The following is a 57,671-nucleotide window of genomic DNA, read 5'->3' as shown; positions in this document are numbered from 1 at the left end:
GCCGGCAACATACGTGTACCGAAACCGGCTACAGGGATAACTGCTTTCATTTAATTCTTTTCCGCTCCGATTAAGTGCTTATTCAAGCAACTATTATGGTTTAAATATAAATACGATAACAAAACAAATCTTGCCTCAACTCAGATAGATACAATACCAGACTCCGTTTGGCAGTGTATCTATTGATGATGAAAATTTTTGTTTTACATCAACACATAAACTTAACTTGCCTGCTTATTTGCCAGTCCGGCCAGCACTGCCAATACCTCTGCTACGGCTACCGCTCCCGGATCAGCCACGCCGGCCAGATTCTGTTGATTAACATACGATGAGCGCCCTGCTCCAGCCTTATGCATGGTAGCTGTTTTTTCTGCACCCTCTCTGGCTGCCAACGCCATAGCCTGAATACCCTGTTTCTGCCATGCATGCAATGCTGGCTGCAAAGCATCAATTAAGGTGCGATCTCCCATCTCTGCGCCACCATAATGCTTCATTTGCGCCAGCCCGTTTAACAAAGCTTCCACCAAGGTAGTGCCTGTCTGCAACTTCTGACCTGCTGCGGTAAAGAAAATTGACATCAATACACCGCTTGAACCACCCATCACAGTTGCCAGCCGTTCACCAACACACAGCAGCAACTGCGGTAAATCATTCAATGGTAACAGTCGTTGTGCCAGTTGCTGCGCAACAGCATGTGCACCATGCGCAAAAGTGCTTCCTGTATCACCATCACCGACTTTAGCATCCAGCGCATTCAGACGGCTTTCCAGCCCGATAAGTGTGTCCGTTATTGCAGTAATATAAGCGGCCACTTGAGCGTTTTCAGACGGGGTGTAATCTGGCTCTTTGGATACAGATTTACAGGCAAGTATTTTTAATGGCTTCAATGCTACTGGTTTCTGCCATCCTTGTGTTTCAACCGGAGCATTAAGTGCTTGTTCGAAGTAGTCATTCAGCTTGAGCAAGGACAGTGAAAAACCTTTCATATCCAGCGAGGTAACCAGCGGTGCAGGACCAATCAGCCAGTCAGTCTGCTTACTTATAGCAGAATGTGCCAATTCACGGGTGAGCAAAGCCATTTCCAAAGCTGAAACTCCACCCAGATTATTTATTAAAACGGCAAAACGTCCTGTCCCTGCCGACTGTTGCAATGTATTAACCAGCGTATCAATAAGTATTTTGCTATTTTGCGTATTCACTACAGAGGCTCCGGGTTCACCGTGAATACCCAGCCCCAGCTCTACTTGCCCTTCCTTAATACGTTTTTCTTCCAAATAGTCTGGCAAGTTACAAGTTTGCATGGCTACACCCAAACTCCATAGGTTGTCACATGCCTGCTGTGCCAGATTACGCACCTGAATTAATGATTTACCTTCTTCAGCAGCATAGCCAGCTATTTTGTGCACCAGCACCGTGCCAGCAATACCACGCGGTTGTCTGTTATCAGGCAGCGCAATATCGTCTGCAACAATAATCATTTCTACATTCAGACCATGGCTTTTTGCCTTTTCTGCTGCCAGCCCGAAATTTAGCCGATCTCCAGTATAATTTTTAACAATTAACAAACAGCCTTGCTCACCAGTCACCGCAACAATAGCATTAAATATTGCATCAACGCTGGGAGAAGCAAACAAATCTCCACATACAGCCGCAGTTAACATACCTTTGCCAACAAACCCCACATGTGCAGGCTCATGCCCAGAACCACCACCTGAAATAACGGCTACACGGCTTTTATCCCAGTCATTACGCATAACGATCCGTATTGCCGGATCAGTATCCAGCCTAACAAGATTGCCCTGACACGCAGAAATCACCAAACCCTCAACAGCTTCATTAACCAATTGTTTACGTTCATTAAAAAAGAATCTGGACATAATTTCCCAAAGTTATAATTAATAATTGACGAGCAGAATTAGTACTGAAAATAATGTACGTATTCAATCCGAGTAAATGATCCAATCTTCAGGCTGTCTGAATATCATGACACAGGCAGCCTGCTCTTCAATAGTCAACTCAGAATGCAAACGGCACCACAGATAAAATAAATTGTTCGCCTGCAAACAATATGTTATTTTACTTTCAGCTGTATGTTCACATCCGGCTAGAGTAATTGACTTGTACTAGCAAGAAGCAGCAACGCTATTATAATGTAGACACGAAAGTGGATAAAGTTTGGCCAAAAATTTCACGACAACAGCAGCTGCATCAATATAAAATTCAGATATAATTGAAAACATTTCTTATTTACTGATTAAATGCAACTTGGCAGATTTGTTTGATAAATCAGTTAATGCTCAGATATCAATACTAAAACCAGAGAATAAAGCAGATGAAGATGAAAATTAAAGGATCGGGCTTAGCAGATGGCATTCCAGAAGAAAACAATAGCTGGGAACGCAATATGCTGGAAAAACTATTACTTGAAGTTTACCGTGAACAACGGCGCAATCGAATCTGGCGCTGGTTTTGGCGGTTGTTCTGGCTGTTCATTATTATCATTGTCATTACTTCTTTAGGAAGTGCAAAACCAAGTGGCGCACACACTGCTGTTATAGACTTGGATGGTGTGATTAGCAGCGACAATAATCAGGCAGATTTATTGCGTAAGAGCCTGAAAGAGGCTTATAAAAACAGTGACGTCAAGGGTATTATTATTCGTGCCAACAGCCCTGGGGGATCACCGGTCATCTCCAGTATTGCTTATGAAGAAATCCGTCACCTGAAAGCTGAGCATCCACGCATACCCTTATATGTTGTTACTGAAGATATGTGCGCTTCCGGCTGCTATTACATTGCCAGTGCCGCCGATAAAATTTATGCAGATCCCTCCAGTCTTGTTGGCAGTATCGGGGTTATTGGCAGTAGCTTTGATTTTACCGGTCTGATAGACAAATTGGGCATTAAGCGCCGGGTTAAAATTGCCGGCATCAATAAAGACATGGGTGATCCGTTTGTACCAGAAACACCAGAACAGGCAGCAATCTGGCAACAAATGCTAAGCAGCATTCATCAGCAATTTATTCAGGCTGTACAGCAGGGACGCGGTAACCGTTTAAAAATTGCTGACAACCCGGACATCTTTAGCGGTCGTGCCTATACAGGTGAAGAGGCTAAAGCAGTTGGTTTAATAGATGACTTTGGCAATGTCTATACAGTTGCACGCAATGTCATCAAGGCACCGGAGCTGGTCGATTACACCGCTGAAACCGGCTGGAGTAAACGCTTAGGAAAAAGCATTGGTAGTACATTGCAGCAAAATATTCAGGGTATGACCAACAAACCATGGTAATTTCTGGTAATGACAACTATAACTAATCTACTTTTCTGACTATTAAACCCATTTATGTTTCTACAATTTGTTGGACAACAGAAATGGGTTTATTGTTCTATAGGCTAACATCACTTCTGGCAAAAAATGTAATATGCTTTTCTGTTGTTATTATTATTCAGTTGCACAAATTTATCAGATTCGCTCCACCTTTAACCAAAAGACATATTTCACCAACACATATTGAATTTAATCGTTTTTCTACTCAATTTGATAGCGTTGTTGGTTATAATATTTCCTCCTTTACCCAGCATCAATATCATGTATCCAATTATCAAACCACTGCTATTCCAACTGGATCCAGAAACTACTCATCACCTATCATTAAAATGTTTGCGATTTCTGCATCGCTATCATTGTGGTTTTTTACTTAAAGGCAAACACAATTGTGCCAATAATAACCAATCCGGAAACAATAATCGCTGTACAACGACATTGATGGGTCTAACCTTACCCAACCCAATAGGTTTAGCGGCAGGTCTGGATAAAAACGGTGAATACATTGATGCACTGGCCATGCTTGGCTTTGGTTTTATAGAAGTGGGAACCGTTACCCCACTACCGCAGGCTGGCAACCCCAAACCACGCTTATTCAGATTGCCGGCACAACGGGCAATCATTAATCGCATGGGATTTAACAATTACGGTATCGATACCATGATTAACAATCTCGCAAACAGCCAATATCGCGGGATACTGGGTATTAATATTGGCAAAAATGCAGCCACACCCATGGAAAAAGCAGTCGATGACTATCTGATTTGTCTGGAAAAAGCCTACCCTTATGCCAGCTACATCACGGTCAATATTTCTTCACCCAATACACACAGTTTACGCAGCCTACAAAATGCCAGTGAACTGGACAGACTATTAAATCATTTAAAAAACCGACAAGCACAGTTGGCAACTCAGCATAACCGTTATGTGCCTATTGCTATTAAAATTGCACCTGATCTGAACGAAGAACAGATTGCAGCGATTGCTGACGTTGCCCTGAATACACAGATAGACGGTATTATCGCCACTAATACCACTATTGATAAAACCGTTCTGGGTCAACATAAATTTGCACAGGAAGTCGGGGGATTATCTGGTTCACCAGTACAGATACAAAGTAATCATATACTGCGCCAACTATCCACTCTTTTAGATTCGCAAATTCCTCTTATTGGCGTTGGCGGAATTACCTCCAGTGCTGATGCAGCTGAAAAAATTTGCCTTGGTGCCACCGCAGTTCAGTTGTATTCAGGTCTGATCTTTCGCGGCCCGCAGCTAATTAATGAATGTATCCATGCCTGCAATCAACTAAAGTAATATCTTGTCTAAATAGCCGAAATTATAATAACTTTTTATATCATCATTATATTGACTAATGAGATATTCTCTGGATTCATTGCAAATAAGGATAATCAAATGCAAAAAGAATATCAATCTATCATTTAATAAATAAAGATATAACTTACTCCCATGATATTGGAATAGCATCTAAAAAATATATAATGGTTCTATGATGAAAAAAATTTGTGATCAAGATTGATCAATAAATTTATCAAAAGCGTGAATACCTCAAGACAATAATATCATTGAAACAACATATAATTATATGAATTGATTAATATATTTTAATGGAGATTGATTAAATGAAGAATATCTCAAAGTTCTTCATTATTTAATACTATAAATATTTTTCTTTTCTTGGGATTGAGTGATAATAACAAATATTAAAGAAAAGTCTTATTTTGACATCTCTTTCTTTATAAAGAAATATCCTTAATGGAGTAATAATGATACCTTCGAAGAAGGTAGATTTAAAAATTAAGAATTGGCAGAAGAAAGCCATTCCGCAAAATAGATATTTATTAATTTAAAACTCTTTAAATCAAGATTATACCAATAACAACTTTTTCTGTACCTATTAGTTAATCCTACCGTCTATCTACTTTCCATTTTCTGGCGTATAACTTAACGTGACTGTGTTTGGCAGTAAGCTCACGCCTGCGCTATGATATCAGCTTTCATATAAATATCAGCTCAGATTACTTTGTGCAGTTTTTATCTGTACAGGCAAAAACTGCACAAAGTTATTTGATTAAATTGAAAGCCACATCATGCATAACAGCGACATACCGCTGCCAAAGGATATCCAGCGGCCAGCAGAAACCGTTTTGGTGAATATTACTCCGCAAGAAACCAGAGTAGCTGTTATGGAAGAGAACAGGCTGTGTGAAATTCACATAGAACGTAACAGCGGTTATGGTCTGGTAGGGAATATTTACCTAGGTGTTGTCCGGCGCGTACTGCCCGGCATGCAAAGTGCCTTTATTGACATCGGCCTAGAGCGTGCTGCCTTTCTACACATTGTTGATATTCTGGAACAACGCCAGAAACCAGAACAAACACTGCGTATCGAACACATGTTACATGAGGGACAATCAATTGTTGTACAGGTAATCAAAGACCCGATCAATACCAAGGGAGCGCGCCTATCTACGCAGATATCTCTGGCTGGGCGATTTCTGGTACACCTGCCACAGGATCAGCATATCGGTATTTCACAACGTATTGAAGACGAAAACGAACGTAACTATTTACGTGAGCGGCTGCAAAAGCTGTTACCAGCCGATGCAAATCATGGCTATATTATTCGTACCAGTGCAGAGAATGCTACTGATGCAGAATTACAATCTGATATCAACTATTTAACTAAAAGATGGCAACATATTCAGCAATTATCCAAAATCAGCCCACCGGAAACCTTGCTTTATCAAGATTTACCTTTGAGCCTGCGCGTATTGCGCGACATGTACAGTGACAATATTGATCACATCATTGTAGATTCATCGGCCAATTATGAAAGCATGCGTGAATTTGCTATGAATTATTCTCAGGGCGCGTTAGATAAACTGCAATTATTCCATGATGATCGCCCGCTGTTTGAAGAACACAATATCGAAACCAGAATTAACCAATCGCTACAGCCACGGGTAAATCTTGACTTCGGCGGTTATATCATCATTGAACCTACTGAAGCCATGACCACTATTGATGTCAATACTGGTGGATTCGTCGGTGCTCGCAACTTTGAAGAAACCATCTTTAAAACCAATCTGGATGCATGTCATGTTATTGCACGCGAACTGCGTTTACGCAATCTGGGCGGTATCATTATCATTGATTTTATTGATATGGCCACCACAGAGCACCAAGAAGAAATTCTGACGGAACTGGCGCAGGCACTGGCTTATGATCGTACTCGTGTGACCCTTAACGGTTTCACCAGTCTGGGACTGGTTGAGTTAACACGCAAACGGACGCGCGAAAACCTATCCCAAATTCTGTGCGAATCCTGTCCGACTTGTCAGGGACGGGGACGGCTGAAAACCGCACAAACCGTATGCTATGAAATTCAACGCGAAATCGTGCGTGAAGCACACCAAAAGAATGCGCAAGAATTTCGCATACTCGCTTCACCAAGTGTGATTGATTTATTTCTGGATGAAGAAGCCAACTCGCTACAAATGTTAAGTCAATTTATTGGCAAACCAATTGCTTTGACAGTAGAAGCCACCTACAACCAAGAACAATATGATATTGTTCTTATATAATTTTTTCGGCAATAGAGAAACCGGACATATGAATTTACCTGATGCAGCTCAAGCAGAAAGCCTGTGGCAAACCATTCGCCATGAAACTGAAAATGCAGCACGCAACGAACCTATATTAGCCAGCTTTTTGCATCTGAGCGTTTTACGCCATAAAAGCTTTACCCGCATGCTTGCCTTTCATTTATCTACAAAAATGTCCAGCGCAGTCATGGATGCACGGGCATTATTTGAGATTTATCTGGAAGCATTCCAGCAGGATCCGGCAATTATTCATGCAGCACTGGCCGATATTGTGGCCTACTATGAGCGTGATCCGGCCTGTGATACCTATTCCTTACCATTGCTGTATTACAAAGGTTTTCATGCCATACAAACCCATCGGATTAACCATTGGCTCTGGCAGCAAAATCGCCCTACTCTAGCCTATTTCCTGCAACATCGTGCTTCAGAAGTATTAGGTGTTGATATTCATCCTGCTGCCTCGATGGGGTATGGCATCATGATTGATCATGGTACTGGGGTGGTCATTGGAGAAACAGCAGTACTGGGCAATAATATCTCCCTGCTACACGGGGTTACACTGGGCGGTTCTGGTAAACAAAACGGTGACCGGCATCCGAAAATCAGTGATGGGGTTATGATTGGTGCTAATGCCTCTGTTCTGGGCAATATTAAGGTACACACCTGTGCCAAGGTAGGCGCCGGCAGTGTAGTGGTTAGTGATGTTCCTGAATACTCAACAGTAGTCGGTGTACCTGCACGGGTTATTAGCAAAACAAATAAACATGAAAGTCCGGCACAGGAAATGGATCAGCGTATTTAAAAGTATAGTTTGCTCAGATACATTACAGGAATGTTTAACGCAGCTATGTTTTATCTGTTGCAGTCAAATTGAACAGGATAGTAATAATGACAAACTGAGCAAACAAAAAGAGGATGAGAAAGGGTATTTTAAACAACCCAGAATATACATTTCCAAAAAATCTACACAGCAGAATTTTAATAAAAGTTCGTTTCTATTGTTCTGGAAAAAGGATATTCGGTTGCACGAGCGTGTCAGGTTAAATTGTAATCCTTTAAATCTTAATTTTGTTGAATTAAACCTGCTATATATTTAAATAATATTATTTTGTTTTTTAATAGTTATTCTTTTCCTTTTCTATTGTTGCACTATCAATCTTAGTAAGTTGATCTGCTTGTTTTAACTAGATTACGACATCCGTGCAAACACAATCACGAAAACTGCATTCTAATTTGTTGTTATCATCAACCCATGTAATTATCTGATATCCAAAATCAACACTCCAGAACTCATCTGGATAATCTATGCCCAATTTTTGGTTTATATCATGTTCACGTAAATTTAAAAAATCACTGACTTTGAATTGGTTTACAGTTGTTCTAAAATTTTTCATCCATTGCCTTTGTAACATTAAAATATTATCTACCAAACCTATCTTTTGATTCTAATGCAAAGAACCATGCTACAACTTATTCCATATATTGTATGGTATGACTTGTGTATTTTCGGCAAGCTGAAAACGGCGGTATTCAATATGCACCAGAGACAAAACTAACGCTTATTCATCGGTAAGAAATAGGACGACTATACTTTAAAAATAACCATCACTGATTTGGCATAATGTACTATGGCTGGCCGTCTGATCATTTATACCGTGTTAAAAAACCAAATTACAAATATTTGTATCTCAACCAGTAAAAATGAGCACTATTGAACAATAAAATAGGGTTTCAGGATAAGGTTAAACTGCCTGAGACAATACCTTAAGAGTTTTAAAAAATGGTCTTATTCATTAGGTGGAAATATCTCGGCATTTTTCAACACTTGATTCATTAAGAATACAACTACCGTTAAATATTTATCAGATAATTCCAGTATAAACCTGTCTTCTGCGTAGCACACATCTTATAAATCACACAAAATATTGCCTACAGATTAATGCAATCAATCCATTCAAAATGACTCAAATGTAGTCAATCATGCCTAATAAATAAACCAGATAAACGATGTTAATACTTAAAGAATACAAAATAAAAAGACAATAAAAAACGCAAATTCCAATAAGAATTTGCGATCAATAAGATTGGTGGTGGCGAATCAGGGATTCGAACCCCGGACACAAGGATTATGATTCCTCTGCTCTAACCGACTGAGCTAATTCGCCATATCTCGTTTTCAAGAGAGACGCAATTATACGATATTTTTTCGAACATGCAAGCACAAATTAAACAAAAAATAATTATATTTTTGTTTTAAAATATAATTATTTTTTATTCTCCCTAATTTAGCCTAGCAATGGCTGTTAAATTAGCATCAACTCATGCATCCAGCAAACAATGCAATTCTTCGCTGGTTAAGCATAAGTATGACTATGCTTTATGATACAATTCAGCCATTTTTGAATCTAGCCAATTTCCAAGGAATATCATGAGTTTGAAATGTGGTATTGTGGGTTTACCTAATGTGGGCAAATCTACCCTGTTTAACGCTCTTACCCAATCCGGCATTGAAGCGGCCAACTACCCCTTTTGCACTATTGAACCGAATGTCGGCATTGTTGAAGTGCCTGATGAACGTATGGCTGAACTGGCCAAAATTGTTAACCCCAAACGCACCCAGCCAGCCATTGTTGAATTTGTCGATATTGCCGGACTGGTAGCTGGTGCTAGTAAAGGTGAAGGTCTAGGTAACCAGTTTCTCGCCAATATTCGTGAAACAGATGCCATCGTTAATGTTGTACGCTGTTTTGATGACGACAATATCGTCCATGTTGCCGGCAAAGTAGACCCGATTTCCGATATTGAAGTCATTGGTACTGAGCTGGCACTGGCAGATTTAGCCAGTGTGGAAAAATCCATTGTACGTGAAAGTAAACGAGCCAAATCCGGTGACAAGGAAGCACAAAAACTGGTAACTATTCTGGAACGCTTACAGCAGCACCTGCTCGAAGGTAAACCGGTTCGCGCAGCAGGGCTGGATCAGGATGAGCTGGCGCTGATTAAACCACTGTGCCTGCTGACAGTAAAACCGGCTATGTATGTAGCCAACGTAGCCGAAAATGGCTTTGATAACAATCCCCATCTGCAACGCCTGCAACAATTAGCCGCACAGGAAAACGCACCTGTTGTTGCCTTGTGCGCTGCCATGGAAAGTGAAATTGCAGATCTGGACGAAGCTGATAAAACCGAATTTTTAGCAGAAATGGGTTTAAAAGAGCCTGGGCTGAATCGGTTGATTCGTGCCGGTTATGACCTGTTAGGCTTACAAACCTACTTTACGGCTGGTGTACAGGAAGTCAGAGCTTGGACTATTCATAAAGGCGATACTGCTCCTCAGGCTGCCGGAGTAATTCATACCGACTTTGAACGTGGATTTATCCGTGCACAGGTAATTGCTTACGCCGATTTTATTGCCTGTGGCGGTGAAGCCAAAGCTAAAGAAGCTGGCAAAATGCGAGCTGAAGGCAAGGAGTATGTGGTAAATGATGGCGATGTTATCCACTTTTTGTTTAATGTTTAACTGCTAACAACAATTAGCCAGCAACAGCCCAATCAGGGTTGTTGCTTTTTTATATATTTGAATTCATACCACTTAATTGTATAAACTGGAGAATATCTTTCAGTCAGTAAAATTTGAGTTATTCCAAATTCAGCCGACAAGGTCTACTCTGTTTCTACATAACAAGATATCAGTATATAACGACTATACAGACTATTTTAAGTATTGATTTTAATAACAATTAATGCATTGAAAAATATAAACACACATATTTGCAGCCTGAATACCGTTAAAAGCAGGTAAAACATTTCTTGCCATAGTCCAATTAATGATTGATCAATTTATTGCAAGCACAAATGCAGTAATAAGCAAATCGTGTAAAATAATGCATGATTATTAATTGTCTAACTGAAAAACAGGCTAACTGGCCAGAATCAGCGAAAACGTTTTATGATATTTACTATTTTGTTTTTTCATGCAGCCAGAAACCAAAATCGGTTTTAGCCATTTTTATTTAATTTGAAAGTATAAAATCTCACTATGACCAGTGTTGTTAACGATTTACAGCAACGTGGCCTGATTGCCCAGACTACCGATGCTCAGGCTCTAGATACCTTATTAAACGAACAGAAAATCACACTTTACTGTGGTTTCGATCCTACTGCTGACAGTCTGCATATTGGACATCTGTTACCTATTTTGGTATTGCGACGTTTTCAGCTGGCCGGACACACACCCATTGCCCTTGTTGGTGGAGCCACCGGCATGATTGGCGACCCCAGTTTTAAAGCACAGGAACGCTCGCTCAATACACCAGAAACCGTACAGCAATGGGTAGCTAAAATTCGTGCCCAGTTGCAGCCATTTCTCAGCTTTAGCGGTGAAAATGCAGCCATTATGGCTAATAATTATGATTGGTTCGGCAATATGAACTGTCTTGATTTTTTGCGCGACATTGGCAAGCACTTTTCAGTGAACGCCATGCTGAATAAAGAATCTGTAAAACAGCGTCTGAGCCGTGATGATGTAGGTATTTCTTTTACAGAATTCGCCTATGCTTTGCTACAGGGTTACGATTTTGCTGAGCTATACCGTCGCCACGGTACCGTATTGCAAATTGGTGGCTCGGATCAGTGGGGCAATATTACCGGAGGCATTGATCTCTCCCGCCGCCTGCATCAGGCTACCGTATATGGTTTAACGCTACCACTGGTAACTAAAGCTGACGGTACTAAATTTGGTAAAACCGAAGGTGGCGCAGTCTGGTTAAGTGCAGAAAAGACTTCCCCTTACCAGTTCTATCAGTTCTGGTTAAAGGTTGCTGATGCCGATGTATATAAATTCCTTAAATACTTTACCTTCCTCAGCATTGCCGATATAGACGCAATCGAGGCACGTGACCAGACCAGTGGCACCAAACCGCAGGCGCAGCGTATTCTGGCTGAAGAAATGACCCGGCTGATTCATGGAGAAGAAGCACTGGCAGCTGCCCAACGTATTTCTGCCAGCTTATTCGCTGAAGACCAAAGTGCACTTACTGAAAGCGATTTCCAGCAATTATCTTTGGACGGTCTGCCTGCCTTTTCTATTACTGATTCCATTAACATTGTACAGGCATTAACCACAGCAGCTCTGGCCAAATCCAACAATGAAGCACGCGGCTTTATCAGTCAGGGTGCAGTAATGGTTAATGGGCAGAAAATTGACAGTTCTGACTATGTATTCAGCGACAGCGACAAACGTTTTGGTCGATATACCATAGTACGTCGCGGTAAACGCAACCATGCCTTACTGGTATGGCAATAATTTTTTTCAAATTCTACAAATGCACAACTCAAGGGAGTCAATATGAGTAATCACAGTACTATTCTGCAACACCTGCCCGTGGGCGAAAAGGTCGGCATTGCTTTTTCCGGCGGGCTGGATACCTCAACAGCGCTACTCTGGATGAAACTAAAAGGCGCATTACCCTACGCCTATACGGCCAACCTAGGACAGCCAGATGAAGATAATTATGAGGCTATTCCAGAAAAAGCACTGGGATATGGTGCAGAAAAGGCGCGACTGATTGATTGCCGCACACAACTGGCACGTGAAGGTATTGCCGCAATTCAAAGTGGCGCCTTTCATGTGCATACCGGTGGTATGCCGTATTTCAACACCACGCCATTAGGCCGTGCTGTTACCGGTACGATGCTGGTGGCGGCAATGAAAGAAGACGATGTACATATCTGGGGTGACGGTTCAACCTATAAAGGCAACGATATTGAACGTTTCTACCGCTATGGCTTGTTAACCAATCCGGCTTTGCGTATTTACAAACCATGGTTGGATCAACAGTTTATTGATGAACTGGGCGGACGACATGAGATGTCGCAATTTCTGATTGCACAGGGCTTCGAATACAAAATGTCTGTAGAAAAAGCCTACTCAACCGATTCCAACATGCTTGGGGCAACCCATGAAGCCAAAGATCTGGAGATGCTCAATAGCAGCATGAAAATCGTGCAGCCAATCATGGGAGTTGCTTTCTGGGATGAGCAGGTAACCATTAAAACAGAAGAAGTACGTGTACGTTTTGCAGAAGGCGTACCAGTAGCTTTAAATGGAACTGAATACAATGATCCGGTAGCACTGATTCTGGAAGCTAATCGAATTGGTGGCCGTCATGGCTTAGGTATGACTGACCAGATCGAAAACCGCATTATTGAAGCCAAATCACGTGGTATTTATGAAGCACCGGCTATGGCATTACTGCATATTGCCTATGAGCGTCTGCTTACTGGTATTCATAATGAAGATACTATCGAACAGTATCGTATTAATGGTTTGCGCCTAGGCAGATTGCTGTATCAGGGACGCTGGTTTGATTCGCAGGCACTGATGCTAAGGGAAACTGCACAGCGCTGGGTAGCCAAAGCCATTACAGGTGAGGTAACGGTGGAATTACGTCGTGGTAACGATTACTCTATTCTTAATACCGAATCACCAAATCTGACCTACCAGCCGGAACGGCTAAGTATGGAAAAAGTCGATAATACTGCCTTTTCTCCAGCCGATCGTATAGGCCAGCTCACCATGCGTAATCTGGATATTGCCGATACCCGTAATAAACTGGCAATCTATACCAGCAGTGGGCTGTTATCAGTAAATCAGGATGCTTTGCTACCTCAATTAACTGATAAAAAAGATATTCTGTAAGATTTATAATTTAAAAAACTCAAAAACCGGATGGCATTTATGCGCCATCCGGTTTTTTATTGCAAATATAATCTAATTGGCAACTATAAATAAGATATTTAATTATTTAATCAACGCGCAGACTTTATCTATAAACTGGATACAGTTAATTATTTATGCTGTGAATGAATAATTTTCAGACTAAATAATGATTCTGCGGTGGCTGATGCATTGTTTTCAATCTGATGGTTTTATTTAAGCCAACTGGTAACCATTTTTCTACAGCCAATTTATACAACAATTTTAATATACTCAGATATCTGCTAAAGTGCAATTACGTTGCCATAAGGAAGTTTTACATCGTAAATGGCCAACATATTGCAACGGGTAAGTAGGCACAACAGAAGGAATGTCATCAGCACGCATATGGAGCAAATCACCCGGTGCAACCCATTCGGCCGGTGTTTTGGTTAAAGGGATTCCAGCATAATTATAGGCAGCAACTACCAGCTGCGAACAAAAATAGCGATCAGAAGAGAAAGGTGTTACCTGCACTAACGCCATGGTATTAAGACACAGATGGCGAAAGGCGCGAGGAATTACTGGTAATTCACATACTTTACGAGTAACAGTATAAGGAGTCTGTTTAATGATACCGAAATAATTATATTTTCCCCCAGCCTCAGCCTTGGCAAACTCACGAATTTTCTCAGCCTGTAAATTATTTAAATGTGGATGGCGATAAACCACCAGTAGCGGGTTTTCATCAACACTCTCAGCCAGAGGCATGATATGTACACCACTGCCAACGGCCTCGGCAACTTCACCATCTCCTAAATACAGGAATGCATGGCTGATTGATGTGTTACCAAACAGACGTAAAGCGCGTGATCTCAGGCCGGAATTAGCAGAAAATAAAATATCCCCGCTTTGCAGATCCATTGGATTAATCAATAGTACACCCGTTTGTGGTGCCGTATTTTGCCGTTGAAACTTTAAGACAATATGTTTTTTCTCTCCGGAAGTGCTTGGAACACGGTGAAATTGGGCTGTACAGGCAACACACAGGTAACAACATAAAATTAAAAACAGAAATCTCGAATGTTTGATAATTGAAGCGATATTAAATTGGGTTCTATATAAATTTATCATTATTCAGAGCTTAATTTTTTTGAATACAACAGATTGCAAATCAATCAGCATTCCCCTGTTTTGCCTAAGTAACAATTACATATACTTAAAGCATTTATTGGAAACATCAGGAATACGATTAAAACTGACCAATATTTTATTTACATTAAGTTATCTAATCTTCTCATAATAACATATATTAATAATTTATTTTAAGAAGATTTAAAAAGAGCACTATCTAATAGTATATATAGTAGAGTTAAACTAATGAAATAATTAAACATTTTTATTAGAATCATTAAGTTATAATAAAAAACATTCTAAAGTTATCCAATTTATCAGTAATAAAAAAACCCTGCTTAAAGCAGGGTTTTTTTATTACTAAAGTAAAAAGTTATCTAACTTTTTTAGCTACCATAGTACGGATTTTAACGTCTACGCGGCGATCAGGTGCGATACACTCGATCAAAGCAGCACGTTTCTTAGCTGCTGAAACTTTTTTGCCCAGTCTGGCAACTTCAGCCTGACAAGATTCGGTCATGCGAGCTTCAGATTTACCTAAGCCAACTGCAGAGATTTTCTCAGCAGAAACGCCTTTGGAAACCAAATACTGAGCAACAGCATGAGCACGACGCTCAGACAAAGCCTGATTATAAGCTTCAGAACCTTTAAAGTCGGTGTGACCTTCAACACGTACAGCCTGTACGCTGCTGTCAGCCAGACGGCTAGCCAATTGATTCAGAGTATCAATTGCTTCCGAACGCAAAGTATCTTTATCAAAGCCAAACAGGAAGTTAGCAGACAAAGATACAGTTTCATCAACAAATCTAGGTGCTTGTGGTGCAGCCTGAGCAACCACCATTGGGTGACCACAGTTGTTGCCCAATGTAGGTTCATTATCGTTATTGAAACGGTTTTTCACACATTCAGGTGTACCATCAGCACCATTTTCGCGAGTGACAAGAATTTCACCTGTTCCTTTTTCAGGAGCAGAACTAGTAGTATAGCCATTATAAGTACCAGCAGGTTCACCGGTCCAGTTGGCACCCGGTACAACACCATTGGCAAAAGCGGCAGTTGAAGCAGCCATAGCAACGATCAATGCGCTCAATTTTAGCTGTTTGGTCATGTTATTCCCTCATCAAAAAATTTGTTATGTGTTGATTCAGCATTAAATTCGCCTGATCAAAACACAAATACCATTTACAGGCCGCTCAAACCGGGCGGGTAGCTTGGTAAATCAGGTCTATACTATAAAAACCACAGCATAAACTGTCAATACGCAAACCACCAAGGCGAAGCTGCTAGACGACCCGCTTCCTAACTTTGCATCATGCCTAAAAAATAGCTTTGTGTCACTTATTTACAACTAAATTCGTGCCTTTACTCAGATTAAGTTGCATTAAAACAACAAGCAAGCTTCTATTGGTCTGATCGCTCGCAGCAAGCTGATTAACTTGTAAATTTGTCCAGTCGCAAGTGAAGATGTTTCATGTCAGAATGGGTAAATTGCGTTATGATGTAGATAACGAAGCTTTTTTGTTGTATTTGAGCGACAATTAAAACAACGCTAAACTTAAAGGGGGCAGAAACAATATGAAGCTGCAACAGTTACGTTATGCAGTTGAAGTTTATCGTCAGAATCTGAATGTCTCAGAGGCAGCTGAAGTGCTGTTCACTTCGCAGCCGGGTATTTCCAAACAGATTCGCATGTTGGAAGAAGAACTTGGGGTACCACTCTTTATCCGTCACGGCAAACGTATGGTAGCAGTAACGGCACCTGGCAAAATTGTGCTGGAAACTGCCGAACGAATTTTACGTGAAGTACAAAATATTAAGCAAATTGGCACAGAGTTTGCCGACCAGAATATTGGTTCTCTAACCATTGCCACTACTCATACACTAGCGCGTTATGATTTACCTGAAGTAGTATCCGCCTTTGTTAAACGCTATCCTCAGGTTCAGTTAAACATCCAGACAGCCAGCCCGAAAATCATCACCCACATGGTTCTTGATGGAGAGGTAGATTTTGCTATTGGCATGGAAATAGAAATTGAACACCCTGAATTGCGTAAACTGAGTTGTGGGGCATGGAACCGTAGTATTATTGTCCCCGATAATCATCCCCTGTTGAGTCTGAAACGGCCATTGAGACTGGAGGACATTGCTGCTTATCCGCTCATTACCTATGATATTGCTTTCAGTGAAGAATCCAAAATCGCCCGCGCCTTTGCTCAAGAAGATTGCAACTTACCCAGAGTAGTACTGGCTTCAGCTGATACCGATGTCATAAAAACTTATGTAGCACAAGGCTTAGGTATTGGACTACTGGCCAGTATGGCTTTTGACAGCAGATGGGATCAGGGTTTACAGCTGATCAGTGCTGAGCATTTATTTGAGCCTTCATTCTCGCAAATAATACTCAGACAGGATGTATATCTGCGTGGCTTTGGCTATGAATTTCTGGCCTTGTTCGCTCCGGGGCTAACCCGTGCCCGAATTGAATCTGCACTGCATTCTTCTTTCGAAGAAGATTTTTCAATTTAATCATTCTTTTTACATCAAAGCCATTTTGTACTTATTGTACAAAATGGCTTTGTAGCAGTTAGGGCATAAGCATTCCGCCGTTAACATGTAGTGTTTGTCCTGTGATGTAGCGTGCTTCCTCACTAGCCAGAAACAATACGGCTGCGGCCACATCTTCCACAGTACCCAAACAATTCAGCGCAGTTTGTGCTGCATAAAAATCTCGTTGCTCCTGCGGCAAAGCTTTTGTCATATCAGTTTCGATAAATCCGGGTGCAACACAGTTTACGGTAATACCACGCGAACCAACTTCGCGCGCCATGGATTTACTAAATCCAACCAGTCCGGCCTTAGCAGCAGCATAATTTGTCTGACCGGCATTACCCATAAAGCCAATCACGGAAGTCACATTGATAATCCGACCCCAGCGTGCTTTCATCATACTGCGCGTTACAGCTTTGCTGGCACGAAAGGCTGATTTCAGGTTGATTTGCATGATTTCATCCCACTCTGCTTCTTTCATGCGCATCAGAAGGTTATCGCGGGTAATACCAGCATTATTCACCAGTATCGCAATATTGCCAATATTACTCTCGATATCCGCAATCAGATTTTCAATACTGTTTTCCTCAGCAATGCGTAATTCCCGCCCTTCTCCGCCGACATCAGCCAACGCCTGATTAATACTGTCTACACCACTAGCAGAAGTCGCTGTGCCAATTACCTTAGCACCTTTTTCAGCCAGCGACCGGGCAATGGCAGCACCAATTCCTCGGGTAGCACCCGTTACCAGAGCGATTTTACCTGTTAAATCCTGATTCATTATTCTTTCCTTTAGCTGGCAGAATGCGCAGCAATGAAACTTTCCATATTTTCTACACTAGTTAAAGCTGTACAGCTGGCACTTTTATCAATTCGCTTGGCCAGACCGGCCAGTACTTTACCCGGACCACATTCAGCAAACTCAGTAATACCTTCTGCCACCAGTTTGCGCACTGTTTCTGTCCAGCGCACAGGTGAATACAACTGCTGCACCAGCGCCTGTTTAATTGCTTCCGGCTCAGAATGTGTGGCAACATCCACGTTATGTAATACCGGAATCTGTGGTGTTTCAATTTTAATCTGTGCCAGAGCCACAGCCAGTTTGTCGGCAGCCGGCTTCATCAGACGACAGTGAGAAGGTACAGATACTGGTAAAGGCAGAGCACGTTTGGCACCAGCCGCTTTAGCCAGTTCACAGGCACGGGAGATGGCCATAGTACTTCCGGCTATTACCACCTGACCGGGCGAATTATAGTTTACTGCTTCGGCAACGGTACCTGATAATTCATTTTGCGCCTGTAAGCAAACCTGACGCACGACATCATCATCTAATCCCAATATTGCTGCCATTGCACCTTGCCCAGTTGGAACAGCTTCCTGCATTAGCTGGGCACGCAGACGAACCAGTTTGACAGCATCATTAAAGCCCAGACTACCTGCTGCAACCAGAGCGGTGTATTCGCCCAGACTATGGCCTGCCAGCATCACTGGTCTCTGTCCGTGCAGTTGTTGATAGACATGCCAGCTTGCAATACCAGCAGTCAGCATCAGCGGCTGGGTATTAACGGTTTCATTCAGGGCAGTGTTATCTTCACCATTCATCAGTGCCCATAAATCCTGATCAAGTGCTGCCGAGGCCTGTTGGAATGTTTCTTTGACAATGGCCATGTCGTTGAAACCGGCCATCATATTGAGGCTTTGTGACCCCTGACCGGGAAAGAAAAAAGCAATATTCATGGTCTTCCTTGATTTGAATGGAACTAATATCGAGACAATTATTTTGATGGAGACTGGTTGGCCTGTAAGGGTTGATTGTGGTGCAGAAACATTTTGGCACCAGCTGGTGCACCTATTGCATAATTCAGGCTAGCTTCCAGTGATTGAGCAAACGGCCCCTGATAGATTTTATTACCCATATGAGTCAGATTGGAGCGTGCATCAATATAAACTTTACCGCCCAGCAGATTCCACAAACGGCAGAAACTGAAATCCTCAGACAAATAACGTTTGGTTACTGGGTCAACCAGACAGTCATAAAAACGATAATGATAACCCTGATTATCAACACCGGGGCAATCAGGCTGATATTGCAGTTCAGGATAAGCTTTCATTAAACGGGTAAAGACCTCACGCTTAATCACCATGAATCCGGTTGGTGCCTCTGGAAGCTCAATAAAACCTTCATCATCTATCTGCACATGCACTTCATTATTGGCATCTGCCCGGCTGATATTGATGGCATAGCGTGTATAGGTGGCATTGAACTGCTGCTGGTTCATATGTGCATCAATACCATCTGCCGGCCATGATTCTCGCTTGAGCGGGTACACGCCGGCAACAATATCGCGATCTGCCAATAACAGTCGCTGAAATGCTTCCGGTGAAAAACCGATGTCGGTATCAATCCAGCATAGGTGTGTCCACTCTGGATGTGCCAGAAATTTAGCTACACAATTATTGCGTGCCCGGGTAATCAGGCTTTCACCCTGATGCATGAATACCTGTATCGGAAACCCAGCACGAGTATGCGCAGCCACTAAATCCAGCAACGACTGCACATAATTACCAAAGTAACGGCCATCATGGCTAGGAGACATGATAACCGGATACATACCGGCTAATGCTGATTGTGGTAGCATAATGCGACTCTGATAAAAACGGTATTAGTATTTCAGGGTAATCGCACCCCAGGCAAAGCCTCCGCCAATACCTTCTAGCAATAATGTCTGACCACGCTGGATGCGGCCGCTTTTAATCCCTTCATCCAGTGCCAATGGAATAGAGGCAGCTGAGGTATTACCCTGCTCTGCCAGCGTAACAATGACTTTGTCCATCGGTATGCCCAGATGGCGAGCAGTGGATTCGATAATACGCAGATTAGCCTGATGCGGAATAATCCAGTCTATATCAGCTGGCTGCAAACCGGATTCTTCAATAACTTCTTTGGCAATATTGGCCAGTGCCTTAACTGCAAATTTATATACAGCCTGCCCATCCATATAAAGATAGGGTGATCCTTCAATATTGCCGGCAGCGATTTTTCCGGGTGTTTGCAAGATATGGCTATAACCACCATCTGCCTGCAATCTGGTTTTGATGATACCGCCCTCCTGTTCAGACGCACCCAGAACCACGGCACCAGCACCATCCCCAAACAGGACACAGGTACGCCGGTCATTCCAGTCTAGTAGGCGGCTAAAAGTTTCAGCGCCAATAACCAGTGCTTTGCTCGCCATACCGCTTTTGATATAGGCGTTGGCGGTTGCCATTGCATACATAAAACCGGCACAGACTGCCTGAACATCAAATGCCGGACAACCGGAAATACCAAGTTTGTTCTGTACGATGCAGGCTGTAGCCGGAAATGTCATATCTGGCGTTGATGTAGCAACAATAATCAGATCGATGTCTTCTGCAGCTATGGCAGCATCGGCCAGTGCGGCCTGTGCTGCGGCAACAGCCAGATCGCTGGTCTGTTCATTTTCAGCAGCAATATGGCGCGCTCTGATTCCTGTGCGTGTGGCGATCCACTCATCAGAGGTATCAACGATTTTGCTCAGGTCATCATTGGACAGACGGCGTGCAGGCAGATAACTGCCTGTGCCTAGAATATGAGCATTTAGCATGGCATAGTCTTTATTTACAACAAAGGCCACATTTTAAACAAAGTCATTTAACTTGTCTGCCTTTGTAACAGGGTGATTTATTCTTCCAGCGCAGTCAGTTGCTGTGCTACGCCAGCCTGAATTTTCGTAATTGAATCTGCCTTGATAGCCTTATAGGCCTCTTGCAGTGCGAAACAGAAGCCTGTGGCATCGGTGCCACCATGGCTTTTGACTACTACGCCTCGCAGGCCAAGGAAAATGGCACCATTGAAGCGCCGCGGATCCAGACGCCGCTTAAAGCTTTTCAATGTCGGCAATGCAATTATAGCGGCCAGTTTGTTGAACCAGCTACGAGTAAATTCCTCTTTAACAACCGTACCAACGAACTTAACTGCACCTTCAATACTTTTCAGCATGGCATTGCCGGTAAAACCATCGACTACAAGTACATCGACTTCGGCCGTAAAAATAGCATTACCTTCAACATTACCAACAAAATTCAGATTGCTGCGCTGTAAAAGCTGATGTGTTTCTTTGACGGCAGCATTACCTTTGATGTCTTCGGTACCAACATTGAGCAAGCCTACCCGCGGACGGATATTTTCAGGCGACAGTGCTGCCACCTGCTGGCTGCCCGCAATAGCAAACTGCAAAAGCTGGGTACTACTGCAATCAACGTTAGCACCAAGATCAAGTACCAGTGTAACGTGATTATTACGCCCGGGTAAAAACTTGGCAATAGCCGGACGATCAATACCGGCAATAGTTTTCAATACAAAGCGTGCAGTTGCCATTAGGGCACCAGTATTACCGGCCGAGACGGCTGCCTGTGCCTGCCCTTCTTTAATCTGGTTAATGGCCACACGCATGGAGGAATCTTTTTTATTCTTGAGCGCAGACGTTGGTTCTTCATCCATGCCTACTACTTCACTGGCAGGACAGATGGTAATTCGCTCCATAGAGGCGCTGGCTTTGGTTAATGCGTTTCTGATTTTAGTTTCATCACCAACAAGAATCAGTGCTGCATCTGTTTGCTGCTGTAAAAAAGTCAGCGCTCCCGGAATGGTAACATCCAGTCCAAAATCGCCGCCCATTGCATCAACTGCGATGGTTTTTAAGGTCATATGTTATGCCTCAGGTGTGGTTTGGGCTGCAACGTTTTCATAGTGCTCATCAATATCAAGTGCATCCCAAGGATAATTAATCCACCAGTCATCTACCTGTATTGCACTATAGAAAGGTAAATCTGCTGGCAATACCCCTTTTTTGGGTTTACGTTTTTCGTGCAGTACGGCAACGCCCAGCTGCTGAAAACCTTCATGCTGTAATTCACGAATGCAATATTCGAGCGTGGCTCGACTGTCATCCACTTCGTCGACAATCAGTAGTTTCTTGTCTTTCATTTTCTCGTCAAAACCATTTGTCCATTGAATTTTCTGCGGACAATCGGTCGGACAATCGTTGATATCATAATAAGATAAAGTAACGGTGTATACAGGAATATTCAGAAAGCTACGCAGTATACGTGCCGGAATAAATCCACCGCCACCGATAGCAATCATTGCATCAAATGAATGTCCTGATTTCTGTATCTTTTCAGCCAGCTGTTGGATGGCACGATGTATGTCTTCGTAGTTATACCAGATTTTTTTCATGGGAAACCCGGGTCAATATAAAGAGCAAGCCACTGATGGCTGCTGGGAAAGTGAAAGTATTTTATCTTAAACAGGTTGAATTACCTGCTAATAATGGATACAAAAAAGCCAGTGATTGCTACTGCAATGTCTGGCTTTCATACGCATTGAATAATCACAGAAGTGATTTATTCACCTTTGGCTTTGATTACTTTGCGTCCACGGTACATACCGTTTGGAGAAATATGATGACGCAGATGTACTTCACCAGTTGTGGTGTCAGTAGAAACCTGTACGGCGGTTAGACCATCGTGTGAGCGGTGCATACCGCGTTTTGAAGGGGATTTTTTGTTTTGCTGTACTGCCATGTTAAAGCTCCTGGGAAATTTAAGTTAATTCGTTAGTGGCCGCTTTTCAGTCCTGCCAGTCTGGCAAAAGGATTGCCAGAGTCTTGATTGGTTTGTATTGCCAGAGTGTGATCACAATCTTCATGTCGCGGTGCAACTGGAATCGCCATTAAAATTTGGTCTTCCACCAGTGCAGCCAAATCATATTCTGCACTCCATACCGCGCCTTCAAGTGATCCATCAGCGGCCATAGCCTCGTCCAGCAACTGTTCGCTGGCAAAAAGCACTATATGCGACTGGTCATTCAGCGCCCAGGAAACTGCCTGTAAACAGCGCTGACACACCAGCTGCAACTCACCTTCTATGCTGATATCAATAAAAGGACGCTGCCAGCGATCAATTCCACCGCTGATTTTATACTGGATATTGCCGTCGCGTTGCGCCAAAAGTTCATGTGACCAAACTCGCCGGTCAAGCGCCTGAAGCCGCAATTGACCACAGCGTTGCTGCTGTTCATGTGTGAACGTGGCCGTATCAATCAAAATAGGGTCTAACATAAACGGCGGATGATATAATTTAAGCTTTATAATGTCAATGAGTTCGCATCTATGCCGAGTGATAAAAAGCTGATTCTGGCTTCCAGTTCACGTTTTCGCCAGCAGCAACTTCAGCAATTACGTATCCCTTTTGACGCAGTTAGGCCAGATTTTGAGGAAACGCCTCTACCTGCTGAAACCGCTCCACAGACAGCCTTACGTCTAGCCAGCGGTAAAGCTCAATCTCTGGCCAGTCTTTATCCGGATGCACTGATTATCGGCTGCGATCAGGTTGCTTGGTGTCGCGAACAGCAACTGGGCAAACCACTCACCGTAGCAAAAGCACAACAGATGTTACACTATTTGAGTGGTCAGGAGGTGAGGTTTTACAGTGCACTGACGGTACTGAATACTGCTAAAAACCGTCTGCATCAGCATATTGATGAAACGCGCGTTGTGATGCGTACGTTAACAGATGCGCAGATCAATTGTTATCTGACGTTGGAGCCTGATGCGGTGCACTGTGCTGGTGCAGCCAAAAGTGAAGGACTGGGTGCTCTGCTGATTGAACGCATTGAAAGCTCAGACCCGAATGCGCTGATTGGTTTACCGGTTTTTCGTCTGGTGGACTTTCTGCTGGCTGAAGGAATAAATATTTTATGAACAGTCCCATACTCTATCTGATTCCTACCCCGCTAGGAATGGCCGATACGCCCTGTCTACTTGCGCATGAACAGGAAAATATTGTTAGGCTGACCGATTTTGTTGTTGAAGCCGAAAAAACGGCACGTGCCCATTTAAAGGCATTTGGTGTACACACGCCGATTCGCGAACTGAATCTGCGTACGCTGAATGAACACACGGCAGAACGCGATATTGCTGCATTATTGCAACCGTTACATGCTGGCCGCAGTATGGGCTTACTCAGTGAAGCCGGTTGCCCGGCTATAGCTGATCCTGGTGCACAACTGGTGGCACTGGCACATCAGGCTGGTTTTACTGTTATGCCGCTGGTTGGCCCTTCCAGCATTATGCTGGCACTGATGGCCTCTGGCACCAACGGACAGTGTTTTGCCTTTAAGGGCTATCTGCCTGCGGAGAAGAATGCGCGCATTGAACGCCTGCGCGCGCTGGAAAACCGTTCACGGCAGGAAAATGAAACCCAGCTTTTCATTGAAACGCCTTACCGCAATGATGCTTTACTGGCAGATGCCATTGCCAGCTTGCATCCGCAAACCCGTCTGTGTATTGCAGCTGATTTAACTATGCCCACTCAAACCATTATTAGTCAGAGTATTGCAACATGGAAAAGCATGAAAGTACTGCCGCAACTGAAAAAAAGACCATGCCTGTTTGTGCTGTATGCTGGTTGATACCTGATTGACATTTTTTAGAAATAACTTGTACCTCACTCTTGTCAAGGTGCACATCACTGCCTATAATGCACAGCTTATTTCGGAGTGTAGCGCAGCCCGGTAGCGCACCTCGTTCGGGACGAGGGGGTCGAAGGTTCGAATCCTTTCACTCCGACCATATTTTTAAAACCGTTTGTTCAATTATGAGCAGACGGTTTTTCTACAATCAAGCCGAATTATGCCAAATAAATTTTGTTACAATCTAAAGGATAATATTGATTCTTTGCATATAAAAACAAATTATTGTAAATGGAATTAAATCTTTGCCAAACTGATGTTTTTATGAAAAAATCCTTTATAGTATGCACTTTTTGACCGCCTGTTTATTATTTAGTTATTAATAATGCTTTTCCGTAAAGTTATGTAGGCTTTATAATCTGCGAATAATGTCTCACATTATTCATAATAACTTTGAAACGCGGTAGTCTTTAAACACAAGTTTTTGAAAGATTAACATGTTACCACTCGAAATTGAGGAAATGAATCCACCACCAAAGAAACAGCGGTGGTATCAGATTCTGTATATACAGGTAATTATCGCCATTATTATTGGCATTTTACTTGGTAATTTTTTCCCCAGTATTGGTGAAAGCATGAAGCCTTTAGGCGATGCCTTCATCAAATTAGTCAAAATGATCATCTCTCCGGTTATTTTCCTCACAGTGGTAACTGGTATCGCCGAGATGAATAATATGAAAACCATGGGGCGCGTAGCTGGCAAGGCTATGGTTTATTTTCTGACTTTTTCTACTCTGGCTCTGGCGATAGGGTTGCTTGTGGCTAATATTGCCCAACCGGGACATGGTCTGAATATTGACCCGACAACCCTGCAAAGTACTAAAGTTCATGAATATGTGCAAAAATCGCATGAATCCAGTCTAACTGGTTTTCTGATGGATATCATTCCAACCACTGTAATGAGCCCGCTTACCAATGGCAATATCCTGCAAACCCTGTTTATTGCTATTTTGTTTGGCGTTTCTCTGGCAATGATTGGTGAAAAAGCCCGTCCGCTGATCAATATCTTTCATGATTTGTCTGCACCGGTTTTCAAAATGGTATCCATTCTGATGCGCGCAGCACCGGTAGGGGCATTTGGCGCCATGGCCTTTACTATTGGTAAGTACGGTATTGACTCTATTGGCAATCTGCTTTATCTAATTTTAACCTTCTATATATCCTCAGTACTGTTTATTCTGATTGTTCTGGGTGCGGTAGCCCGTTATAACGGCTTTTCTATCATCAAGTTGGTGAAGTATATTAAGGAAGAGCTGTTACTGGTACTGGGCACAAGCTCATCTGAAGCTGCGCTGCCGACGCTGATGCAGAAAATGGAAAATGCCGGTTGCAAAAAATCAATTGTTGGATTGGTGGTACCCACCGGTTATTCTTTCAATCTGGATGGTACGAATATTTACATGACCTTGGCCGCGCTGTTTATTGCGCAGGCTTGTAACATTGATCTGACACTGCAACAGCAGGTATTGTTGCTGCTGGTAGCGATGCTCAGCTCAAAAGGTGCAGCAGGGGTAACTGGTGCCGGCTTTATCACACTAGCTGCCACATTATCCGTTGTACCGTCTGTACCGGTAGAAGGGATGGCATTGATCCTCGGTATTGACCGCTTTATGTCTGAATGCCGTGCCCTCACCAATCTGGTTGGCAATGCCTGCGCCACTATTGTTGTCGCACGCTGGGAAAAAGGTCTAGATTCAGAGCGCCTGCATGAAGCATTGAAATAATCATTTCATTCAGGTATAAGATTCTGATTACAGAAATTTAGCGACCATATCACAGATGCTGAGATTAACAATCTCATCACTTTTAAAATAAAAAAACAGACCAGTTAATATTAACTGGTCTGTTTTTTTCGAATGAATAATCAGCCGACTTTCATACCCGGTTCGGCTCCACTATCCACATCCAGCAAAAACAGTTTACCATTACCAGCAGCCGAAGTTATCATACCTTCAGACATACCAAATTTGGCCATTTTACGTGGCGCAAAATTGGCTACTACGATTACCATGCGCCCAACCAGTTTTTCAGGCTCAGGGTAGCTGGCTGCAATACCAGAAAATATCGTACGCTGCTCAAAACCAAGATCAACCTGAAATTTAAGCAGCTTACTGCTACCTTCAACTTTTTCACACGTCAGCACTCTGGCTACACGCATATCGATTTTCATGAAGTCATCAAATGAGGCCGTGGCAGCCACAGCTTCATATGCAGCAGTAGCAGCTGTTGACGCTGGCTGAATATTCTGGCGATTAGCTGCTACCAAATCATCAATTTGTTTTTGCTCCACCCGCTGCATCAGATGTTGATAGGTATTGATGCTGTGATCCGCTGGCAGTAAAGTCATACTGTCATTCCAGCTTAGCGGTGCCACATTCAAAAAAGCGGCCACTTTAGTAGCCAGCTGCGGTAATACTGGCGACAGATAAACAGTAAGAATACGGAAAGCATTAATCAGCTCACTGCACACTTGTTGCAAACGTACTTCCTGACATTCCTGCCGTGCCAGCTCCCACGGTTTGTTGGCATCCACATATTCATTCACTACATCGGCCAGTGCCATGATTTCACGTAAAGCGCGCGCATATTCCCGTGCTTCAAAGCTGGCTGCAATGGCTTCACTTTGTGCCTGTAACTGTGGCAATAGCTCACTATTGCTGACATCGGTTAATTTACCCTGAAAACGCTTGCTGATAAACCCAGCAGCACGGGCAGCAATATTCACGTATTTGCCAACCAGATCACTATTAACGCGGGCGATGAAATCATTCAGATTTAAATCCAGATCTTCAATCTTGCTATTGAGTTTGGCTGCAAAATAATACCGCAACCATTCCGGATTCAGACGCTGTTCCAGATAGGAGCGTGCTGTGATGAAAGTACCACGGGATTTGGACATTTTCTGTCCGTCTACGGTGAGAAAACCGTGGGCAAATATACCTGTCGGGGCACGCAGATTGGCATATTGCAGGGTTGCCGGCCAGAACAGTGCATGAAAATACAGAATATCTTTGCCAATAAAATGATACATTTCGGTATCGGTATCTGCACGGAACCATTGGTCAAAATCTACGCCGATACGCTCACATAGATTTTTAAATGAAGCCATGTAACCGATAGGCGCATCCAGCCAGACATAAAAATATTTACCGGGCGCATCCGGAATTTCAAAACCGAAATATGGCGCATCGCGGCTAATGTCCCAGTCGCTCAGGTTGCCATCCTGAAGCCACTCATTCATTTTATTCAGCGCCTCTGTCTGCAAATGCGGTTGCTGGCGGCCATCAACTAGCCGGGTACTGCCGGCAGTCCACTGTTTCAAATAATCAGCACATTCCCCGAGCTTGAAGAAGAAATGTTCTGATTCTTTCAGCACAGGAGTAGCGCCGGAAATTGCAGAATACGGATTAATCAGTTCGGTTGGGCTATAGGTAGTACCACATGCCTCACAATTGTCACCATACTGATCCTGCGCATGGCATTTCGGACATTCACCTTTAACAAAACGGTCTGGCAGAAACAGTTTTTTTTCCGGATCAAATAACTGTTCGATGGTACGACTTTCAATTTTGCCATTTGCTTTCAAAGCCAGATAAATACTACGGGACAAGGTTTCATTTTCAGGGGAATGAGTACTGTAATAGTTATCATAGCCGATACCAAAACCAGTAAAATCTGCCAGATGATCCTGCCGTATTTTGGTAATCATTTCTTCTGGTGTGACACCCTGTTTTTGTGCCGCCAGCATCACCGGCGTACCATGCGTGTCATCCGCGCAGACGTAGTAGCATTCATGGCCGCGGGACTTCTGAAAACGCACCCAGATATCAGTCTGAATATGTTCAACCATATGCCCCAGATGAATATTTCCATTTGCATAGGGCAAGGCAGAGGTAACCAGTATTTTGCGTTGTTGTGTCATGATTGATGTATCGTTGATATTCAGTAAAAATTCTTGAAATTATACCAGAGCCGTTTCTTTGCTACAGTAACGGCTCGTGTGCTGTTCCGGCAGAATGGAATTTAGTTAAGCTTCTGCTGCAAGCGGGCAATGCGGGCAGCCAGACGTGCACTGTCGTCACGTAATGTCTCCACTTGTGCCGTAAACTGCTGTAATTGCTGCTGTCCCACCACCGCAGCATCGCTTTCCCGCGCATAGTCAGCCACCTGTGCGGCAATACCATGACTGATTGCACGGCCATGCTGATAGAGATTTTCCAGTTCCTGTGCCACTTTTCCGCCCACAGTATCACCAAGCAGCCTAGTAAGATCATTGCGCCAGTCATATTGTAATGCTTGTATAAGTGGCAGAATGGCCATACCCAGTGCATGATCTCCGCTAATGTGCACATCGCCAACTCCTGGCTGTATACCACTAAGCATTTTACTCAGCGCGCTTGATGCAATCGTAATTGTGGTGTCAGCTTCGGCACAATCCTCCTGCCAGAAACCCTGTGCATCAATCCGGCCTTTAAGCGTCAGCATAGGTAATACCAGTGCAATAACCCGCTGCTGATGCTGCTGCCAGCGTGTTTTAAGCTCTACATTCTGCTGAATAAGATGATTAAGCAGTGCCAGAGTTAACATTGCGTTTCTCTGATCTGCTGTGCCCATTGCGGGGTAACCCATTTCACAGCATCCCGTGGCTGCCAGTGACGCATCTGTTCTAACAGTTCTGCCGGAATGGTGGCGCAGCAGAGTAAATCCATGTTTTCTGGTGGCATGAAGCCGGCTGTCACAGTATTTTGCAACATCTGGATTAGCGGATCAAAAAAGCCGGCCACATTCAAAATCCCTACCGGATGGGGATGCAGCTTTAGCTGTGCCTGTGATAGCACTTCAAACAATTCTTCATAAGTGCCCAGACCACCGGGCATGGCAATAAAACCATCAGCCAGTTCAATCATTTTGTTTTTGCGCTCGGTCATATTAGCCGTTTCATACAGTTTAGTCAGCCCCGGATGCGCGCCTTCCATATTTTTGAGAAAGCTCGGAATCACACCAATGGCCTCACCGCCATGTTGCAGTACGGCTGTGGCAATTGTACCCATCAGACCAATATTGCCACCGCCATAAACCAGACGGTATCCCTGTTGTGCCATTTCCTGTCCCAACTGCTGTGCAGCATCGAAATAAGCTTTGTTCTGTCCCAAGTTAGAACCACAATATACAACAATATTTTTCATACTCATTTTGTCTCCACGCCTGAGGTAATTTGTACCTGTTTCAGGCGAAAATTTGTTTTACGTTTAAATCACAGCCTGCGGATAAGAACCAATCAATTTCAGGAATGCCGACCGCTGCTGTAAAGCAGTCAGTGCTGCGGCCACTGCTGCATCCTGTTGATGGCCTTCAATATCGATAAAAAATACATACTCCCACAAACCACCACGACTAGGGCGACTTTCGAGTTTAGTCATAGAAACATGATAGTCTGCAAAAGGCTGGAGTAAATCATGTACAGCACCAGCCTTATTGGGTGCAGCCACAATCAGCGAAGTTTTATCCCGCCCGCTGCTAGTGGTGATATTACGTCCCAGCACCAGAAAACGGGTAGTATTATTGGGTTCATCTTCAATATTCTGTGCCAGTATCTGGAGCTGGTAATGGTCGGCAGCCATCAGTGAGGCAATAGCTGCGGCACCACTGTCAGCAGTCGCCAGCCGTGCTGCTTCAGCATTGCTGGCCACAGCAATCCGTGCCACCTGCTCAGACAGGTTTTTATCCAGCCAGTTACGGCACTGTGCCAGTGCCTGAGCATGGGCGTAAACTTTATTGATGCCTTGTTCAGAAGCAACGGTACGCAGTAATTGATGATGAATGCGCAAATTAACTTCACCACAGGCTTTTAATGGTGTGGTTACCAGCAAATCAAGCGTGCGCCCCACTGAACCCTCAGTAGAATTTTCAATGGGTGCTACCACATAATCTGCCTGCTGTGCCTCTACCAGGCGAAAGCCTTCTTCTATTGAAGCACACGGATGTGTCTGTGCTGCCTGACCAAAGTGCTTGATGGCAGCCTGCTCAGTAAACGTGCCCTGCGGACCAAGATAAGCCACAGTTAATGGTCGTTCTAATGCCAGACATTCACTCATAATCGCCCGTTGTAGACGGGCAACCGCCTGTCCGGATAATGGCCCCGGATTCTGTTCCTGTACTCGGCGTAAAACTGCCGCTTCACGTTCTGGACGGTATATTATTCCTTCTCCTTTTAACGTACCAATGGCCTGGGCATGGCCGGCACGCTGATTTAATAAACGCAAAATTTCGCTATCAATCTGGTCTATGGCATCGCGATGCGGTTTAAGTTTATCGTTATCAGACATAATCAGTAGTGTTATTAATAATTTGTTCAAAAAACATGAAAAAGGCAGCCTGCTGCGGCTGCCCGGAATTATCTATACTTTTCCTGCCATGCAGTGCGTGACAAAGTCCAAAGCAAAATGGCACCACAACTGGTAGAAATCAGCATCATCGTTGGCATCACATGTAACGAACCATTGTGCAGCAGCGTAGTCAGCCAGCCCACCATAGCGGCAATCAGAAACTGCATGGTACCCAGCACGGCATTGGCACTGCCGCCTATTTTACGAAAATAGCTCATGAAACACGCCTGCGTATTGGAACCAATCAGCCCCTGTGAACCAATAGAAAACATAATTAACGTCAATAGCAGGAAAAACGGTGGTCGGTTCATACTCCACACCACCATAGTTAATAATAAATTACAGCTCAGCTGCAAGAACACACCACTGAGTAAAATATTTCGCGCGGGTGTAGTACGCAGACGATAGGCTGTTATCCGATTAAACAGCATCATGGTAATTATATTAGCGGCAAAAGCCCAAGAATACTGATGTGCGCTCAGACCATAGATATTCATATAAACAAATGATGATTCAGTCAAAAAAACAAACATAGCCGCAAAAGCAGCAGTCTGCAAAAACATAAAGCCAAGCGCTTCGGGCTCATGAAAAACCACAGAAAAATTCTGTTTTATCTTGTGAAAAACCCGACTGTCTAATGGCTGAAAATCTATTTTAACCTGTGGCATAAACCGCCACACACACATCAACACCATTAAAGCGTACACAAACAGAAAAATAAAGATAATACGCCAGCCACCTAGTGCAGCCAGTGCCGTACCCAGCATCGGCGCTGCCAGCGGTGCTGCCAGAGTAATAATGCCTATAGTGGCAAACATTTTGGCAGCTTCATTACCTTGAAAAAAATCACGTACTGTAGCACCAACAGTAACGGTTGCCATGCCGCCACCCAGAGCCTGAATCCAGCGCCAGAAAAGCAGTTCACTGGCAGAATTGATAAAGACAATGGCAATCGCTGAGAGCAGATAAACGCTCAAGCCAATCATGGCAATGACTTTTCGCCCCTTAATATCGGATATCGCCCCCCCAAGCAATTGTCCCAGTGCCACACCAAACATAAAACTGGACAGACTGCGTTCAACCTGATAAATCGGCGCATGTAAAGAAGTAGCCATTTCTGGCACAGAAGACAGATAAATATCCGTAGAAAATGGCATAATGGCCACCATCACCGCCAACAGCAATGCCAGATAGCGCGGATTAATCAGTAACTGATTTCGGGAAGCTTGCATAACCATTTTCTCCATTAACAGCAAACTAAATGCGTTCAAGTATTCAGTAATGCGACCAGTATAGCTTTAATGGTATGCATCCGGTTTTCTGCCTGTTCAAATACTATAGAAGCGCTACTTTCAAACACATCTTCACTCACTTCAGCACCATTCAGAGCAAATTCATCGAACAGCCACTGCCCAAGCTGAGTATCACGATTGTGAATTGCCGGCAGACAGTGCATGAATTTCACTGCAGGATTGTGACTGGCTGCAAGCAGCCCAGCATCAACCCGATATGGCTTAAGCTGTTCAATGCGTTCTCTCCAGACTTCTGTCGCCTCACCCATTGATACCCACACATCGGTATGGATAAAATCAACTTCATTAACCGCTGCTGCGGCGTCTTCAGTTAACGTAATCCGTGCACCAGTCTGCGCGGCGATCTCGCGACATTGTGCCACCAAACAGTCATCCGGCCAGAAAGCACGCGGAGCACCAATGCGCACATCCATACCCATTTTGGTACCGGCTACCAGCAAAGAATTGCCCATGTTATAACGGGCATCGCCCACATACGCGTAGGCAATCCGGCTTAAAGGTTTTTTGCTGTTTTCTTTCATGGTAAGCAAATCAGCCAGCATCTGCGTAGGATGGTATTCATTGGTTAAACCATTAATCACTGGCACCCCCGCATATTCAGCCAGCTGCTCAACAGTCTCCTGAGCATAACCACGATACTCAATGGCATCATACATGCGTCCGAGAACCCGTGCGCTATCACGAATACTCTCCTTATGTCCAATCTGGCTGCCACTGCTATCCAGATAGGTCACATGCGCACCCTGATCATGTGCAGCTACTTCAAAGGCACAACGGGTACGGGTGGAAGTTTTTTCAAAAATAAGAGCAATATTCTTACCGGCCAGACACGGCTGCTCTGTACCGGTTTGCTTCTCAACTTTCAATCTGGCAGCTAAATCCAGCAATGCCTGAATTTCTGTTGGTGTATAGTCCAGCAGCTTTAAAAAATGTTTCTGGCTTACAAGACTCATTATTATCTCCTCATGCAGATTGGCAGGAATCAGGCTGGGCAAGCTGTTGCAGCATATCTTCATAAATCGCCGATAACTGTGCTATGGCAGCAATATCCACACATTCATCTATCTGATGGATAGTTGCATTCACTGGCCCCAATTCAATCAACTCACTGGCAATGGCTTTAATAAAGCGACCATCAGAAGTACCACCAGTAGTAGATAGCTGTGCAGCCACCTTACATACACGGTCAATGGCAGTCTGGGCAACAGTGGTTAAACGCCCTGCTGTGGTCAGAAATGGTTGTCCCGACAATGCCCAGTCCAAATCATAGCGTAAACCATGCTTATCCAGAATGGCATGTACACGCTGGCGCAAACTCTCCGCACTGGATTCTGTCGAAAAACGGAAATTAAATTGCACCGTTAACTCGGCTGGAATCACATTAGTTGCACCAGTACCGGCATGAATATTAGAAATCTGGAATCCAGTAGGCGGAAAATAAGCATTGCCGTCATCCCAATGCGTGGCGGTTAGCTCAGCCAGTGCCGCTGCGGCTAAATGAACAGGATTAGCAGCCAGATGCGGATAAGCCACATGTCCCTGACGGCCGTGTACCCGCAACGTGCCGGATAACGAACCACGCCGTCCATTTTTTATCATATCTCCCAGCGTATCAACAGCGGTAGGCTCGCCTACAATACAATAATCAATTTGTTCACCACGTTGTTGCAGAAGCTCGACCACGCGTTTGGTGCCATTGTGTCCGTCGCCCTCTTCATCTGAAGTAATCAGCAGAGCCAGACGCAGTGGTAAATCCGGCTGTAGTACCAGCAAGCGCTCACATGCAGTAACAAAAGCAGCAATACTGCTTTTCATATCGGCAGCACCACGACCATATAGCCGACCATCACGCTCTGTAGGCGTAAATGGTGGAGAAGTCCAGCAACTTTCATCTCCGGCTGGCACCACATCAGTATGGCCGGCAAAGCATACCAATGGCCCCTTTTCGCCATAAACTGCATAAAAATTATCAGTCTCCCCAAACCGCAGGGACTCAATGCGAAAACCCAATGCTGTTAGCCGACTTATCAGCAATGACTGGCAACCATGATCATCTGGCGTGACAGACGGCTGTGCAATCAAAGCTTTGGCCAATTTCAGTGTTTCTATTTCCATTATCATAAACTCAAAAAAAATAACTTCAGGCAGCTTGAGAAGCTGCCTGAGAACATATTACATCTTTATAAACTAATTTTTCTGTCTTGCCAAATATTTACCCTACAATTGATAATCCATGGCAACTTATTCATATACCATTTCTGCCCGTTTGACATTACACAATAATTCATAGGCAATAGTGCCGGCCGCTGCAGCCACCTCATTCACATTGACAACATCGCCCCACAATTCCACCTCACTACCGAGTAACTGCCGGTGGTCATCCAACTGTACTGTCATCATGTCCATAGAAACCCGTCCCAGCACATTACTGCGTACCCCGTCAATGGCTACCGGCGTACCTGTTGCAGCACGGCGCGGATAGCCATCAGCATAGCCGCAGGCCACCAGCCCTACCCGAGTTGAACGGTTGGTAACAAAACTGGCACCGTAGCCAATCGGCTCCCCCATCTGCAATACCCGCTCACCAAATACCTTGCTTACCAGCCGCATCACCGGCTTAAAGCGGCTATCTGTACCGCCCATGGGTGAAATTCCATACAGCGCCAGTCCGGCTCGCCCCCAGCCACACTGAGTTTGCGGATAGGCCATCATCGCTGCTGAATTGGCCAGACTCACTTCTCCGGGCAAATTAGCACACACCATCTCAAAAGCGTGAATCTGTTCAGCCGTCATCGTTTTCATCGGTTCATCGGCACAGGCAAAATGAGTTATTTTTACCACATCGGCTACCTTATCACTTTGTGCCAGCGCCTGATAGGCTGGTGCATAATCATGTGGAAAAAAGCCAGTACGATGCATACCCGAATCCATTTTCAGCCATACTGTTACCGGTTTTTGCCAGTCATGAGCAAGTAGCGTTTCTAACTGCCACAAATTACCTACTACCGGCCACAACTGGTAACGATCTGCCAGCGCATACTCCTCAGCAGCAAAAACGCCTTCCAGCATCACAATCGGCAACTGTATACCCGCTTCCCGCAGCTGTACTGCCTCATTGATACACGCAACTGCAAATCCATCGGCTATATCAGCCAATGCCTGAGCACAACGCACTGCACCATGTCCGTAGGCATTAGCCTTCACCACGGCCAGCATTTTGCCACCACCATGCATCTGTTTTAAAGCCAGAAAATTATCACGTAAGTGATTTAAACGAATATGCGCAACTAACGGACGCATAATGACTCCCCTGTTATCATGGTTACCAAATTTTATTGTTTAAGCAAAGCAATCCCTGTAAGCAAACCAAATTATGCCCGTTTACGCAATAACCTGCGCTACTGTATATCTTACCACCACCGATTACCGCCCATATCTGTCATATAGATAACTAAATCAGCAAAATCTACCAGTCCAGTCCTTTCCTGCAAACCGGTTGCCAGTACTTCTATTCTACCGTTTACTACCTCATGTCAATGATGCGCATCCAGCCAAACTTGTGCAATCATGCCATCAGCCTGAAAAAATTCAAGTGTCTCCGATTTCTTTATCTGCCCCATACCCGAATAAAACAGCTGCTGGTATTACCAGTCAATAGCAACACCAGCAGGAAAATCATGCAACTCATCCACCAATATCCAGTGTGTAGCCATTTACGGGTCAGATTCTGTAATCCAGCAGGCAGAAGCAACTTCCAGTAACAGAATTTTATCATTAGCACTATACAGACCTTACCCCTAAACAGGATAAATTAATAATAACATTAACCATAATAAAACTTTTACAGCTCCTGTATGTCCTTACAAACTACATATTCTGGCACCGCACCACACAGGCGAATACATTTAATCAAACGAGATCATTAAATTAAACATAACGCGCCAGCGATAAATCACTGGTTTCAATTTCCGGCTTAACTCCACTAATCAAATCAGCCAGAATCTTTCCCGAACCCAACCCCATCGTCCAACCCAGCGTACCATGGCCGGTATTCAACGACAGGTTCACAAAACGGCTGGCACCAATAATCGGCGTACTGTCCGGCGTCATCGGGCGCAAACCACTCCAGAAAAAAGCCTCAGAAGTATGGCAACTGCCCGGAAACAGATCATTAACCACCAATTCCAGCGTAACCTTGCGTTTGGGATTCAGCTGAATACGATAACCAGACAATTCTGCCATGCCACCGGCACGGATCCGCTCATCAAAACGCGTTACCGCCACCTTATAAGTTTCATCAATAACCGTAGAAACAGGTGCTTTATCGTCATCAATTATCGGGATAGTGAGTGAATATCCCTTCACCGGATAAACTGGCAGATCAATTCCCAGCTTGCCCAGCATACTGCGACTGAAACTGCCTAGCGCACAGACATAATGATCAGCAGTAAACCACTGGCCATTAGCCTGCACACCCTTAATCGAACATTTATCCTGATGGATATCCGAAATAACATGCTGGTATAAAAACTTCACACCCAAAGCCGCACATTTTTCTGCCAGCTGAGTAGTGAATAAATGACAGTCACCCGTACCATCCTGAGGCAGATACAAAGCACCGGCCAGTTTCCCGGCCATATGTGCCAGTGCCGGCTCATACTGCGTACATTCAGCAACACTATTGAGTACCTGTAACGGCACCCCGAATTCCTGTAAAACAGCTATATCAGAACGCGAGTCAATTACCTCTTTTTCCGTGCGGAAAATTTGTAAAGTACCTCGCTTACGCCCCTCATAGCGAATATTTTCTGCTGCTTCTAGCTGCTGTAACATCTCGCGACTATACTCAGAAATACGTACCATGCGTTCTTTATTAGTGGCGTAGCTCTGTGCATTACAATTGCGATACATCTGCCACAGCCATCGCAGCTGAGAAAGACTACCATCAGGACGAATCAGTAAAGGCGAGTGCTCCTTGAACAACCATTTCCATACTTTCGCCGGAATATTCGGTGCAGCCCACGGCGTAGTATAGCCATAGGATAACTGGCCGGCATTGGCAAAACTGGTTTCCATTGCAGCCTGATCAGCACGTTCCAGCACAGTCACCTCGTGTCCGGCCTTAGCCAGATACCAGGCAGTACTCACGCCGACAATACCAGCCCCCATAATCAGTACTTTCATTCCCTTCTCTCCCAAGCAATCAGATGAAATAACATCAGCCGTTTTAGTTGCAAAATCCTCAAACAGTTCATTTAGTTACTTTTTCTAGTGTAAACAAAGAATGATAGTGAATTTCACTTTATTTAAATAAAAAAAAGGAGTATTTTGACAAATAATCACATTCATATAACGGATAAACCATGCACCATCTTGACAAAGTGGACATGAAAATACTGTCCTTACTACAAAAAAACGCCCGTACCACCATGACCGAACTGGCCGACAAAGTAGGATTATCCACTACCCCTGTCACCGAACGGGTACGGCGACTGGAGCGGGAAAACATCATTACCGGTTATCATGCACGCCTGAATCCGCGTGCCTTAAACCAGAGTCTGCTGGTATTTGTGGAAATCAAACTGCGTTCCAAATCCGGCAATATTTTTGAAGACTTCCGGCGTGAAGTACTGACTATTCCGCAAGTACTGGAATGTCATCTTATTTCCGGCGAATATGATTACCTGATTAAAGTACGCCTGCCAAATATGCATGCATACCGCAACCTGCTCGGCAATATCCTGTTGCAATTGCCAGCTGCAGCCGAAAGCCGCAGTTATGTTGTTATGGAAGAAGTAAAAGAAGAACAGATGTTACATCTGGAATAAATACCGGCTATATTAAGTATTGAGAGCAAAACCTGAATTTACTCCCCGGGCAGCCAGCTGTAAGCCTGCCCGCCGACTAACTGTCTCAACAGCAGAGTCATCAATAATAACTGCCCTATTTTCAGCTACAGTAATCTATCTGAGGATTCCAAACCACCGTATTTTTCTCGCCGTTTATAAAAATTAAGTTCCCCATGCCTTATTTACAGCAAAGCTTGTTGGCAAGGATACCGGCTTCGGCTTGTTTTAAAATAGATACAAATTGATACACTGTGATCCATTTCATCTTTAAAACCACATGGGTTAATGGCGAAAATCTTCTGCTTTAGGTCGCACTATTTTAGGGATAACTACAAATCATTCAAAACAACATATTAAAAATTTCATTTTATTTCCAGATACAGAACATCCAATCGCTTCTAAGTTCGCTTTTCATCATATTCTAGCCTCTGGCTGATTATTAAATGATTTATCTAGGCAAGAAACAAAAAATAAATTAATTCAATACTTAGATAATCTAATTAAAGGTGGTTATCATGTTCATGAAACATGGACAGCTTTTATACTATTTACAGTGGAAAAATTACCCGAAGACAACACATTACTCCCAAAATATAATACTAAACTTAGTCCCGAACAATTAACCAGATAATAAAAGATGGCTATAAAGTAGCTGCTTTTCATGGCTCATTAAACGCGATGAATCGCGTTGCAGAAGCTTATTTTTATGGAATTGGCGTGGAACAAAGTGATAAACAAGTTTCTATTTGGAGTAAGGTTATTGAAAATATTTATCCTATATTACATCAAAGCGCAATAAATAATAACAATACGAACATACAAAAATTATCATTTGATAAAACCAATTATATCAGAATATTACTTAACAACCCCAATAAAAATAAACCAGAGCAAGAATCATTGCTTAATGAACTTAATAAAAACGGAATGTTGCAAAAAACTATTTTACCTCGTGTAAGTGTATCCCAACAAATTAGTAGCCAGAAAAAGATCAATGAATTAATGACGCAAATTCAGTCGGATTATACAAATTGGCTTGAAACAAGAGACCAAGATACCCCAAAGCCATAAGTAACAAAAAGCATGATTTTAACAACAAAATAATTTAAAAAATTAACGTAACTGTGGTGTTATTTGTACATATTTTTAATAAGATCAAAAAGAGAAAATTTATACAACATTAGTGCCTTGTATATTACTTATTACAAACAAATATAATAGCAATATACTTTCGCTGAGTAGGTATTTACGCCTACAGTATATAATATGTGTTCAAATATTCTTCGTATAAATTATTTAGCATAAATGATATCTCCTTAGTAGAAAAGGTTAAAGGATAGATCATAACGTCTGGATCTAATAAATACAGGTTATGCTAATTCTCAAGTAATAACAAATATTATAAATTTAATAAAAGCAATAGTTTAATGGGTAGAGATATTGATACATCCTTTAACAAAGATAATGATAGAAAACAGTTTTTTAATTAGCAAGGTCTAAATTCAATATGTCACATCTATTGTTTTGAAAGAACTCTTAAAAATAAAAGAACCTTCATGGCTGATAACTTTAAACTGCTGCATAAATCTCCTGATTACATTACTAAAGATGACTGCACTCATAATGAATCGAACAAAAAAACATATTAAAAATCCTTATTTATTCATATTTCTAACACATCAATCAATATATTAATTCTTATTCTGAGCGAACCAACTTACAATTACTCTACTGCCACAACGTAAATAGTTTTATAATTAACCCAAGCTGTATTCGTGTGCAATAGTCCAAAAATACAGCACTTTGCTTTTATAAACCTCTTTACCACTCACCCGTTCGGCGGGTGTGCGCACTTCGGAGCAGATATGGATTTCAATACCGCCCGCTATAATATGGTCGAGCAACAAATCCGTCCTTGGGACGTATTAGATTTCGACTTACTGGATGTTTTATCCGACATTCCGCGCGAACGCTTTGTCCTGCCACAACAGCAAGATGTAGCCTATACCGATCAAGCGCTTGGACTGGCAAACGGTGGCAAAATGCTCGAACCCAAAGTAGTAGCTCGGATGATTCAGGCATTGAAATTGAATCTAACCGATACCGTAGTAGAAATTGGTACCGGTTCCGGCTATGCCACAGCCATTTTGGCAAAAATGGCTGGCAAAGTCATTACCGTTGACATCGACACCGAACAACAGCAGCATGCCCAACTTATCCTCAGCGACCTCAACTACACCAATATCAGCTACAAAAGCTGCGACGGACTGGCAGATAAACTACCCGGGGCACCTTTTAGTGCCATTTATGTCGGCGGTTCCTTACCAACATTACCCACAACCCTGCTCGACCAACTAGCAGAAGATGGTCGCATGGTAGCCATTATTGGCGAAGCTCCAGTAATGCGTGCCATTCTGTTTGAACGGCAAAACAATCAACTCAAGGAAACCATCCTGTTTGAAACAGTAGCTCCTGCCCTGCACAGCCTAGAAATACCAGCACCAAACCAGTTTAAATTCTAATTAAATTAAAGCTACATCAGCAGCACAACTTGTTATTGCCACAACTTGTGCTGCTGCTTACAACAATATAACTTTTTTATTGGCAACAACAGTCGCTACCAGCTGTAAACAATTACCTGATAACTGTCACCAGCCAGATACCATTTCACATCAACATCTATACATCCCGATATCAAGCAACTTCTCCATATCTTCGCACAAAAGCACCAAACATAATTCGATTCCCATCATCCATAGTTTGTTTCCTGATAGAAACGAATATTTTTTATTTTTCTCACTGCAACCTGAATAATAACGTCCTCAGCAACCACACCCAAACCAATAACAAAGCAGCAACAAAACAGTAAAAATATATCAAAATCAATAATATATTTAGAAAACTTATTGCCAAAATCATCACTCTGGTATTAACTAAGGCATAAACCAATTATCAGGAGCAGAACCATGCCTTATCAAAACCGCACCGACCTGCCAGCAACAGTACAACGTGCATTACCTGAACATGCACAGGATATCTTTAAAGAGGCATTTAACCATGCTATTGAAGAATATCAGGATCCGAAAAAACGCCGTGATAACAGCGATGCAGAAACCATCGCATTTAAAGTTGCCTGGGCAGCAGTAGAAAAGGTGTACCACAAAGGTAAAGATGGTAAATGGCAGCCTAAATAACCAGCAGCGCATTACTTACACACATCATCCAAACACAAGTTCAACCTACTACGGACACAATAGTACCGTAGCTAATGGGCTATACACGGCAAACTTAACAGCCATTGTAATATGCAGCATAACCCGGGTATCATTTGCACCCTAAAACGAAACAATTGCAACCTGAACATCAAATCTGGTTTCACAATTCAAATCATAAATTAATTTCACACATCATCAACATCAACTTATCATCATGACTATCCAGACACTAAGCGCCGCACAATTACAGCAATGGCAACAGCAGAATCAGAATTTCATCTTACTCGACGTACGCGAAGATAACGAAGTTCAGTATGCAGCCATACCCGGCCATCTCCATATCCCCATGAACATGATACCCTTGCGCCAGAATGAATTACCAGATGACAAACCCATCGTTCTGTACTGCCATCATGGTATGCGCAGCATGCAGGTAGCACTGTATCTACAGGATACCGGTTTTGATAACCTCTACAATCTCCATGGAGGTATTGATGCCTGGTCACGCGAAGTTGATGCCAGTGTTCCTACGTATTAATCACCAGACTTGATATCCTGGGATCAGCAAGCCCTTATTGCAAGGATCCCTTTTCGAATGAATATCATCAAACAATAATAAATACAGACAAACAAAGTCAACAAAACACAACATTTCAGCAATATCCACAATAGCAATACTGCTGATAATACTGTGCCAATTCATTATAAAAACAAAAAACTCTGATAATAAAAACATTGCCAGAGCAAATATGCCTCTTCAACTATTTAAATTTCTGAGCATTAAAATTCAAGTTAATCTCTTTTAACCCTTATCTTACCTTCCGATAACAGCACGCCACTGAGCGTAAGTAATGTCCCCACAGCAGCAATCCAAGTAAAAGGTTCTTTTAAAATAAGCATCGCAGTCACAATAGTGATAATCGGCACCAGATAAATATAAATACTGATTTTAACCGCACCCACTAATTTAACCGCATAATTCCAAGAGGCAAAACAGATTGCCGAGGCACCCAAACCTAGAAATAAAATATTAAACACATTGGTCAGCTTAGAGAATCTCGCCAATTCCCATTCAAAATCGAATATATACAAAGCAGGCAACATTAAAACCAAACCATAAAAAAAGAAGCGTCTGGTAAGCAAAATAATATTGTAATTATAATTACTGCTCTTCTTAGTCAAAATCGAATAGCCAGCCCAGAATAAGCAAGCAACAACCGCCAGCAAATCACCCAGCAAATTAAGAGACAATACAAACTTGCCATTAAAGCTAATCAAAACAACGCCCACAATCGCTAGCAGACAACCAATATAAAAACGTGGCGGAGGAGTTTCCGCTTTTAAAAAGAATATGGCCAAAATGGCCGTAAATACCGGTGCCAGACTGGCTATCACGCCGACATTAGACGCAGTTGTATAAGTTAATGCAATATTTTCACATAAAAAATAACTGGTTACCCCACAAAAACCAGCTGCCAGAAACAGCAGTTCTTGCCTAATCCCCTGCCAAGCAAACCAATGAGGTGATAAAATCCAGAGTGTGAAATAACCCAGTATAAACCGGAAGAAGAGAATTTCTATCGGCTTGAAGTCTGCTAACAGTACTTTAGTAGAAATATAAGTCGTTCCCCAGATAAACACAGTGATCAGTGCAATTACATGCCCTTGTGCTCTTTTTGACAGAACCATGAAAATTCTCTCTATTTACAATAAATACTACTAAAAATTTTCAATATTGCCAGAAAACAGCAACACAGAATAAATTTGGAAAATAATCAAGAACTGATTACATTGAGAGAAATAGCTTGCTTGGAATAGCTCAAATTAGAATACAGTAAATTCTAACTTAATGTATATCATTGCTCAATATCTTTCCGACAATCAGATAACAAACATAAATACCATAATTATGGCCATAATATAATCTTGATTAAACTGAATATTCATATACACATTGCAGTAAAATTGAAAATTATTCGGGTAAGTTATTAATAATATCACCAGCTATAATGACCAATAAAATTTAAGGGTTTCAGCCAAGCTGAAACCCTTAAATATATATCTGGTGCACCCAACAGGGATCGAACCTGTGACCTCCGGCTTCGGAAACCGACACTCTTCCAACTGAGCTATAGGTGCAATTAATATAGAGAAAGATAGATTTTAGCCCAAATCGATCAAATTGGCAAAAGCTATCCGTAATCCAAAAACACCAAAGTTGAGCACAGCTATTACCAAATAAAAATCAACCTACTGAAATTAAACATATTTATCCATACTAGCAATAATCATACAAAAATAGCGATTGATAGCGACAAAATTGGCATACGTAAAATTTTTGTGCTATGTTAACTGATTTAGTTAATCAGATATTATTTAATAACAAAAAAATATATTTATAGACAGTCTCCGATATATCAAGCAGGCAACCAAATTATGCATTCTGACAAATGTTCATTTATTCACTCCCTGCCCACCAATACAGCTTTAGATGTGATTGGCGATGTACATGGCGAGTGGGAAGCTTTACAGCAATTGTTACATTTTCTCGGCTATGATGAGTCTGGTCAGCATAAACAAGGTCGTAAACTGGTATTTATCGGTGATTTATGTGATCGTGGTCCTGATAGTCCGGCTGTACTGGACTGGGTAATTAAAGCAGTGGCCGCGGAAAACGCATTTGCCGTTATTGGCAATCACGAATTGAACTTATTAATTGAAGACCCTAAAGATGGTTCAGGCTGGTATTTTGATAACAGACCACAGGATGAAGCGCGCTTCGCACCTTGGCAACATTACTGCAACGCAAAACGTAAGCAATTACAAGAGACCCTGTCACAATGGCCACTAATCCTGCAACGAAATGATTTGCGTATTGTCCATGCAGCATGGCTGCCAGACAGTATCGATAAACTTCTTCATTGTGGCGAAACTTCATTGGTTAAACAGTATCACTACTGGGAAAATCGCTTTTTTGAGGACTTCCGTCAGACTGAGTGGTATGAGCACTATATGCAGGAAAGACAGCAATTGGATGCTGAGCTGGAAAATGAGCATTACCCCATGACATTTCAGCCGGGTATAGCTCATTACGATTTACTGCGCAGCTGCCATAATCCGTTACGCGCACTAACCAGCGGCATACAGGCCATAACACAGAAACCATTCTATATTAACGGTCGCTGGCGCTTTACGGTAAGAAAACCATGGTGGCAACAATATAACGATCCGATTGCAGTAATCATCGGACACTACTGGCGCAGCTGGTACAGCACAGGTGTAGCAGAACACCGCAAAGAACTGTTTCAAGAACCGCCCACACACTGGCTGGGCAAACGCCAACAGGTATTCTGCATCGATTTTTCCATTGGCGCGCGCTGGCGTGAACGCAAAAAAGCAATTTCATCGGCAGATAGCCAGATGCATCTGGCTGCACTGCGCTGGCCGGAAAATTTGATTATGCTAAATAATGGCAAATATCACTTGAGTAAACGTTCTCACTGAATAATCATGCCAGTAAACAATACAATTTGCTATAATGGATTCTTTACAACAAAACAGCATATGTGAAAAGGATAAAAATTTCCAGCAAATACTGTTTATCCTTATAATATACAATCCGCTTTAAGTATGTCATAGAATACCATGCAGGCTGTTCCTAAAGCTTAATTAGACCGCACTGAAACGAAAATTTTTGAGCGGACACAGCTAAACTTTCAGACATATCAAGCTTACCTTTACCCAATATCAGAATGACCGACACCAACTCCTCTTCCAACCAAGTTAAACGCCATCTGAAAACTCGCCATCTGTCAATGATTGCTATTGGCGGCAGTATTGGTACAGGATTATTTATGGCCAGTGGTAGTGCCATCCACGATGCCGGGCCAGGGGGTGCCTTACTGGCCTATATGGCTATCGGAATTATGGTATATTTCCTAATGACTTCACTCGGCGAAATGGCCACCTATCTACCTACTTCCGGTTCATTCTCTACATATGCCGCTCGTTTTGTCGATCCGTCACTGGGTTTTGCACTGGGATGGAACTACTGGTTTAACTGGGTAATTACTGTCGCTGCCGATATTTCCATAGCTTCACTGGTGATTACCTATTGGGAGCCATTACGCTTTATGCCCACATGGTGCTGGAGCTTATTATTTTTTACATTGGTGTTTCTACTCAATATTTTATCCGTCCGTGCCTATGGTGAATCGGAATATTGGTTTGCTTTGATAAAGGTCATCACAGTTATCGTTTTTCTGGGTGTAGGCGTACTGACTATTTTTGGTATTCTGGGCGGCCAGTATGTGGGTTTAAACAATTTCACCATCGGCGATGCTCCCATACTCGGTCATGGCTGGTCTGGTGGATTCTTGACTGTACTCGGAGTATTTCTAATTGCCGGCTTCTCCTTTCAAGGCACAGAGCTTATTGGCATTACTGCTGGCGAATCAGAAAATCCACAGGAAAGCATTCCCAAAGCAATCAAACAAGTATTCTGGCGTATTCTGATTTTCTATATTCTGGCCATGCTGGTGATCGGGCTGCTGATTCCTTATAATAGCGATTCACTGCTCGGAGCAGACGTAGATCAAATCGCCAAATCCCCCTTTACACTGGTATTTGAACGTGCTGGTCTAGCCTTTGCCGCTGCCGTAATGAACACTGTTATTCTCACATCTATTTTGTCTGCCGGTAATTCAGGCCTGTATGCCTCCACACGCATGCTATATGCCATGGGTAAAGACGGAATGGCACACCGCACTTTCTCCGAAGTAAACCGCCGTGGCATACCTATGCCAGCGTTGCTGGCAACCGCAATCGTAGTACTGGCTATTTTCCTGCTGGAAAGCGTGAATGAAGGAGCTTACGAATATATCGTAGCTGCTTCTGGTCTTACCGGCTTTATTGCCTGGCTGGGAATTGCCATTAGCCACTACCGGTTTCGCCGTGCTTTTGTGCGACAGGGTAATGATGTCAATTCACTGGTTTATCGCGCCAAATGGTTTCCGTTCGGGCCAATTCTGGCATTATTACTGTGTATTCTGGTGATTATTGGGCAAGACAGCCAATTATTGTTACATGGTGATTTTAAATGGCAGCGCTTTGCCATAACCTACATGGGGCTACCGGTATTTGCTACATTTTACCTATATCACAAACTGCGCTACCATACCCGTAAAGTGCCGTTGGAACAGGTCAATCTCAGCAAACACATTGATTAAAGCCAGTACATGCTTAATCACATTATTACAGGCAGCCATATCTGGCTGCCTGCTACATTTTCCGTTAACATAAAGCCTGTTTTCCTATCCATTTTTATTGCAGTCACAATTTTATGCTCACCTACACCCCCAGCAAACCCAGCCCACAAGCAGTGAACAAAAAACGTTCATGGCTACTGTTGTTACTGGTATTTGTATGGTTGTGGCCGGGCGTATTGCATCATGATCTGTGGACACCAGGTGAACCATATCTGTTTGCCACAACCAGCCAATGGCATACTGCCCATTGGGCAGTCCCCACTATATTTGGTGAAACAAACTGGGAAGCTTCTCCGCTCTACATATGGCTAGCAGCATTGAACCAGCACCTGTTCAGTCCAAAGCAAATGGATGCTTATGAAGCTACTCGCCTAACCAATGTCATCCTGATAGCATGTACGTTTGCCTGTATCGGAGGATCCGCCCGCCAGTTTCTCGGACGTGGTTATGGCCGTATTGCGGTACTGATTCTACTGGGCTGTACTGGCCTACTGATACCAGCACATTTTATCAATGACAGTATTATCCTTTGTCTTGGCGCGGCCATGTGCTGGTATGGCTTTTCACTGGCAGACCGGCGAATCATGATGGCCAGCATGATGCTAGGCGGTGGCTGGACAGTACTGTCACTAACCGGCAGCCTACTCTGGCCATTATTACTGATATTGCTAGCATTCAGCCTGCTGCTGTATCCCCAGTGGCGGCGTCGACGTTATTTTCTGGTACTATTAATTTCCCTGCTATGTGCATTACCCTTAATGCTAATATGGCCACTGGCACTACATCAAACCGCTGCCAATATTTTTAATCTATGGTGGCGATATCATGCACTGGCTCCTTTCGGCGGTTTCCGCCATTTTGAGATAGATTTCTCTCTCAACTATTATCTAAAAAACCTGATTTGGTTTGCCTTTCCAGCATGGCCGCTGGCTATCTGGACTGCGTCGCGTGGCAAGCTAAAAAAACAGTGCTTGAGTATCCTAGCTGTCAAATGGCTAAGTCTGTGTCTGTTGGCGTTTGCTTTTATGCCACAGCAACATCAGGATCTACTGGTGTTTGTTTTGCCACCATTAGTCGTATTAGGTGCTGCACAGCTTGATGCACTGCGGCGCGGTGCCGTAGCATTCCTTAACTGGTTCGGCATCATGGCCTTTGGCTTTCTGGCCATATTCCTTTGGCTGGGTTTTATCGCCATGAACTACGGTTGGCCGGCCAAATTAGCCCAACGCGCTGTATATTTCAGTCCGTACTATCGTTATGATGTAAACTACTTTCCGGTAATTGTAGCTTGTGTACTAACATTACTGTGGCTGTGGGCAATTACCCGTCAACACATTCGCGGCCGGCAGGCCGTCACCAACTGGGCAGCCGGCGTTTTATTGGTATGGTCTCTGCTACTTACTTTGTTTTTACCATGGCTGGATGCAGCCAAATCAGCCCGCCCAGTAGTACAGCAAATGCAAAATAGCCTGAGTGAAGACCAACTACAGGCCTTTAGCGATAAGCGCGCCTGCATCAGCATCAATCACGACAATTTCAGCACCCGCATTGTCTGGCTGCAATACAGCTGGATTCCGCTACAGATAGATAATCCGGACTGTAACTATCGCCTGATTACCCGTGATCCAAAAGCCATGCCACCACCACAATGGCACGAAATCTGGGCAGGTGCACGTCCGCGTGAAAAAAACAACATCATCGCCTTATGGGTAAAAACCACCGCAACAAAGGAATAGCAACCATGAATACCCAAGCACAGGAACAAGAACATCTTCCGGCCATATCCACCAATGTCGACGCCAGCGAAATCGACAAATTTAGCCAGCTGGCACACAAATGGTGGGATAAAAACAGCGAATTCAAACCATTGCACGACATCAACCCATTGCGGCTTGAATTTATCGACAATTATGCCCATCTGGCCGGCAAAAACATACTCGATGTAGGCTGCGGAGGTGGCATTCTGAGCGAAGCCATGGCCAAAGCCGGTGCCAGCAGCGTTACCGGTATCGACTTAGCCAAAAAATCCCTGAAAATTGCCCAGCTGCATGCTTTGCAGGAACAAATTGGCAATGTTAGCTACCGCATGGTGAGTGTAGAGGATTTAGCCGCAGAAAAACCGGCCAGCTTTGACGCCGTTACCTGCATGGAAATGCTAGAACATGTACCAGATCCCGGCAGCGTGGTGCGTGCCTGTGCTCAGCTAATACGACCCGGCGGCATAGCCTGTTTTTCCACTATCAACCGCAACACCAAATCCTACCTGCAAGCCATCATAGCTGCCGAATACATCCTGAAACTGATGCCACAAGGCACCCATGATCATCACAAATTTATCACGCCAGCCGAACTGGCGCGCCTGTGCCGACAGGCCGGTCTCGAATGGCTGGGTAGTAGCGGCTTCACCTACAACCCGCTAACCAGACGCTACCACCTCACCAACAGACTGGACGTCAACTACATGATAGCTTGCCGTCGTCCTCTAGACTGACGGCTCAAAAGCAACACAAAAAAGCCGGTATCAGCCCGATACCGGCAACATCATTATTTTTATTTATCGAAAGAAATAAACCTTATTGTCCTACCAGTGATTTCATCACCGGAATAGTTGACCAATCAATACTATCAAGCGAATTTTTCACTACCAATCCCAGCTCCGTATCGCCCTCAATTTTCAGCTTGCGATTAAAAAACAACGTATCCGGGTCTTCCTGCCGCAGTAACATCTTCATAAAATCAGCTGTGTTTGCGCTCAGGCATAAATCCACCATGGCCGCAGCATCAGCCATCACAAAGTGCTTCTCGGTAGCACTGAAACACAAATTCAACCCTAAATCCGTCACCACAATCCGAAAGCAGCGTCCGGCCAGCAAAGACATATCCGCCAGCAAAATCTGCTTTCTCAGCAACTGATTCAACGTATTGACCAGCAGCCATGCTGGTGGCTTTGCCGGCAACAGCCCAACCACTTTTTTCAAAAAAACCGGCATTACCTTATCAGGCACCTGCATGCATCACCTCTTCACATTGATTTATTCCAGCTTGTCCATACCAGTAACCATTCACCAGCGCGCCACCGGCACAGACACTCAGTTCAGACAAAGCAGCTTCTGCGTCCATTGCATCAGCCAGTACCTGCTGATGCAGCCGGATAACTTCCGCCATACATTGTTCCTGTGGAGAAATCCTGAAATACCCCACCCCCATAGCCAATAATTGCCGATAACGTGCCAGCAAAGAATGACAGCCGGCAGACATCGTTTGAATACCATTAATCGTCAGAAAAGCCTGTTTTTCACGAGTATAGAGTGGCAAACCATCTGCATGTTCCAGACACTTGAATTCACAACTATCCTTTTTCAGATTGTAGTGCCGAGCCGTAAAGCAGCGCGAAGAGTAGGCCAATGGCAGCTTGCCCCAGCCAAATACCTCGCAAGCCATATCCGGTACTGTCGCAATCATCTGTGCTAGCCTGTCTGCTGCCAGCTCAATCGAGGCTACCCAGCGGCAAGCCCCCAGCGACTGCATTAATGCCAGCGTCTGCTCGTTATAAATATTCAGTGCCTGCCCAGCTACAAAAGGAATACCTTTCGCATGCAGCAGTCGTACCGCAGCAAGGTCATTAGCCTCTACTCGGAAATCTTCCTGTTCTACCAGTTTGCGCAAACGCCGCAAATCAGATTCACTTTCCAGCAACACCTGTGAAGACAGCACCACCTCACAACCATTCGCGGCCACATCCTGCGCCAAATCAAGCCAGTCGGCCACTTTTAGCTCTTGCCGGCGTGAGCACACCGTTTCGCCCATATAAATCGTCGCAAAAGACTCCTCAGCCATTTGATGATAAAAATCCACAATCTGCTGCTTCTGCCAGAAAAACAGAATCGGCCCTAGAGACAACGCCAGCTTATCCTGTTGTATCACTTAAATTCCTTCATCATTTCCACGGCCGATTATACGCGCCAAGTGTTACCTGCTGCCCTTCCGAAACCTTCGCCAGCGCCTGCTGCCACAACGGATTCACCTCAAACTCTTCAGGACATCGTACCGCCAGATCCAGAGCCTGCCGCAATACTTTCGTTACCTGTGCAGTATATGCCGGACTACGCTGCCGGCCTTCCACCTTAATTGCCGCCACACCCATCGCCAGCAGCTGCGGTAAAACCTCCAAAACATTCAGACTAGTTGGTTCCTCCAGCGCATAATACGTTTCCTTATTCACCTGAAAACGCCCCTTGCACAAAGTTGGATAGCCCGCTGGTTCATCCGCACCGTAGCGGTCAATCAGAATATTATTCAGACGTGCATCCATTCCAGTTGGATATTGTTCCCAACGCACATATTTGGCCGGAGAACACACACCAAATGTATTCGGCGATTCTCCCGTCACATAACTTGAAAGCAAACAACGCCCTTCTACCATCACACACAGGCTGCCAAAACCAAATACCTCAATTTCCACCGAAGTATGCTTAATAACCTGCTCCACCTGCGGCAAAGTCAGCACCCGTGGCAAAACTACCCGCCGAATACCAAACAACTCTTGTGCCAGATTAATCGCCTCATAATTTGTAGCAGAACCCTGCACAGACATATGCAACGGCAACTGCGGATGCGTCTTGCGTGCATAGGCCAGCAAACCCAGATCCGCCAGAATCACCGCATTCACCCCAAGCTCAGCCGCCGTATCCACCGCCTGCTGCCATTTCTTCACCTCACCAGCCTGCGCATAAGTATTAATCGCCATCAACACCTTACGCCCTCGCTGCTGCGCGTACATAATTCCCTCCGCTGCCGACTTACGGTCAAAATTCAAACCGGCAAAGTTACGCGCATTAGTCGCATCTTTCAGCCCCAGATAAACCGTATCCGCCCCATGCTCTACCGCCATCTTCAACGCCGGCAAATTACCTGCCGGACACACCAGCTCGGGAATCTTTCTATTCATTCGTTCCCACCAACCTCATACACAAAAAACACCAATCAACAGCCAGCAAATAACAACAAATATCCCGCTAGCATCATACAGGCATCACAACCCTGCACAAGCGCGAGATTAAAACATTTAACAAAACAGAATTTATTGACAAAAAACAAGCCAAAATCGAATAAAACCAGTTTTAATATTAATTTTAAAAACCCAACATAACCAAATACAAAATTAAACAAAATTCATAATTTTGCCAAATTATCCAACAACATCAGCTCAGCAACTGAACTTTCACATCACTGGCAATTAATACAAAAGCCCGAGCAATATTGACAAAATAACGGTTTCTGATATTAATTTTAGTTTTTTAATGTATATCAAATATCAATTCTGATTGAACACAATAATTAATCAAATTAATTAAAAATTAAATTTTGATTTAATTTCTCAAAATAATTTCATTACAGCAAAAATAATCTAACAATATGGCAGCGAAATGCGCACTCTATTAGCATAGGCTAATCAATCCTACTTCTCAACTCAAATCAATTTAGTATATCTTGCGAGAAGAAAAAACATTTTACTGACAATCAATCATTCAAATATTGAATTTAAAATCTGATTCTTCAATTAAATGTTAGCTAAATTTGAGATACTAATACCAGCAATAACATTTTGAGTTATCTAATTAATTTCCTTGCTTTAAAATTATAAATACAAGTATAGATAAACCTAAATACAAGCTAAATTACAAAAATAGACAACATATTTATATGAAAACATAAGCCCTTTTATCTACAGTCTATAAGATAAAACATAATAATGAACAGCAAATATCTATATTCTTGTTTTCAAAGATAAAATACAGAATAACCATAAATAAAATGTTTACACATAAAATCATCAAGTTATAATTAGTTATTACATAACCCTTCAACTTCTCATAATAAAAATACAAACAAATTAGAACCATATTTGAAAAGATTACTAAAATTATTTGCTATAACAAGTAACGCAAATGAACCATATAGACCAACATTATGTCATATGAATAGAATAATACTTCTTATTTAAACTAAGCTACTTTAGTATCTTTTGGAATGACAACACCTGTTCAAACAACAAAATTAAGGGGTAGCCGTTTGTTAAATTCTACCTCAGGCAAATAGCCTAACGATGAATGTAACCGTTTATGATTGTACCAATAAGCATAAGCCGCAAAGGCTTGTTCTAATTCTTCAGTCGTCATGAATTTTTCTCCTTTAACAAATTCAGTTTTAATGCTTTTAAATGTTGCTTCTGCCACTGCATTGTCATACGGACATCCCTTTTTACTTAGTGAACGCTGTATATTAAATGTATTAATACACCTGCTTACCAAGCAACTGTTTATCAAACTCCTTTCCTCTATCTGAATGAAACAGATGTAATGATGACAGCGGTTGCTTAATCTGACTTAGTGCAGACATCACTAAATCTGCTGTTTTATGTTGTCCAACACTATAACCGGCAATCTGTCGGTTCGATAAATTAAGTAGTACACACAAATAATTCCAGCAATGGTTAACACGAATATAGGTTAAATCTGCCGCTATAATCTGCTGTTTGGTACCTACATCAAATTGGCGCTGTAAATGATTAGCTGTGACTGAGCTATTGCTTGCTGTCTGATATCCTCGATAACGTTTAATCGTATACTTTGATACCAATGATAGCGACTTCATTACTCGGGCAATGTAACGACCAGAAACATTGATACCTGCTTGTTGTAAAGCAAAACGAATGCGTCTGGTTCCATAGGATTGATAGCTGCGTTTAAAAATAGTCAATATTTTATCGGCGTAATGGGCAACCAATTTCCGTTTAGTGGTTTTGCACTGATAATAGGCATAATGTCTGGATATCCCTAAGCAGCGACATAATGCCGCTACAGCATAACGATGTTGGTTTGCTTTCAGGATTTTGATTTTCGTGCCATTATCAGTGCAGCCTGCTTTAGGATATCGTTTTCCATCCGCAGTTGCTTAAGCTCTTTTCGTAAGGCAATCAGTTCATTTTCTTCTGGCGTGCGATTATCTTTGGTCTTAAAAGAACCGCTTTGACTAGATTGATTTATCCAGCAGTCTAAAGCGGAAAGTGTCAAATCGTATTGCTTGACCAATTCACTGCGTGATTTTCCTTGCTGATAAAGTTTAACCATTTGTGCTTTGAAATCGGCACTGAAAGAGCGTCGTACGCGTTTTTGTTGATTCATCATTTTTTCCTTTTTAGAGTTAAGTTTACCTTACCCCCTAAAAAAGTTGTATGAATTAGTGTAGCCTATCCAACTTCAATGCTGTATTATAAATATAGCAATAAAACGAGAGAGCTATTCGCTATTTCGTTATTGACTCGACAGACCTTAAAGTCTTTGGTAAATGTAAAGTAAAAAAGCAGAACATGGCGCAAACCACACTTAGCTATTGATGTGGATACTCACGAAGCTATTAGTACGGAAGCCAGCCTTGTCAATGTTGGCGATATTGAAGTGCAAAGTCTTGCTAGAGCAAATCATAATGAAAATAGGAAACAAGTTGGGTAATGCTGCATCTAAAATCGAAGTAAAACCATACTCTTCACTCTATGCCTCTGAAATATGTGATTTGTTTCATTCGTCTATTCATGCTATTGATACCGATATTTATAGCAAAGCACAGCAAGAAGCATGGTGCTCAACACCACCAGATTATCAGAAGTGGTCAGAACGTTTAGATAACACTCAGCCTTGGATGGCTATCTTTGGCTCAAGCCTTGCGGGGTTTGTTGAACTTAGAGATGATGGTTACATAGACTGTCTGTACGTGCATCCTGACTTTCAAAAGCGTGGCATAGCTAGAAAACTCTATGACCATGTGCTTGACTTGGCTCACCAGAAAAAGCTTTCACAATTAAGTGTAGATGCTTCAAAAGTGGCCATGCCAATTTTCAAAAAATGGGGTTTTAAAATAAAGCGGGCTAACAAAATATCCAGAGAAAATCAGGTACTGATAAATTACCATATGTATAAACCACTTTGATTTTTATTGAGACCTTTGTACGGTAAAGCTTCACTCAAACTAAATTTTTAACCGCGTTTTTTTGAAGCATTTGGGCTTATATTTAGACCTAAATACCTCTAGATAAATGACTATTTATCGCCACTTCCCTGTTTTAGGCACAACTTTCCTGCTGTACAGATAACCCTCGTTTGATATCAAAGTTCAATAAGCTGCCTGAAAGATGAGCTTGGATTAGTTCAGTCAATGGAGTTTCAAATTAAACCATATTTACGAAACCAAAGAATAAGTAGAAAGCTTTATGAAGATAGCAGAAAATGAAATACACATCTGGTTTACCTATGATGAGGAAATAAATCCCGATTTTGCTTTGACCAATTACGTCCAATTTTTGAATCATCAGGAATTGGAGTAGTGGCAAAAATTATACTTTGACAAGTATAAACACCAATATTTGGTAACCCGAATGTTAGTGCGTGATGTTCTGAGCAGATATCTACAAGGTATTCCTGCCAAAAATATAGAATTCATAACTAATGATTATAAGAAGCCCTATATTTTACCTGAACGGCTGGCAATTCTGCTGCGTTTCAATATTTCTCACAGTTAAAAAATGATCGTTTTAGCAGTATCTGTGGGAGTTGAAATAGAAATTGATGTTAAGTATCTAAATCGCAAAAATATTTTTTTCGAAATTGCTGAATGGTTTTTTGCCGAAAATGAGTATCAGCATTTTAAATCGTTACTGGGTGAGCACCAAAAACAACGTTTTTTTAGTCTTTGGAGCCTTAAGGAAGCCTACATAAAAGCCTGTGGTAAAGGCTTGTATATTCCGTTAGATGAATTTTGGTTTTCCTTTTTAGGGGATAAGTTACAAATGGACCGGAATTCACCGGAAATACGTTTACTTATTGGGCAAAGTCACATGGTATAACCATAGATTATATTCAAGCAGACAGCCCATATTAAAACGGGTATATTGAACGATTTAATCGCACCTATCGCACAGAGATACTGGATTTATATCTATTTAATAATCTGGAACAAGCAAGAAATGTAACCGAAGAATGGCTAACCATTTATAATACCGAAAGGCCTCATGAAGCACTAAATAATATGACGCCGATCGAGTATAAAACCCTAAGACAAGCAGTATTATTTTCTACTTGAATCTTGTACTAAGTTTGGGATATTTACAACAAATCTAATCTATAATTTATTTGTTAAATATCGTTCAAAATAGAAAGTGAACAGATGTAACAAATATAGAAAACAGACCAGCATAATTACTGCTAGTCTGTAGGCTGGTTACTGATAGTAATGTACGATATTGAGTAAATCCGAGCGTGACATATCGCCGGGGTTGTTGCCGGGCTGGCCTTCGGGAATAGGAATGCCCATTTTTTTGAAGTGTTCTACCCAATATTCTGGGAATTTACCGGTATCTTTGGATTTGAAAGTCATGGCGCGCAAGGGAAAAACTTCTTGTCCGTGATTGGCTTCTTTGAATATCTGGTAGATTAATTCGGAGCAATAATACTGGTCGTTGTTGATATCAAAGGCGTCATCGTATTTTTTACCCACTTTCTGGCGCGCATGAACCAAAGCAGAAGAAATCAATGGCTGGTAAGCTGCTTTTAATCTACCTACTACGGCACGGGGCTGGCACTGTTTTTTCGGATGCAGATATGCGTGCAGGGGAGTAATTTTTACTTTGGGGTGTGTTGCTTCGATTACATAATGCTGGCTAGGAGTTTTCTGCCAGACAATGCCCACATGGGTAAAATTATATCCCTCCAGACCGCTGGTAGCGGCCTTGATGGCACTACTCATACCGCCATCGCAGTCTTCCAGAAAGATAAGATCGCCATTTTGCACATGAAACGATTTTTGGGCATAGACATTCAGGCTAAGTAACAGGCTGAAAACAAATGCCAGCAATGACTGGATGTATTTCTGGTTCATATCTGAATCTTATGCTTTTGGTAAATAATGGTTAATTATACAGAATATGTCATTATTAACCAGTATTAATCCTGCTAAAGCAATCGATTGTCTTATGCATCAGTCAATATTTTTACCTCGCTTGCGCTGAATGATACGGTAACTGGCAGCAAATGCAGCAATGGCGGCGCCAATCAGTGCACCACCGATAAACATGGAAACCAGATCAACGGTTTTGCCCACATCCAGACTATCCAGAACCTGTTTGGCACTCATTTTTTGGCCGTTAGAGCTGCTCATGCCTGCTATCATATGACGGTTGTTACACTTAGGCAGTAAGGCAGCCTGATCAGCTGGCTGTGGATAGGTTTGTTTAACCGCAGCTTCGCAGTGCTGAATCTGTGCCGGAGTCACTAAGTTAAACCAGCCTCCGATATATAAGCCGCCTGCTAACAAACAAATTGCGACTATACTCACCATTAAGGCAGAACCTCTCTTTCTCTCTTCTATTTCCGGTACAAAGACTTTTGTATTTTGCTGCTGCTTGGCTTGATGGGTGATTGAGGAGTTTTTGTTATTCATGATTACCTATTTTTGTCAGCACGTCATTAAAAATATTTCTAATTTTTCAAACAATGATTGATACAGAAAGCATCGTATCTAAAATCATCTTTCTTTATACCATTTTAACAGTGATTCAACTGTAAAAAAATTCTGCTAAATATAATTAGTGTAGTTTATTCATTCGGCCACGAAACCAGTGGTCTACCCGCACAATTCGCTCAGTCACGTAGCAGTCACTGTCTGCGTATTCCTCAGTCTGAGCATATCCGTTCCTTAAA

53 protein-coding genes, 3 tRNA genes and 2 pseudogenes (1 of these 58 running past the window's edge) are annotated in these 57,671 nt (G+C 42.8%); 26 read left to right on the top strand and 32 right to left on the bottom strand.

Going from position 1 to position 57,671, the window contains the following annotated elements; translation table 11 throughout:
* Together galU and J6578_RS09195 are read right to left on the bottom strand one after the other, a co-directional pair.
* Positions 1-50: the beginning of a UTP--glucose-1-phosphate uridylyltransferase GalU gene (galU, locus tag J6578_RS09200; protein WP_287954467.1), read on the bottom strand. The gene continues 832 nt to the left of window position 1, outside the view; the window shows 50 of its 882 coding nt (coding positions 1-50); the start codon lies at positions 48-50; the stop codon falls past the left edge of the window.
* A 171-nt stretch (positions 51-221) separates the two neighbouring features.
* Positions 222-1,877 (bottom strand): dihydroxyacetone kinase subunit DhaK, encoded by a 1,656-nt coding sequence (locus tag J6578_RS09195; RefSeq protein WP_287954465.1) that lies wholly within the window; start codon positions 1,875-1,877, stop codon positions 222-224.
* Positions 1,878-2,332: 455 nt separating this feature from the next.
* Here J6578_RS09195 and J6578_RS09190 point away from each other — a divergent pair, with 455 nt between their 5' ends.
* The 4 genes from J6578_RS09190 to cysE all read left to right on the top strand — a co-directional run bounded on the left by J6578_RS09190 (position 2,333) and on the right by cysE (position 7,759).
* Entirely contained in the window at positions 2,333-3,292 is a 960-nt protein-coding gene (locus J6578_RS09190; protein ID WP_287954463.1) for a S49 family peptidase, read from the top strand.
* A 300-nt stretch (positions 3,293-3,592) separates the two neighbouring features.
* Complete coding sequence (locus J6578_RS09185; RefSeq protein WP_287954461.1) at positions 3,593-4,645, top strand: quinone-dependent dihydroorotate dehydrogenase; 1,053 nt, start codon at positions 3,593-3,595, stop codon at positions 4,643-4,645.
* A 794-nt stretch (positions 4,646-5,439) separates the two neighbouring features.
* A complete protein-coding gene (rng, locus tag J6578_RS09180) occupies positions 5,440-6,936 on the top strand; it encodes a ribonuclease G (protein ID WP_093093065.1) in 1,497 nt (498 codons plus the stop codon).
* A gap of 28 nt (positions 6,937-6,964) precedes the next feature.
* A complete protein-coding gene (cysE, locus tag J6578_RS09175) occupies positions 6,965-7,759 on the top strand; it encodes a serine O-acetyltransferase (protein ID WP_287954459.1) in 795 nt (264 codons plus the stop codon).
* Positions 7,760-9,045: 1,286 nt separating this feature from the next.
* Here cysE and J6578_RS09170 read toward each other — a convergent pair.
* A tRNA-Met gene (locus J6578_RS09170) sits at positions 9,046-9,122 on the bottom strand.
* Positions 9,123-9,385: 263 nt separating this feature from the next.
* On the opposite strand from J6578_RS09170, the gene ychF reads away from it, so the two are divergent.
* The 3 genes from ychF to argG all read left to right on the top strand — a co-directional run bounded on the left by ychF (position 9,386) and on the right by argG (position 13,657).
* Positions 9,386-10,477, top strand: a complete 1,092-nt coding sequence (ychF, locus tag J6578_RS09165; RefSeq protein WP_093093062.1) for a redox-regulated ATPase YchF — start codon at positions 9,386-9,388, stop codon at positions 10,475-10,477.
* A gap of 519 nt (positions 10,478-10,996) precedes the next feature.
* Positions 10,997-12,262 (top strand): tyrosine--tRNA ligase, encoded by a 1,266-nt coding sequence (tyrS, locus tag J6578_RS09160; protein WP_093093060.1) that lies wholly within the window; start codon positions 10,997-10,999, stop codon positions 12,260-12,262.
* Positions 12,263-12,304: 42 nt separating this feature from the next.
* Positions 12,305-13,657, top strand: a complete 1,353-nt coding sequence (gene argG, locus J6578_RS09155) for an argininosuccinate synthase (RefSeq protein ID WP_037404805.1) — start codon at positions 12,305-12,307, stop codon at positions 13,655-13,657.
* A 291-nt stretch (positions 13,658-13,948) separates the two neighbouring features.
* Here argG and J6578_RS09150 read toward each other — a convergent pair whose 3' ends face one another.
* Together J6578_RS09150 and J6578_RS09145 are read right to left on the bottom strand one after the other, a co-directional pair.
* Positions 13,949-14,578, bottom strand: a complete 630-nt coding sequence (locus tag J6578_RS09150) for a C40 family peptidase (RefSeq protein ID WP_239428014.1) — start codon at positions 14,576-14,578, stop codon at positions 13,949-13,951.
* 583 nt (positions 14,579-15,161) lie between these two features.
* Positions 15,162-15,896 carry an OmpA family protein gene (locus J6578_RS09145; protein WP_093093056.1) on the bottom strand — a complete coding sequence of 245 codons (735 nt, stop codon included), beginning with the start codon at positions 15,894-15,896 and terminating at the stop codon, positions 15,162-15,164.
* 467 nt (positions 15,897-16,363) lie between these two features.
* On the opposite strand from J6578_RS09145, the gene J6578_RS09140 reads away from it, so the two are divergent.
* Positions 16,364-17,314 (top strand): CysB family HTH-type transcriptional regulator, encoded by a 951-nt coding sequence (locus J6578_RS09140; RefSeq protein ID WP_239428015.1) that lies wholly within the window; start codon positions 16,364-16,366, stop codon positions 17,312-17,314.
* A gap of 58 nt (positions 17,315-17,372) precedes the next feature.
* On the opposite strand, the gene fabG is transcribed toward J6578_RS09140, so the two are convergent.
* The 8 genes from fabG to J6578_RS09100 all read right to left on the bottom strand — a co-directional run bounded on the left by fabG (position 17,373) and on the right by J6578_RS09100 (position 23,478).
* Positions 17,373-18,119, bottom strand: coding sequence for a 3-oxoacyl-ACP reductase FabG (gene fabG, locus J6578_RS09135; protein ID WP_100149981.1), 747 nt, complete (start codon positions 18,117-18,119; stop codon positions 17,373-17,375).
* A gap of 8 nt (positions 18,120-18,127) precedes the next feature.
* On the bottom strand, positions 18,128-19,072 hold the full coding sequence (fabD, locus tag J6578_RS09130) for an ACP S-malonyltransferase (RefSeq protein WP_287954456.1): 945 nt from the start codon (positions 19,070-19,072) through the stop codon (positions 18,128-18,130).
* Between the two features lie 38 nt (positions 19,073-19,110).
* Complete coding sequence (locus J6578_RS09125; RefSeq protein WP_239423512.1) at positions 19,111-19,974, bottom strand: hypothetical protein; 864 nt, start codon at positions 19,972-19,974, stop codon at positions 19,111-19,113.
* Positions 19,975-19,998: 24 nt separating this feature from the next.
* Positions 19,999-20,961 (bottom strand): beta-ketoacyl-ACP synthase III, encoded by a 963-nt coding sequence (locus J6578_RS09120; RefSeq protein WP_239423511.1) that lies wholly within the window; start codon positions 20,959-20,961, stop codon positions 19,999-20,001.
* A 77-nt stretch (positions 20,962-21,038) separates the two neighbouring features.
* Positions 21,039-22,064: a phosphate acyltransferase PlsX gene (gene plsX, locus J6578_RS09115; protein ID WP_100149985.1), complete on the bottom strand. Its 1,026-nt coding sequence runs from the start codon at positions 22,062-22,064 to the stop codon at positions 21,039-21,041.
* Between the two features lie 3 nt (positions 22,065-22,067).
* On the bottom strand, positions 22,068-22,595 hold the full coding sequence (locus J6578_RS09110) for a phosphoribosyltransferase (protein ID WP_093093044.1): 528 nt from the start codon (positions 22,593-22,595) through the stop codon (positions 22,068-22,070).
* 167 nt (positions 22,596-22,762) lie between these two features.
* On the bottom strand, positions 22,763-22,942 hold the full coding sequence (gene rpmF, locus J6578_RS09105) for a 50S ribosomal protein L32 (protein ID WP_037404788.1): 180 nt from the start codon (positions 22,940-22,942) through the stop codon (positions 22,763-22,765).
* Positions 22,943-22,974: 32 nt separating this feature from the next.
* On the bottom strand, positions 22,975-23,478 hold the full coding sequence (locus J6578_RS09100; protein ID WP_239428019.1) for a YceD family protein: 504 nt from the start codon (positions 23,476-23,478) through the stop codon (positions 22,975-22,977).
* Between the two features lie 51 nt (positions 23,479-23,529).
* Between J6578_RS09100 and J6578_RS09095 the strand changes: the two genes are divergently transcribed.
* The 4 genes from J6578_RS09095 to J6578_RS09080 all read left to right on the top strand — a co-directional run bounded on the left by J6578_RS09095 (position 23,530) and on the right by J6578_RS09080 (position 26,614).
* A complete protein-coding gene (locus tag J6578_RS09095; protein ID WP_093093040.1) occupies positions 23,530-24,120 on the top strand; it encodes a Maf family protein in 591 nt (196 codons plus the stop codon).
* Positions 24,117-24,830: an SAM-dependent methyltransferase gene (locus tag J6578_RS09090; protein WP_287954453.1), complete on the top strand. Its 714-nt coding sequence runs from the start codon at positions 24,117-24,119 to the stop codon at positions 24,828-24,830. The genes J6578_RS09095 and J6578_RS09090 overlap by 4 nt, the downstream gene beginning before the upstream one ends.
* An 83-nt stretch (positions 24,831-24,913) precedes the next feature.
* Positions 24,914-24,990, top strand: a tRNA-Pro gene (locus J6578_RS09085).
* A gap of 337 nt (positions 24,991-25,327) precedes the next feature.
* Positions 25,328-26,614 (top strand): dicarboxylate/amino acid:cation symporter, encoded by a 1,287-nt coding sequence (locus J6578_RS09080; protein ID WP_037404778.1) that lies wholly within the window; start codon positions 25,328-25,330, stop codon positions 26,612-26,614.
* Between the two features lie 140 nt (positions 26,615-26,754).
* Here J6578_RS09080 and metG read toward each other — a convergent pair whose 3' ends face one another.
* From metG to J6578_RS09035, 9 genes are all read right to left on the bottom strand, one after another.
* Positions 26,755-28,812, bottom strand: a complete 2,058-nt coding sequence (metG, locus tag J6578_RS09075) for a methionine--tRNA ligase (RefSeq protein WP_287954452.1) — start codon at positions 28,810-28,812, stop codon at positions 26,755-26,757.
* A 101-nt stretch (positions 28,813-28,913) separates the two neighbouring features.
* Positions 28,914-29,477 carry a ubiquinone biosynthesis accessory factor UbiJ gene (locus tag J6578_RS09070; protein ID WP_239423507.1) on the bottom strand — a complete coding sequence of 188 codons (564 nt, stop codon included), beginning with the start codon at positions 29,475-29,477 and terminating at the stop codon, positions 28,914-28,916.
* Positions 29,471-30,082, bottom strand: a complete 612-nt coding sequence (locus J6578_RS09065; RefSeq protein ID WP_306807125.1) for an LOG family protein — start codon at positions 30,080-30,082, stop codon at positions 29,471-29,473. The genes J6578_RS09070 and J6578_RS09065 overlap by 7 nt, the downstream gene beginning before the upstream one ends.
* A gap of 57 nt (positions 30,083-30,139) precedes the next feature.
* On the bottom strand, positions 30,140-31,216 hold the full coding sequence (gene pheA / locus J6578_RS09060; RefSeq protein ID WP_100121484.1) for a prephenate dehydratase: 1,077 nt from the start codon (positions 31,214-31,216) through the stop codon (positions 30,140-30,142).
* A 68-nt stretch (positions 31,217-31,284) separates the two neighbouring features.
* On the bottom strand, positions 31,285-32,508 hold the full coding sequence (locus tag J6578_RS09055) for a multidrug effflux MFS transporter (protein ID WP_287954451.1): 1,224 nt from the start codon (positions 32,506-32,508) through the stop codon (positions 31,285-31,287).
* 35 nt (positions 32,509-32,543) lie between these two features.
* Positions 32,544-33,542 carry an ornithine carbamoyltransferase gene (gene argF, locus J6578_RS09050; protein WP_100102703.1) on the bottom strand — a complete coding sequence of 333 codons (999 nt, stop codon included), beginning with the start codon at positions 33,540-33,542 and terminating at the stop codon, positions 32,544-32,546.
* 10 nt (positions 33,543-33,552) lie between these two features.
* Positions 33,553-34,710, bottom strand: a complete 1,158-nt coding sequence (gene dapE / locus J6578_RS09045) for a succinyl-diaminopimelate desuccinylase (protein ID WP_239365769.1) — start codon at positions 34,708-34,710, stop codon at positions 33,553-33,555.
* Between the two features lie 120 nt (positions 34,711-34,830).
* Complete coding sequence (gene alr / locus J6578_RS09040; RefSeq protein WP_239365772.1) at positions 34,831-35,889, bottom strand: alanine racemase; 1,059 nt, start codon at positions 35,887-35,889, stop codon at positions 34,831-34,833.
* 627 nt (positions 35,890-36,516) lie between these two features.
* A complete protein-coding gene (locus J6578_RS09035; RefSeq protein WP_239365775.1) occupies positions 36,517-37,773 on the bottom strand; it encodes a D-amino acid dehydrogenase in 1,257 nt (418 codons plus the stop codon).
* A 179-nt stretch (positions 37,774-37,952) separates the two neighbouring features.
* Here J6578_RS09035 and J6578_RS09030 point away from each other — a divergent pair, with 179 nt between their 5' ends.
* The 5 genes from J6578_RS09030 (at position 37,953) to J6578_RS09010 (ending at position 42,191) form a co-directional block, all read left to right on the top strand.
* The gene (locus tag J6578_RS09030; protein ID WP_037491402.1) at positions 37,953-38,417 is read left to right on the top strand and encodes an Lrp/AsnC ligand binding domain-containing protein; all 465 of its coding nucleotides are present in this window, start codon (positions 37,953-37,955) and stop codon (positions 38,415-38,417) included.
* Positions 38,418-39,116: 699 nt separating this feature from the next.
* A complete protein-coding gene (locus J6578_RS09025; protein ID WP_287954448.1) occupies positions 39,117-39,509 on the top strand; it encodes a hypothetical protein in 393 nt (130 codons plus the stop codon).
* A 794-nt stretch (positions 39,510-40,303) separates the two neighbouring features.
* Complete coding sequence (locus J6578_RS09020) at positions 40,304-40,960, top strand: protein-L-isoaspartate O-methyltransferase family protein (protein ID WP_239428496.1); 657 nt, start codon at positions 40,304-40,306, stop codon at positions 40,958-40,960.
* A gap of 444 nt (positions 40,961-41,404) precedes the next feature.
* Entirely contained in the window at positions 41,405-41,632 is a 228-nt protein-coding gene (locus tag J6578_RS09015; RefSeq protein WP_093092742.1) for a ChaB family protein, read from the top strand.
* Positions 41,633-41,867: 235 nt separating this feature from the next.
* Entirely contained in the window at positions 41,868-42,191 is a 324-nt protein-coding gene (locus J6578_RS09010) for a rhodanese-like domain-containing protein (protein WP_093092740.1), read from the top strand.
* A gap of 254 nt (positions 42,192-42,445) precedes the next feature.
* Here the strand turns inward: J6578_RS09010 and J6578_RS09005 are convergent, their stop codons facing one another.
* Both J6578_RS09005 and J6578_RS09000 read right to left on the bottom strand, forming a co-directional pair.
* On the bottom strand, positions 42,446-43,342 hold the full coding sequence (locus J6578_RS09005) for a DMT family transporter (protein WP_100150324.1): 897 nt from the start codon (positions 43,340-43,342) through the stop codon (positions 42,446-42,448).
* Between the two features lie 374 nt (positions 43,343-43,716).
* Positions 43,717-43,792 (bottom strand) — tRNA-Arg (locus J6578_RS09000).
* A gap of 297 nt (positions 43,793-44,089) precedes the next feature.
* Here J6578_RS09000 and J6578_RS08995 point away from each other — a divergent pair.
* From J6578_RS08995 to ubiG, 4 genes are all read left to right on the top strand, one after another.
* Positions 44,090-45,157: a metallophosphoesterase gene (locus J6578_RS08995; RefSeq protein ID WP_093092737.1), complete on the top strand. Its 1,068-nt coding sequence runs from the start codon at positions 44,090-44,092 to the stop codon at positions 45,155-45,157.
* A 248-nt stretch (positions 45,158-45,405) separates the two neighbouring features.
* On the top strand, positions 45,406-46,881 hold the full coding sequence (locus J6578_RS08990; protein WP_093092735.1) for an amino acid permease: 1,476 nt from the start codon (positions 45,406-45,408) through the stop codon (positions 46,879-46,881).
* Positions 46,882-46,994: 113 nt separating this feature from the next.
* Entirely contained in the window at positions 46,995-48,656 is a 1,662-nt protein-coding gene (locus J6578_RS08985; protein WP_287954446.1) for an ArnT family glycosyltransferase, read from the top strand.
* Between the two features lie 5 nt (positions 48,657-48,661).
* Positions 48,662-49,411, top strand: coding sequence for a bifunctional 2-polyprenyl-6-hydroxyphenol methylase/3-demethylubiquinol 3-O-methyltransferase UbiG (gene ubiG, locus J6578_RS08980; RefSeq protein WP_093092730.1), 750 nt, complete (start codon positions 48,662-48,664; stop codon positions 49,409-49,411).
* Between the two features lie 82 nt (positions 49,412-49,493).
* Here ubiG and ubiT read toward each other — a convergent pair whose 3' ends face one another.
* The 6 genes from ubiT to J6578_RS08950 form a co-directional block, all read right to left on the bottom strand.
* Positions 49,494-49,931 carry a ubiquinone anaerobic biosynthesis accessory factor UbiT gene (gene ubiT / locus J6578_RS08975; RefSeq protein WP_100149456.1) on the bottom strand — a complete coding sequence of 146 codons (438 nt, stop codon included), beginning with the start codon at positions 49,929-49,931 and terminating at the stop codon, positions 49,494-49,496.
* Positions 49,918-50,841, bottom strand: a complete 924-nt coding sequence (locus J6578_RS08970; RefSeq protein ID WP_502957998.1) for a U32 family peptidase — start codon at positions 50,839-50,841, stop codon at positions 49,918-49,920. Before J6578_RS08970 ends, ubiT begins: the two co-directional genes overlap by 14 nt.
* A gap of 16 nt (positions 50,842-50,857) precedes the next feature.
* Positions 50,858-51,868, bottom strand: coding sequence for a ubiquinone anaerobic biosynthesis protein UbiU (gene ubiU / locus J6578_RS08965; protein ID WP_287954442.1), 1,011 nt, complete (start codon positions 51,866-51,868; stop codon positions 50,858-50,860).
* Between the two features lie 1,096 nt (positions 51,869-52,964).
* Complete coding sequence (locus tag J6578_RS08960) at positions 52,965-53,231, bottom strand: integrase core domain-containing protein (RefSeq protein WP_287954440.1); 267 nt, start codon at positions 53,229-53,231, stop codon at positions 52,965-52,967.
* Positions 53,212-53,679 (bottom strand): IS3 family transposase, encoded by a 468-nt coding sequence (locus J6578_RS08955; RefSeq protein WP_287954438.1) that lies wholly within the window; start codon positions 53,677-53,679, stop codon positions 53,212-53,214. Before J6578_RS08955 ends, J6578_RS08960 begins: the two co-directional genes overlap by 20 nt.
* A 125-nt stretch (positions 53,680-53,804) precedes the next feature.
* The gene (locus J6578_RS08950) at positions 53,805-54,104 is read right to left on the bottom strand and encodes a transposase (protein WP_287954436.1); all 300 of its coding nucleotides are present in this window, start codon (positions 54,102-54,104) and stop codon (positions 53,805-53,807) included.
* Positions 54,105-54,194: 90 nt separating this feature from the next.
* Between J6578_RS08950 and J6578_RS08945 the strand changes: the two are divergent.
* From J6578_RS08945 to J6578_RS10345, 5 genes and pseudogenes are all read left to right on the top strand, one after another.
* Positions 54,195-54,380 (top strand): annotated as a pseudogene (locus J6578_RS08945) (IS5-like element ISVa1 family transposase); the annotation flags it as partial.
* Positions 54,381-54,405: 25 nt separating this feature from the next.
* Entirely contained in the window at positions 54,406-54,906 is a 501-nt protein-coding gene (locus J6578_RS08940; RefSeq protein ID WP_143426270.1) for a GNAT family N-acetyltransferase, read from the top strand.
* Between the two features lie 412 nt (positions 54,907-55,318).
* Positions 55,319-55,495 (top strand): annotated as a pseudogene (locus J6578_RS10380) (hypothetical protein); the annotation flags it as partial.
* A 24-nt stretch (positions 55,496-55,519) separates the two neighbouring features.
* Positions 55,520-55,819: a 4'-phosphopantetheinyl transferase family protein gene (locus J6578_RS08935; protein WP_287954434.1), complete on the top strand. Its 300-nt coding sequence runs from the start codon at positions 55,520-55,522 to the stop codon at positions 55,817-55,819.
* Between the two features lie 44 nt (positions 55,820-55,863).
* Positions 55,864-56,055: an integrase core domain-containing protein gene (locus tag J6578_RS10345; RefSeq protein WP_353846669.1), complete on the top strand. Its 192-nt coding sequence runs from the start codon at positions 55,864-55,866 to the stop codon at positions 56,053-56,055.
* A gap of 138 nt (positions 56,056-56,193) precedes the next feature.
* Here the strand turns inward: J6578_RS10345 and J6578_RS08930 are convergent, their stop codons facing one another.
* Positions 56,194-56,850 carry a YiiX/YebB-like N1pC/P60 family cysteine hydrolase gene (locus J6578_RS08930; RefSeq protein WP_239428568.1) on the bottom strand — a complete coding sequence of 219 codons (657 nt, stop codon included), beginning with the start codon at positions 56,848-56,850 and terminating at the stop codon, positions 56,194-56,196.
* 99 nt (positions 56,851-56,949) lie between these two features.
* Positions 56,950-57,411, bottom strand: coding sequence for a hypothetical protein (locus tag J6578_RS08925; protein WP_287954431.1), 462 nt, complete (start codon positions 57,409-57,411; stop codon positions 56,950-56,952).
* Between the last annotated feature and the right edge of the window lie 260 nt (positions 57,412-57,671).

The sequence above is a fragment of the Snodgrassella sp. genome (genome assembly GCF_024103505.1).
GTDB lineage: Bacteria > Pseudomonadota > Gammaproteobacteria > Burkholderiales > Neisseriaceae > Snodgrassella > Snodgrassella communis.
This window is presented reverse-complemented; position numbering and strand designations above follow the sequence as displayed.

Excerpts from the sequence above, each read along its gene's own strand:
- argG (WP_037404805.1), top strand. The coding sequence starts at position 12,305 with ATGAGTAATCACAGTACTATTCTGCAACACCTGCCCGTGGGCGAAAAG.
- fabD (WP_287954456.1), bottom strand. The coding sequence starts at position 19,072 with ATGAATATTGCTTTTTTCTTTCCCGGTCAGGGGTCACAAAGCCTCAAT.
- J6578_RS09140 (WP_239428015.1), top strand. The coding sequence starts at position 16,364 with ATGAAGCTGCAACAGTTACGTTATGCAGTTGAAGTTTATCGTCAGAAT.
- J6578_RS09150 (WP_239428014.1), bottom strand. The coding sequence starts at position 14,578 with ATGGATCTGCAAAGCGGGGATATTTTATTTTCTGCTAATTCCGGCCTG.
- J6578_RS08990 (WP_093092735.1), top strand. The coding sequence starts at position 45,406 with ATGACCGACACCAACTCCTCTTCCAACCAAGTTAAACGCCATCTGAAA.
- J6578_RS09090 (WP_287954453.1), top strand. The coding sequence starts at position 24,117 with ATGAACAGTCCCATACTCTATCTGATTCCTACCCCGCTAGGAATGGCC.
- J6578_RS09020 (WP_239428496.1), top strand. The coding sequence starts at position 40,304 with ATGGATTTCAATACCGCCCGCTATAATATGGTCGAGCAACAAATCCGT.
- J6578_RS09015 (WP_093092742.1), top strand. The coding sequence starts at position 41,405 with ATGCCTTATCAAAACCGCACCGACCTGCCAGCAACAGTACAACGTGCA.
- J6578_RS08985 (WP_287954446.1), top strand. The coding sequence starts at position 46,995 with ATGCTCACCTACACCCCCAGCAAACCCAGCCCACAAGCAGTGAACAAA.
- J6578_RS09185 (WP_287954461.1), top strand. The coding sequence starts at position 3,593 with ATGTATCCAATTATCAAACCACTGCTATTCCAACTGGATCCAGAAACT.
- J6578_RS09145 (WP_093093056.1), bottom strand. The coding sequence starts at position 15,896 with ATGACCAAACAGCTAAAATTGAGCGCATTGATCGTTGCTATGGCTGCT.
- J6578_RS09110 (WP_093093044.1), bottom strand. The coding sequence starts at position 22,595 with ATGAAAAAAATCTGGTATAACTACGAAGACATACATCGTGCCATCCAA.
- tyrS (WP_093093060.1), top strand. The coding sequence starts at position 10,997 with ATGACCAGTGTTGTTAACGATTTACAGCAACGTGGCCTGATTGCCCAG.
- pheA (WP_100121484.1), bottom strand. The coding sequence starts at position 31,216 with ATGTCTGATAACGATAAACTTAAACCGCATCGCGATGCCATAGACCAG.
- ychF (WP_093093062.1), top strand. The coding sequence starts at position 9,386 with ATGAGTTTGAAATGTGGTATTGTGGGTTTACCTAATGTGGGCAAATCT.
- rpmF (WP_037404788.1), bottom strand. The coding sequence starts at position 22,942 with ATGGCAGTACAGCAAAACAAAAAATCCCCTTCAAAACGCGGTATGCAC.
- alr (WP_239365772.1), bottom strand. The coding sequence starts at position 35,889 with ATGCGTCCGTTAGTTGCGCATATTCGTTTAAATCACTTACGTGATAAT.
- J6578_RS09125 (WP_239423512.1), bottom strand. The coding sequence starts at position 19,974 with ATGCTACCACAATCAGCATTAGCCGGTATGTATCCGGTTATCATGTCT.
- rng (WP_093093065.1), top strand. The coding sequence starts at position 5,440 with ATGCATAACAGCGACATACCGCTGCCAAAGGATATCCAGCGGCCAGCA.
- J6578_RS09035 (WP_239365775.1), bottom strand. The coding sequence starts at position 37,773 with ATGAAAGTACTGATTATGGGGGCTGGTATTGTCGGCGTGAGTACTGCC.
- J6578_RS09195 (WP_287954465.1), bottom strand. The coding sequence starts at position 1,877 with ATGTCCAGATTCTTTTTTAATGAACGTAAACAATTGGTTAATGAAGCT.
- J6578_RS09005 (WP_100150324.1), bottom strand. The coding sequence starts at position 43,342 with ATGGTTCTGTCAAAAAGAGCACAAGGGCATGTAATTGCACTGATCACT.
- J6578_RS09190 (WP_287954463.1), top strand. The coding sequence starts at position 2,333 with ATGAAGATGAAAATTAAAGGATCGGGCTTAGCAGATGGCATTCCAGAA.
- J6578_RS09055 (WP_287954451.1), bottom strand. The coding sequence starts at position 32,508 with ATGCAAGCTTCCCGAAATCAGTTACTGATTAATCCGCGCTATCTGGCA.
- J6578_RS08995 (WP_093092737.1), top strand. The coding sequence starts at position 44,090 with ATGCATTCTGACAAATGTTCATTTATTCACTCCCTGCCCACCAATACA.
- J6578_RS09070 (WP_239423507.1), bottom strand. The coding sequence starts at position 29,477 with ATGTTAACTCTGGCACTGCTTAATCATCTTATTCAGCAGAATGTAGAG.
- metG (WP_287954452.1), bottom strand. The coding sequence starts at position 28,812 with ATGACACAACAACGCAAAATACTGGTTACCTCTGCCTTGCCCTATGCA.
- J6578_RS08925 (WP_287954431.1), bottom strand. The coding sequence starts at position 57,411 with ATGAATAACAAAAACTCCTCAATCACCCATCAAGCCAAGCAGCAGCAA.
- cysE (WP_287954459.1), top strand. The coding sequence starts at position 6,965 with ATGAATTTACCTGATGCAGCTCAAGCAGAAAGCCTGTGGCAAACCATT.
- J6578_RS09030 (WP_037491402.1), top strand. The coding sequence starts at position 37,953 with ATGCACCATCTTGACAAAGTGGACATGAAAATACTGTCCTTACTACAA.
- J6578_RS09100 (WP_239428019.1), bottom strand. The coding sequence starts at position 23,478 with ATGTTAGACCCTATTTTGATTGATACGGCCACGTTCACACATGAACAG.
- ubiU (WP_287954442.1), bottom strand. The coding sequence starts at position 51,868 with ATGAATAGAAAGATTCCCGAGCTGGTGTGTCCGGCAGGTAATTTGCCG.
- plsX (WP_100149985.1), bottom strand. The coding sequence starts at position 22,064 with ATGACCTTAAAAACCATCGCAGTTGATGCAATGGGCGGCGATTTTGGA.
- J6578_RS09025 (WP_287954448.1), top strand. The coding sequence starts at position 39,117 with ATGAATCGCGTTGCAGAAGCTTATTTTTATGGAATTGGCGTGGAACAA.
- J6578_RS09065 (WP_306807125.1), bottom strand. The coding sequence starts at position 30,082 with ATGAGTATGAAAAATATTGTTGTATATTGTGGTTCTAACTTGGGACAG.
- J6578_RS08950 (WP_287954436.1), bottom strand. The coding sequence starts at position 54,104 with ATGAATCAACAAAAACGCGTACGACGCTCTTTCAGTGCCGATTTCAAA.
- dapE (WP_239365769.1), bottom strand. The coding sequence starts at position 34,710 with ATGATAATGGAAATAGAAACACTGAAATTGGCCAAAGCTTTGATTGCA.
- J6578_RS08940 (WP_143426270.1), top strand. The coding sequence starts at position 54,406 with ATGAAAATAGGAAACAAGTTGGGTAATGCTGCATCTAAAATCGAAGTA.
- J6578_RS09120 (WP_239423511.1), bottom strand. The coding sequence starts at position 20,961 with ATGCTAAATGCTCATATTCTAGGCACAGGCAGTTATCTGCCTGCACGC.
- J6578_RS09010 (WP_093092740.1), top strand. The coding sequence starts at position 41,868 with ATGACTATCCAGACACTAAGCGCCGCACAATTACAGCAATGGCAACAG.
- J6578_RS09095 (WP_093093040.1), top strand. The coding sequence starts at position 23,530 with ATGCCGAGTGATAAAAAGCTGATTCTGGCTTCCAGTTCACGTTTTCGC.
- J6578_RS09080 (WP_037404778.1), top strand. The coding sequence starts at position 25,328 with ATGTTACCACTCGAAATTGAGGAAATGAATCCACCACCAAAGAAACAG.
- argF (WP_100102703.1), bottom strand. The coding sequence starts at position 33,542 with ATGAGTCTTGTAAGCCAGAAACATTTTTTAAAGCTGCTGGACTATACA.
- J6578_RS08930 (WP_239428568.1), bottom strand. The coding sequence starts at position 56,850 with ATGAACCAGAAATACATCCAGTCATTGCTGGCATTTGTTTTCAGCCTG.
- ubiG (WP_093092730.1), top strand. The coding sequence starts at position 48,662 with ATGAATACCCAAGCACAGGAACAAGAACATCTTCCGGCCATATCCACC.
- ubiT (WP_100149456.1), bottom strand. The coding sequence starts at position 49,931 with ATGCAGGTGCCTGATAAGGTAATGCCGGTTTTTTTGAAAAAAGTGGTT.